Genomic DNA, 41,367 nt, shown 5'->3' with positions numbered 1-41,367 from the left:
TGTAGATCCTCTACTTTCACGTTGTTTTATTTATGTAAAATTACCTACTCTTTTCGAAAATAGCAAAGATAAATAAAAAATGCAAACGCATTAAAACTGTTTTTTAATTAAATACTACCTGAAATCAGAAATAAAATTAATTATGTACTACCTTTTAAGTTGTTAAGAACTACTTTAAATAAATATTATCTATAATTAAATACTACCAAAATAATGTATGATTAAAATTTAGTTTTAAAATGAAAGATAATTATGTACTACCAGTGTCAAAATAAAAAATAAATTAAGAACTACCTTATGCATATAAAACATACTACCATTACTAGTAATATATACTACCTTATTTCAGTAGTATATATTATATTATTCTTATAAGACAAGGCTTTAGGATAGAAAACAATAGATTATATACTACTAAAAAATACAATAAGTACTACCAATGTCAGATATATATAATAATTATGTACTACCATTAAAATTAACTTATTTAATAAGATACTACCGTGTTAATCTGAAAAAAATTACTTTAAAGTAGTTACATACTACCTATTAAATTAGATACTACCATTAATACTTAAATTAGATACTACCTATATTTATATTAAGTACTACCGTTCTAGGAATAAGATAATAAAAAAATACTACCAAATTGCAATTAAATACTACTTAAAATGTAAAAAATAAGAACTATCCAAATTAGGTAGTTCTTAATAAGAGAAATATCAGATAAATTTGTACAAGTCATAAAAAAATTAATCTTAAATTTTTAAATATATATACTTGTTAATTATAAACTACTTTATTTAGGTAGTACATAATTAACAGATAAAACTACATGCTTGTAGTTTGTCTAGCTAATAAGTTGCATATGATTTATATAAAGGTGTGCAGCATAACTTAGTTGAAGTTAAGAGAATAGAATAAATATTTTTTGTTTTGCTAATAATAAACACTACCTAAATAAGGTAGTGTTTAATTATATAGTATTCATTTTTTCAAAGAATCGTTTTATATAAGCATAACAGTTGAGATAACTATTTTTTCAGGTTGTTTAAGTACTACCTAAATACGGTAGTGCTTAAATGGATATTTGAGGTAGTATATAATTAAGAAATAATATATATCTTTTTTTATAAGAGAAGGGGAGAGGCCTAGTTAAAAGCAGCGACGGAGAGTCGTAAACTAGTTGAGCAATCGTTAATAGTAATTCTAAGCCTTCGCCTTCTAACAATATGGAATAACGACAACTCTATTAACAGTGAATTTGATGCTTCACAAAATCCATTTAGTGGACAATCAATCGATATTAGTGATGATCATCTACCCTTCTAAGCAGTTTTTTCTATTGGTTGCATTCGTGACTAATTATGATATAATCAAAGTAACAAAAAACAGATTCATATTACGACCGAAAACCACTAGTGGGCTGCTAGTTCTGCCGCAATTGCAAAAATAAAATCAAAAAACAGACTCATTAATTACGACCTCCTTCCCTTGCCAGCTTAGGCCGGGGTAGCAGACAGCAAAATTATTATAGCATAATTGAAATATCTAAATGACATATACAGATATGATAATTTATGTATTGATTTTTCTAACAAAAGCGCATACTTTAATATATACTACCTAAAATAGGTAGTATATATTTTTTAACGTAAGTAGGCAGAAGTTGCCTATCCTCTTGATCAAGCAAAAAACTATGAAACTAAAAAAATCTTTTTTGTGAAATAATATGATAAAAAAGATTTTTTTATATTAGTTGCATTCGTGACTAATTATGATATAATTATAAGTAACAAAGAGGTATTTCATTATATCACCAAAACCCATCAGCGTGCAGGCTGATGGGTTTTTTTTACGTTTCTATATTATAGAATTAACGAGTAGGCTTACTGTCTTTTTTGGCAATTTTGCAATCAAGCCATTTGCAGATGTAGTGTGCAGCTACCTCTGCCAAGATTACAAAAACAAAATCAAAAAGGTATTTCATTATATCTCCTCCTCCCTTGCCAGATTAGGCCGGGGTAGCAGACAGCAAAACTATTATAGCATAACTGAAATATCTAAATGACGTATACAGATATGATAATTTATGTATTGATTTTTCTAACAAAAGAACATTTTTTAATATATACTACCTAAAATAAGTAGTATATATTTTTAGATACAATATCGACCAGTTTTGAGAAAATGAAATCCTGGATATTTTTTGCTACATAGGGTTACTTACAATATTTTTTAACGTAAGTAGGCAGAAGTCGCTCATCCTCTATAGGTTGGTGATGAAATTGCGATTGATCCATATAAGGGAGAACAAAAAACTGGAGATTTATCAGGTATTTGGTCTAATGGATTTAAGTATGCGGGCACCGTGTATAGAGTTGCTTACGAGATTCAAGAAAATAGCGGTGTCTCTTATTTACCAAGCTATCCTCGTAGTTCCTACGGTTCTTGATTATTCCTAAGCTAATGCTTCTATTCGTAAACCTTCGGTCAAAATATTTATACTAGCGTTGATGTCTCGATCGTGGTGCGTATGGTAAATAGGACAAGTCCATTCTCTAATTTTGAGTGACTTCTTGCCGTCTCTGTGTCCACATTCTGAACAAACTTGACTAGACGGAAACCATTTATCTATCTTGATGATTTTGCGTCCGTGCCAGTCAGCTTTGTATTGTAATTTAGTCACAAAACTTGACCAAGAAACATCGGAAATGCTTTTTGCTAATTTATGATTACGCAACATACTTTTTGTGTTTAAGTCTTCCATACAGATAATATCGTGAGTTTTGATCATTTCTGTACTCAACTTATTCAGAAAATCAGTACGTTAATTCATTACTTTTTCGTGTAATCTAGCTACTTTACGTTTTTGTTTTTGGTAATTTTTAGCTTCAAATAGATTAATACCTTTCTGTTTAGCTAATAATGCACGTTTAGACAACTTGCGTTGTTCACGTTTAAGTTTCTTTTGTATTTTGTCCGTGAATTTATTATTATCAATTTTTTAACCATCAGAAAGAATCGCAAAGTCAGTAATACCCAAGTCAATACCAATCGCAGAAGTGGTTTTAGAATATTCCGTAATTTTTACATTATTATCATCAGCGATTTGTTTCAATAACTGTTTAACATCAATGTCTACATGACCATACAAAATATCATGTCGGTATTTTACACACCAAACAAGATGATACTGAATAGAATAGACGTAGCCACGTCCATAATGGATTTCTGATATACAAAAAGCACCTCTTAACAATTTTAACGTACGTTTCCGTTGATATCCATTGTTCTAGGCGTTTTAACAATATATAGATTTAACCTATGTCGGTTGATTGATATAGCTAAGGCTATACCTCAACCGAAGCCGATTCATCTGCACGACTAAAGTCGCGAGTATTCTCGGCTTTTTGATAAAAATATCTACTTAAATGGTTGTTAACGGAAGTGTATGGTGAGTAGTTCACTTGTATTTTGATATCGTTTGTATATGTTTTCAGCGTTATAAGTGGCTTATTTTATCAAATAATAATATGGAATGAGACGCCTTAAACAGTACCGATAGCAACCGATGTTATAACGTGTTATAATTTATTCGTCAAAAGCTAAAAGGAGCGTGATAACATGGGAAAAGAACTAAAGGTTAGAAAGATCGGCAATAGCGTGGGAGTGATCCTTCCAAGCTCTCTTGGATTAAAAAACGGAGACATTGTCCAAGCCAAACAAGAAGGCAACTTATTCATATTAGATACCACTCCGATAGCAAAAGAACACGATCGTAAATTGATTGAAGAAAGTTTCCAAGACTTTGAGAAAGGGTTGACAGTTTCAGAAATTGAAATGGTAAAAGCTTTCGGAAAATACGGTTGGAGTGAATAGATGGTAGAGTACACGCTAGTTTATTCTAAAAGTTTCCAGACCAGCCTTGAAACGATAATAGAAGAATGGGAAAATGAGCTTGCTCTTTCCCCAGCCAGCATAAAAAGATTTGTAGGTGCGATCCAGAAGGATTTAGAACTAACCAAAAATTTTCCAACTATGCATGAGGAAGTTTCCGAAATCTATGGAATGGATATCCCAACATATCGGATCGCGATCGGCAAAAGCTATGCCTTATTTTATCGGATTGACCATGAGAAAAAAAAGATACTTGTAGTACGTATTTTCCAATCTAAACAAATGAAACTAGTCCTTTGAGAGGTCTTAGATGCTGTGGAAGCTACTCTAAGGGTTTCTTTTGCTGATTTTATGAAAATGGCTAAAAAAATACCTTAATATAACGATATGGTTAGTTTGTAAAAAAGGAATTTTACAAACTTTTGAAAATCAAAAAGCAGGGAATTTCAGTTGAGTTTACCTAGACCGATTTTATTTCACAAAGTTAGCTGAAAAAAGGCTTGGTAGAGTTGGAACTTGGGATAGTAACGATTATGTAAACTAGATAGTTAAATAACATTTTTAGGTGGTTTTGTCATGAGCGAAGAGGAAATGAAAAAGTATTGCGAGAAAATAAAAAATGATGATTCAATTGATCTGGATTGGCTGATTGCTGGGAAAAGAGCAGAAGTGAATAAAGACAAAGTTTTTTATAATTTATTTTTGACTTTTTATCTCTCTTTTTTTATTAGATCTCTTACAGGAATAGTCATAAGAGATATTCATTCTGTAGGTGTTAACATAATAATTTCTTTGTTAGCCTGTTTTGCAGCTATTGGAGGTGGTTTATACGGGTACAAACATGCGTTAGCTCAAAATATAGCAGAATTAGAGGTATTGGAGTATATAAGAAAGCAACCAGTAGCAAAGGAACGATCCATTTTAAGATTGGGAATGGGAAGCTTGCTACTCTAAAAGCAAAAAAGATGTGAAAAGTGGCAAGGTACATGGCAGTTTTTTTTCTTTTGACAATTTGATAAAAGAATTAGATTTCTAATATTTTAGATTGGAATATAACACGTACAACACGTATTTAATCGTTGGTTATACGTGTTATACGTGCTATAATAACTTTGTCAGGAGGTATAGTGCACAATGCGAATGACATAAAATGAAATGGTTAAGCTCTTAGTTTCTCATGGTGGCGTAAAAGTCAAAGGTGGGAAAGGTTCTCACGTGAAAGTGAAGTTCCCAGGAGTTAACCGACCGATTATCGTTCCCCAAAAATTACCAAAAGGGACGAAAAACGGTATATTGAAGCAGGCAGGGTTAAAGTAACTCTGCTGTGCTTCATAGAAAGAAAGGAGAATGGATATGCTTGTTTCTTATCCTGCATTATTTTATTTTGAAGTTAGTGAAGGTTATGAATCAGGATTTTCTGTGTTTTTTCCTGATTTCCCAGATGTAGCTGGTACAAGTGGTTCTGATGTCTCTGAAGCGATAGAAAATGCGTCTGATTTTTTGGGTATTTTGTTAGCCGATGACATTGAAGCAGGTCGTAACTTGTCAAAACCTTCTCTTATCAGTTCCTTATCGTTGGAAAAAAATAATCCTTTTAAAGATGATACTGATTTTACGTTGGAGTATGATAGTGAAAAGTCGTTTATATCTATGGTTTCTGTTGATTTAGAAGAATACTTAGGCTTAGATGAACCGACAAAGAAAACTTTGACTATTCCAAAATGGGCAGACAAAATGGGAAAAGAATTGAATTTGAACTTTTCTAAAACACTGACAGATGCGATTATGCGTGAAAAATTAGGTGCTTAATTTATACATGACATGAGTAAAGAAGGAAAAACTTATGTTTACTAGCATAGCTTTTTCCTTTTAATTTTAAGGAACATATGGAATGTAGAAATGAAAATGTTACAATATATTTGGATACTACAAATCAAAAGAGAGGTCGTTCGTCAAAAGAACGGCTTCTTTTTTATGTAAAAATGAACAATTGTGTACGTTTGAAAACAAAAAAATGAAGGAAGGCTTTCCGCTCAGGGCTGGTAACCTGTCTACAAATAGTTTGCTACTAGTATATAAAATGCCAAACATTAAACTTGATAATTATTAAAAAAAGATTGGAATAAACAGAATTTAAAACAATTATCGAGACTTAAAATATAAACTAATAGTGTCATCACTTTGAAGGGGGCTATAGAATAATATATTTCTTCTTTTTCTTATTCATGTAGTTTGACATATTTGCTATAGTTCTTTTTATAATAAGAAATGTATGATGAGAAACGAATAAATCGTTTCTCTTTTTTAGTTATGTACTACCTTTCACTTATTGATTATAAGGTAGTACTTATTTATCTTTTTTTTGGTAGTAACTAAAAATAAATGTGTTATAATAGTATCAAATGAATATTGCTAAAAGAAAAGAGGTAGGAACGTGGTAGCGAAGAAATATGTAATCGGTAATTTTAAAGGTGGCGTAGGTAAAAGTACGTGCGCACAGATGTTAGGGTTTGAATCAGCAGTTAATGAAGGAAAAAGAACCTTGATAATTGACTTGGATATGCAAGGAAATACTTCTGATGTGATGAACTTAACACATATGAACTTTACTAACGAAGAAGGAGGGGGAGAAGGTGAACCGATTGTTTACGAAAATACTGTGACTGACGTGTTGATAAATAATCTTTCACCTAAAGAGGCTGTCTATAAAGTAATAAATAACCTCTATATACTTCCAGCAGACATGTCTTTTGAAATGTATGATGATTGGATCAAAGACCAATATAATGATTCATTATCCCAATTCAAATATATGAAAGAAAAGCTAGAACCATTATTTGATGAGTTTGATGTCATCTATTTAGATGTTCCACCTTCTATTTCTGTATATAGTAAATCCGCGATGTACATTGCGGACTGGGCAATCGTCGTCTTACAGACCCAAGTAAAATCGATGAGAAATGCGATGCAATATCTTGAGTACATGGACTTTTTTGTAAAAGAATTTGACACGAACTTATATGTTGCTGGTGTCATTCCTTTCATGTTGGAAAGTGGTGACGCAGTAGATCAGGAAATGTATAAACAAGCCCAAGAGATTTATGGAGAACATTTGATTAAAAATGTGGTACTAAAAAATGCACGTTTAAAACGATATGATGGTTCGGGTATTACGATGGAGAAGACAAAGAAAGGTCTCTTAAAACAATGGGATCGCAAAAGCCACGAATTATTTATCAGTATTTTGAAAGAATTGGAAGAACACGAGAATTGGTATGCGGAGGTGGAGTAATTGGCTGACATAAAAGGACTTGATATTTTTGGGAACAACAAAGGGCTTGCTAAAATAAAAAAAGAAGCAGAAGCAAAGAAAAAGCAGCAAACAATTACACCATCTGAAAATAAGCAATTAGAAGTGAGTCAACTTCCAGAAATAAAAGCTTCTTCCAATATAGAAAGACAAGGGAGAGGAAGGGCAAAAAAAGTTGGCGCACCAATCAGAAAGTTTGATAAGGTTTATTCCACCAAGCACCCTTTAAAACTGTCAACTTTGTTAAACGCGACTTCCAGAGTTTTAGTAGAGAAGTATGAAACAAATATGACAAGAGATGAATTGTTAAGGAAAGCATTAGATGAATACATCAAGCAAAACCTTACGCAAGAAGATAAACAGGACTTGTTTAATGATGTGGTGAAAGAACTAGATTTGTTTAGAGAAAAGTATCCCATCGTTCCAGAACTAGATGATCATGGTGAGATAATAAGAACAACAGCACAAATTAAGAAAGATACGGAAGAATCCATTCGAAAAGGCTGGGGAATGAATAATAAAATTAGATAGAAAAAATAAAGTACTACCCTAAATAGGTAGTACTTTATTTCAGACTACAGACAAATTTATCAGTTTCTTCTTTACTAAGAATTTAAACTGATAATTTTGTTTATTTTTTTATAATAAAAGATATTAAGATATATGCTACCACTGCCAAGTGTCTATTTTTTAATTATTTTCTTTTATATACACCATACACATTTTTAAGAAAGAGTTTTTAGACAATATGTAATTTATTTTAATGAATAAATACAGTTGACTATTAAAGAATCCCCATTTTTTTATTTTAGTTGTTATTTTATTTTCATGTTAAATATAAAAAAAATTTTTTTCTCTAATAATGTAGTAAATTATATAGTTGTTATATGAATTACATCTATTTTTTATTAGAAATTTATCCAATATAATAAAGGAATGTTTTTTTTGATTAGAAAAGTGGAGAGTTTGTTTAAACTATTGAAATCAAAAACGAAAAAAGATCAGAAGGTAGAGATAAAAAGAAATAAGATTACTGAATTATCTATTTCTTTAGTGTCCTTATGTAATCAGTCTATTATTGCAGAGAAATACCGAACAATTCGAACTAATATCCAATTTTCAGCAATTGATAAAGATTTGAACACTCTAGTCGTTACTTCTCCAGGACCAAATGAAGGAAAATCAATAACTGCTGCCAATTTGGCGATTGCTTTTGCAAATACTAAAAAACAAATTTTACTTGTAGATGCTGATTTGAGAAATCCTACTATAGCCATGACTTTTCATTTACCAACAAATGAAGGACTGAGTAATTTGTTGAGCGACTATGAAACAACTGCTGATGAGTACATCTTGAAAACAAATATAGAAAATTTATGGATATTACCAAGTGGTCCAAAGCCACCGAATCCTTCAGAGATTTTAGAAACAAAAAGAATGGAAGAGATGATAGCAAAATTGTCTATAGATTTTGATCTTATTATATTTGATGTTCCTCCAGTAGCAATTGTAACAGATGCTCAGATATTAGCATCTAAAACCGATGGGACTTTGATTATTGTCAGAGAGAGAATGACAGAGAAGAAAGAGTTAGTAAAAGCAAAAGAATTATTGGAAATCGCAAAAGCAAATGTTTTAGGTGTAATTTATAATGGTGCTCAAAAGGATAGTGAACTTAGCTATTATTATCAAGAACTCCAATAGAAAATAGATTATATTAGAAATATGTATTTTATTATTAAATACAATTAGGTTTATTAGAATAAAATTAAGTAGGGGCTAAATAGTGTGACAAACAAGAAACTATTCACTTTAATGTTATGTACTGGAACTTTAGTAATCATATATATATTAAATTTTTTATTTAGTTTTTATTTTTGGAAAATTATAGGATATATTATTGATATATTTGACTAAAAACAGCAAGTATTCAAAGTCGGATCATTGTTTGATTATTGGCTATCTGTTATAAAAATAAAAAAATAGTCAGTACTAAAAATAAGTTGTGGAATATAGATAATAGTAGATGTTAAGACACCAACATACTAGGGTGTGGGTGAAAGAAATTTTTAATATGAGTTATAAGATTCATTCGTTTCAAAAGTTTAAAGGATTAATAACAAATGTGGATAATATTAATAATCTAACTCCTTAAAAAGTAGTATATTTTTCTATTAGTAAAGATTATACGTCTTATATGATCTTAAGCGATATTAAAATAGAAAGTTTCTAAATTTTTTAGATATGGGAAATAGAAGTGCACATATTATTAGTAATATTTGAATAATACATAGGATAAAGAGGATGCTTATATGAAAAACACAAAAAAAATAAATATGGATTAATTCCTCAGCTAAGTTAAGACAAAGAAAAATAATATAGATATTTTTTTTAATTTTTTGATTATACAATAAGCCATGTCCTAATTTGATATCAAGTAATAATAAAATAAAAATAATGATTTTATAAATTACGGTAACTCCTGAATATTCGTTTGTTAAATTGAAAAATAGAAATAATATTGTAGGTAATGGAATGTATATAATAATAAAAATCAAGACAAAATAAATTATAAATGGCATAAATAATCTCCGTTGAATATATTTTTATTCTCGACAAAAAAGTTTGATTAAAAACATACTATGATAAGAAATATCGATTATTAGATTTATTTTAGAGTAAGCATAAAAACAAGAGATATGAGCACTTTAACAACAAGATAAATTTATTATACATGTATAAAATCCAGATTTGTTTTATATTTTTAGTTATTAAAGATGAATTTTGTAAAATAAAGAAATTTCAATTATTAAATATTAATAATTGAAATTTCTAATGGCATTTATTACGAAATGAAATAATTTGTCGGGGAAACCTGTTTATAATGAATAAACTGGAGATGGTGTATTGTTAAAAGTAACTTTAGTCTGTTCTATTTTACTGTTTTGTGAACAAATAGTAAGTTCTGCATCTATGCTATTAGTTAATGATTATCAAACTAATATAGAGATAAAAAAGAATATCAGCATGGATAGAATTAAAAATATCAATAATAAACCACTAAATATCTATATTATAGAAAATTCAGATAAGAACAGAGAATACCAGTTAACTCATGTAAATAGTCAATATATAGAAGAAAAAATATTGATTTCTAAAAGGAAATCTATTACACAGTTAGAAATATGGAACAAAAAAAGACAATATCTGTTACGGAGGATTCTTTTAGTTATATATTGTTTGTTTAAACATAATACACATAAAAATATTTCCTCTCCTAATAACTTAAATAATAATATAGTTTATCTTATCGAAAGAAGAATAAAATACTTGAAAATTAGTGATTAATAGAAGTGGAAATTGGTACTGTAACATAAATTTCTAGAGAAAACCTCCCTTCAGAAAGGGAGGTTTTCTCTAGGTCTATGAACCCAAATCACCGGTCAGACCCTAAAGATTCAGGCTTTCATATTTTATATTTAAGCCATATTATCTTTGCTACTTTTAAAAGGTTTGTGAACTAGTCCTTAACCCTTAAAAAAGGAGCATCCTGCGTTCGTATATTCAGCTTATCTAACGTACTATCATGTTTTTATTGTTCTGGAATGTACTTTTTGATGGTCACTTCCTTTAGTCCTACTATTGTCATATAGTATCCTTCCACTCAAAAGTGTCGATTCCCAAATTTATATTTTAGATTTGCATGCTTATCGAAAATCATTCATAGACTTTTGTTAAATATCCCATAAAAATTGAAATATTAATCTTTGATGGAATACTCTATAGCAGATGAACATGATCTGGCATCATATGTCCTTCGATTATTTCTACTTCTTTATATTTACACAATCTCTTGATGCTCTCCTGAATACTGGCTAGATATTGATTATAAATTATTTTTATTCTATATTTTGGTGTGAATACAATGTAGTATTTACTCATCCACTTTGTATGGGATAAACTATTTGTTTTATTATCTATTTTTTATCCCGTTCTTTCCCGACCCGCATAGCAGGTGTTTTTTTGTTTCGCACGCTGCGCTAGTTTAACTGGATCTAAAGTCTAAAAGCTTAATAAAAGAAGTATGGATAGGAAGCTCATACTTCAACTCATTTAATCTAGAAAGGACTAGACAAAATGAATATTAATTATAATATGAATCGAATCACTTTAAATTTCTCAACTTCATTCGAATTGTGAGAAGATCGTTCCATTGATGTCAGCACTCAAAAAAGGTTAGGATGTAAAGTATATTCTAATAGTAGAAATTTTAGTAATATTGATTTAATATTCATATTAAAAACAATAAATAGAAGAATTATGAATCAAATTTTTAATAAAAAATTTGGCAGTAAAAAAATTACTAGATACGTACACATAAGATTAAGGAGATAAAATTAAATTCCATTCAACGCTTCCTTTATATGAACCGATTTGTATGTCGGCTGTTTCAGGAATTACTAAAGATACATTTCCTAGATTATAATCATAAATTGCATTTTTTTTATATTGGTTATTACTTTCCATTATTATAGTAGGAAATAATGTTGTAATTTTAATATCCCTATTTCCTATTACACCATCTTTGTTAGGAATAAGGTCTTTATCAGGATCATATAGAGATGATCCCATACTAATATTTTGAGAAACTAATCCACTACTATTAGTTTGAATATATGAACCATTCATTTTAGAATCTATCCACTTTAACTGAGCTGTAATTGACCATACTATATTTTTCCTAGTTAGGTCTTTTACTCCAATGTTGAATGTATCGACCTTCTTAAATGGAATAATCTGTCTACCTGAATTTTTTATAGAAGTAGCAGGTGTTTCAAAATTTGTTGGAAAATAAGCTAATGAAAGTTCTCCCGAAGGTGTTAAAATAGTGTTATCAACAGAAGTACTGTATTTTGCACTTTTCCATTGAGCAGTATAGGTAGTATTAAATAAATCACTAATATTTTTAGCACTTTCTACTGTTTTTCCTTCTGGTACCCATTCAGTAAATACATAATCTGTTTGATGTGGGATATTATTGGTTATGAATTCCTCAAATTTATCTTTAAACTTATTATTTTGAATTCTTGGATCAGAAGGTCGTATGGCTGGCGTTTCTAAAAAATTTAGTTGTTTTATATTTCCTTTGAAAAAACCAGCTCCGCTGTTTAAATGAGGACCATACGGTATTCTCCAGTCTGATAAGAAGTCATAACTCAATAGTTTAGAATCATTAGTTAATAGAAATAGTGGACTATATGAGGTTGAACTGAACATCTGTGTCATATCAGCATTGTTTTTTAAATTCCAATTAGTCATATTGAGCCAATGAATATTAGGAATATTAGCAAAAGAAAGATAAAAGGAAGAAACTCTAGACACATTCCATCCTGAAACATCAATATTGGTAAGAGAAGTACAATTAGTAAATAGCTGAACCATATTTGTTACATTCTGTGTGTTCCATTGACTAGTATCTAAATTTGTTAATAGTTTACAATTAGCTACAAAGGATTGTAAATTAGTCACTAATGGCATCTCTAATTTTCCGATAATTTCGGTTAAGTTTGTGCAATTAAAAAAACATTGGTATGCAGAAGTCAAATTGGGTAAAGTATTATCACCAAAGTTGATATTTTTTAAATGAGAACAACCAAAGAATGAGTTTTCCATACTGGTGATATTATCCATATTTAATCCTGAAAAATCTACTTTTTGTATTGATGTATTGTTTTGAAAGGCAATATACATACTTGAAGATTCTATTATAACTTTTTTATGATTGATTTCTTTAAAAATAAGAGTGGTAATATTAGATGGTAGATTGATATTTTGTATGCTAGGTATGATTACTTGTTTACCATTGATTTCTGATGGTATTATTATATTTATGTTATTGCCAACATAGTTGTTTAAAATAATAGTATTTTCTTTTTCAATATATTGCCAATCGTGTAAAGTTGATTCAGAAGAGAGTATATCCATAGAGGATTTTTCAGTATTATCTTTTTTGAAAGAAAGTGTATGCGGTTTTACCAAACGAGGATTTGGTTTTTGTATTATTGAGTTATATATATTAGGATAATAACTCCCATACTCTGAATAATTAGATTTTCTGATAATTTGTTTCCTTATTTCTCCTACAGTAATGTTCTCGTATTTTTTTGTGATAAAGTTCAGGGTTAAAATAGAAATAAAAATTAGTATACTTTTAGTATACTTGTATTTTATATTTAGCATTTTTCATCCTCCTCATACAATTTTATAATAATATAAAATTTATATTTTTTATAACTTGTATAGTCATAATATTAAAAAAATTTGTTAAAAAAAATATAATATGTCTCTAGGGGATATTTAACAATGAAATTTTTCAAAAAATACATAAGTCCACTTGTCACATAGCTAGAATAAAAATTATAAACTTGGTCTTCCTATACACGAGTACTATAGGCTATTTAATATTTTAATTGACAAAATTCTTCTTTTTTTCGTAATAAAAAACAAAAATATTTAGAATTTCATAGTAAATTTTACTTATACAAAATGACAATAAGACAATAAAAGGAAGGATTATTTTGAGAGAATATTTAAATTTTTGGAAAAATAGCTTCAATTATACAGGACAATCGACATTTAAGGATTTAGGAATTTCAATTTTAGGTAATATGATTATTTTAGTAACTATTTATATCATTGGGTGGTTAGTTCCTATACATTTAGAAAATGTAATTATTTCTGTTTTAGATGTTGTCATGTTAATTATGCTTATTTCATCGATTGCTTTATGGGTTCGAGTCTATCGCTTTTATGTCTGAATTACATCAAAAAAGTAATTACTCATTACCTAAAGATTATAAAATGAAAGAGTTATTATTAGTAATCTTTGTTTGAATGTTAAACAATTGAAGAATATACAAAATGTAGATATCAAAATAGAGGGGAAATAATTATAAAAAAAGTAAACAAAGAGGAAACTTATCTGAAGAGAACAGATTTGAGTAATAATGCTATTGAAATATCTCCCAACAATCAGAATATAAATCAAAATGATGAAAATTGTATAATACTTGATAATTTAAAACGGCGGACACAAAAGGTGGATAGAGTTTATATTACTAAGAATCCTTTAAAATTATCTGTTCTATTAAATATAACTTCTAAATTATTAGTCGAAAAATACGAAACTGATACAACAAGAGACGAATTATTAAGAAAATCTTTAGATAATTATATCAGAAAAAATCTTACCCAAGAAGATAAACAAGATTTATTTTGTGATGTAATTAAAGAATTAGAATTATTTAGAAAAAAAAATCCTATTCTTCCTGAAGTATCTAAGGATGGAACTATAATACAAACTGTTGATCAAATAAAAAAAATACTGAAGAATCTATCAGAAAAAGTTGGGGATTAAAATCGTGGAAAAAATAAAGTAAAAAATCTATTTATGAATATTTTTTACTTTAAATGATGTATAACTCAAAATAACAAAAAAAGTTTTTTTTGTTAGAAATATTATTTATATAGAATGTAGAGGTGATAATTTTGAAAAAATCTGATGTATATCTTGCTAAAATTATAGGAGATTCAAAAGAGCAGCAACATAAAGTTCAAATTATTTCAATTTTAGAACGTACAGTTGTAGTTAATTTAATAGATGAGGAAAATAAAACTGCACTAGCTAAGATATGTGATATAGCTGAATTAAAATGAATATCTAAATGTTTTTCCTTTATGCCTATTGGTATTTTTATAAAAACCAATATTTTTTTCAAAAGTATAGAAAATATATTTTCCTTTCTTTATAATAGAATTGTTTTTTTAGATTATTCATAATAAATGGGAGGAGTTAATTTTGTTAGGACAGTTTTTGGAGCAGAGTATATACAGACAAGTTTTCTTGTGTGAACAATTATATGAACTTCAAGAAATAAATGTTCGTGAAATGAGTAATTTGTTAGGAGTTTGTTCAGGTACAGTCATTAATGATTTGGGAGAGATTTCAGAAAAGCTATGGGATTATATTGATGATGAATATAAGAAAAGAAATAAATATGGAATTATTTTTAAACGAGGGGTTTCTTTAACAGATGTAACGCAAATTTTATACTCAGAATCATATTTTCTTAGAGGATTAAAACATTTTTTTGAAGGTAATTTTACTAGTATTCATATTACCGAGTCAGATCATGTTTCTTTAAGCAAAGCATATGATATAAAAAATATGGTCTATGAATTTTTTGATTATTATGGATATACTAGTAACAATCAAATTGTTATACCTGAATTAGATTATCGCTATTTGCTAATGATGTTAATACATTTGACGGATTGGGAAGGGTATCAAACACATAATGATCGTATAAAGAAATTTTCAGAAGAGCTAATAGAATACGTAGAGTGTCACTTTTTTAATAGAACATACAAAGAAATAGATAAATATTTGGTTTACAGAGGAATAGAGATTGGGGCACTGCGTAATAAAAAATCTTCTATATCTATATCTGAGATAGATAAAATAAATGCCAGAAAACAACCTTTGTACAAGTTTGTAGTAGAAGGAATACAGGAAGTTTATGATATAAATAAAATATCAGAGGATGAAATATTTTATATTTTTACATTGTTTAATACTAAAGATTATTCTTCTGAAAATATAGAGTTCTTGCTTAAAGATTTTGATGTAGTATATAGCGCTATAGTTATAGAAAATCAGAAGATATTTGAATTGAAAAAAATATTAGAAAAAGAATTTGGAGAGTCACTATTTGATAGCTTAATATTTAAAAAAGCATTTATTAATTTTTCACGTACATTGTGGGGAAATATTCAAAAGTATGTTGTGACTCCAATTTGTTTATTAGATAAAGAAAAGCAGAAAATAAAACAAAGATTAGTGAAATGTCTAAATTTATGGAAACTAAGAAATTCTTTTGTTTATTTTAATTCAAATATGGTGAATAGTTTAGTTTTTGCTCTTTATTTATCAAGATCAATGACAATATTAGATTGAATATAACTCTTATTATATCAGTCTTCATAATAAGAAATTATTATGTAAAAAACCACTTGAATTGCGGAAAGTCCCTAAAGCTAGTGAAACTACAACGTAGCATTGAAATAAGGCAAGCGTGAATGTTGTGAAAACAGAAAAAATTTACTAGATGACATATGGTTAAATCCTAAGTGTTGAATTAATGGGAAATCTGCAGCTAATACTCGAATAGAGTAAAGTTCAACGACTATCCTTAACGGAGTAAGTATAAGCATACTGAAGCGGGTGGCTCCTAACAGGTTAGCTGAGGATGAAGATATAGTCTGTGCTTACATGAAAATGTAAGAAGTTCATAAGGGAACTGCATAGAAAATAGCGAGTCTATGTGAACATAAATATTCAATTAATGGTTTAAATCGTTAATGTGATTATGACAGAGAGAAGAAGTTATTATTATAGCAAGTAGTGATATTAGATATTTGTATTTTAGAGAAAAATTAGAGAATACGTGGTATAAGAATATTAGTAATAATATTTATAAGAGTTTGGATGACTTAGAAGATGACTCGTTATATAAGGGAAAAAGATTAGTTTTCTGTGAAAATAAACTATATTACCCTTATAAAAAAAGCCACAATACGACTATAATTCCTATTTCTCTAGAACATACCGAAGAAATAATTTATGAGTTTATTTGTAAATAGTAGTTAATTTAAAATAAAATAGATACAATAAAAAAATTATCAGAAGTAGAAAAGTTAATTTCTATTTCTGATAATTTTTTTATTTAAAAGTTTAATATTATTTCCAACTCGATCATTTCATTTTTTTTGTTTTTTTGTTTTTTTGAAAACAAAAATAAAAAAAACATCCTGTTCTTTTTTTATTAATGTTAAATGAGATAATTATAGGAGAGATATAGCAATGATAGAAGATTATATTGAGAAAGATATCTTGAGACAAGTAAAAATAATAGAGTACTTTTTTGATCAAGAATATATTAGTTTAAAAGATTTATCTGAAAATCTAGATGTTACATCTGAAACAATTAGAAGAGACTTTTCAAGAATTAAAACCGTTTTACAAGAGCAAATTGAGTGTATTGAAATAGAGCTTTCTATTTGCCATATACAGTTTTTACCTGAATTTACAAGATATGATCTAGTAAAAGAAATATATCAAGACTCCAGATTTTTAAGAGTTTGTTCTAGATATATAATGGGAATTAAAGATTATTTATCTATAGTAGAGGAGGAATTTATATCTGTATCTAAAGCCTTTCAACTGAAGAAAAAAGTAGAAGCTTTTTTTTCACAAACCATATGTTTTGCTGACGGAGGAGAAGATTTTGATGAATTCAAGAAAAGGTTTTTGATACTGTCCATTTGGATGAGATGTGATTTGTTAGATAGTATGGTAAATGACCGTTATTGGAAACTATCTCAGGAATTTACTGATGCTACTCTCAATAACTTTTCTAGCCATTTAAATAAAAGAGAATATATTTTTTTTGTAAAGAGTGTTTATCTTATGTTGCATTATTCCCCCAATAGTAAACTAGTAATACCTAAAGTGGCATATGATTATATGAAAACTAGTGTAGTAGTAGATAAAATGGATAATTTGGTTCGAAATTTTTTTGAATTAGATATATTAAATGGTATAACTAAACAGGAAGTTATCTATCTTTCTATTATATTTCGTATGGTTCCATATAATGTACAAAATTATACATTATTAAAGATGGACTATGAATATCAGAGACAAAGGTTAATTGAAGCATTTCCTGATATTTCTCAACTGATATTTTCTTTTGAGCAAGAGTTTAAAGTCCCATTACTTAAAAATATTAGGTTTGAAAAGCCAATGCTGACTTTCATATTATCTAGCTTGTTAGAAACCCAAAATTTTGTGGTAGATAAGCACTATTTCTTATCGAAAGATAGAAAGATTTTAAAAAATAGAATATTAGATATATTTGGACGATGGAATAATTTTAATATTGAAAAAAAATATATGTTTTCTCCAATTGCTCTCGACCGTTTTTGTATAGAAGTCTCTTCCATGTTAGTACCTCAATTTATTCATTATCGTTTTATAGTTGTTGTAGCTGAAAATGATGATTCACATATAGAGTATAGAGAAAGCATATCTACTTATATCACGGGAACAGATATGATCTTAGATAATGCGATGTATTACTCGTTAGATGAACTGCCAGAGTACTATGAAAATTATATTATTATTTGTGAACGCCATCTGCTAAATGAGTCTAAAATATTCCAGAATAATCTGATTTTCCCCATATCATTAAGCCACTTGGATACAGATTTGAAAAATATATTTACTAAGATTTATTTTGATACAAAAGAGTAATTTTTTTTTTGACAAAGGAAGTTATCAATGTTGAAAAAAAAATAAAATATATAATTGTAAATGTGTAAGATTACTATAGTAAGTTTTATATGGAAATAAACTTGCTAGTTAATAAAATAGGAAAGAAGAGGATGATTAACATTGAAAAAAAGTAAAACATTATTCAGTCTAGTATCTTTAATGGGAACAACTTTAATTGGATCTGGTAGTGTATTTGCAGCAACAACTGGAGGTGCTTCATCACAACAAAATACTCCTGTAACAACTACATTACAAGCACCTTCAAATCCTACTAATCCAACTCCTCCACAACCAGATGGACCTAACCAAGGTGGAAATTCAAATAATACGAATAATAATGTTTCTGGTACTTTTGGTATTGCTTATCAACCTAAATCTTTTTCATTTACTACTGACAATTTAAGTTCTACTGGGGAACAGGTGATTCCAGTATCTAATCCACATGCTGGATCTACTTATAATGTTGGGGTAAAAGATATGACTCATGATACTAGAGGATGGACATTGACTGCTCAGCTAAATTGGACTGGATCTTCTATTACAGGTGCTACAATTGAGACAAAAAATGCTAATGGAGCTGTGAACAAAAACATCAATACTGGTGGTGATTTCACTGCTTCTACTGATTTAGTCCCTACTACAGATGCTACTGGTACGGCAAACTTATCGATTAATAATGCTGCTCAAATAGTGATGACTGGTAAAGAAGGAGTAATTCATAATACTGTTTATGATTATGCATTGGGAGATGTATCATTAAAAATTCCAGATACGAGTGTTGTTTCTGCTGGTCAATATTCAGGAAATGTTGATTGGAACCTCTCTGTTACCCCTACTAATCCATAATATATTCACTCGATAAAAAGTAATTATTATAGAAGAATGATAATGTGATCATTCTTCTATAATAAAAAAGGGCAATGTTTTCACAATATTGTTCTTTTTTATTATAGAAGATATATAAGGGAGAGAACTGTCTTGAAAAAATTTTTAGTTATGTTGGGATTATTTATAACAATTTTTTTTGGAATGAATACTTCTCTAGTTTTTGCTGAAAATGTAAGCAGTAATGAACAACCAGGAGGATATACTATAGAAGGTATTCCTAATGAACATCAAATTGATCCTGCTTCAGGTTATTTTTATTTAGAGGAAAGTCCAGGTTATAAAGATGAAATAAAAGTTAAATTGACAAATAGCTCCGGAAAAGATAAAACTTTATTGGTCAAAGTAACAGATGCCAACACAAATATTAATGGTATTGTTGATTATACTGGTCAATTAAAGAATCACTCATTGCTGAAAGTACCATTAACCTCTATTGTACATGCCACACAAAAAGAAGTAGTAGTACCTAAAAATAGTTCTGTGGAGACAACTTTGAATGTGACCATGCCTAAAGATCCAGTTGAAGGAATCATTTTAGGTGGAGTTGTCGTTTCTGAAAAACAAGAAGATAATGAAAAAAATAAAGGATTATCAGTAGGTAATACTTATAGTTATACCATTGGTATCGCTTTGACTAACCATGCAGAAACTCCTATTAAAAAAAATGTATCTGTAGAATTAGAAAAAGTAGGCCCGACTTTATTCGATGGACGAAAAATCATTCAAGCAGATATTTTAAATCCTAATCCGTATGTGTTTTCTCAAGCAGAAGTAACTGGGGACATCACTTACCTTAAAGATAATAAAGTTGTCAAGTCGAAAAAAATGGAGAATGTAAGTATTGCTCCCTACTCTTCTTTTCCTTTTCAATTTGATTGGAATAAAGAGGAGTTAAAACCAGGAAAATATTTATTTAAGGGTACCGTAAAAACGAAAGAAAAAACATGGAGATTTGAAAAAGAATTTGAAATAAAAGAGGATCAAGCGAAAAAAATCAATAAAGAATCAGTGTTTAAACTACAAATTCCTACTTGGTTGAACATCAGTTGTATCCTATTACTCATTCTATCGATTGTTAATATCATTTTATTACTAATAAGAAGATCCAAATATTCAGGGAGGAAGCCTCATGAAAAATAATGTTTTTAAACTACTATTGACGCTAACCTTACTCCTATCTTTTGCGATTCAATCAAACGTCTATGCAGAACAAACCAGTCAACAAACAAAAACAGAGGTATCTGTCATGTTAAAACGTCCCATTGCAGGTACACCTCAACAAATAATAGAGGGAAATCCAAGTATTCCTACAAATAATTATGGATTTTTGCCGCAAACAAGTGAACATTCTAATCATACTATCTTTCTACTAGGCATGTTTCTATTTGTTTTATGTTGTTTAGTTGGCTTGTATAAGAAAACGGAAAAAAGAGAGGAAAGCTAATATGTATCTATTACCTATCAGTTATATCATTATCGGTTTTATTTTCTTTGTAGGTAGTATTGCTTTATTTTTAATGGATTATAAAACTGTATTGATGAATAAAGGGAAGAAAAGCTATCTGTTCTTAAATGTTTCTTCGATTATTTTATCTCTATTATTATTCCTTTTGGGAATTATCTACGTGGTAATAATCAATAATCAATTATAGAAAGGAGAAAATCAAATGTTGAAAAGGAAATATATGTTAGTTGGATTAAGTACGATGACCATTTTGAATCTTTTGTCTTTTCATACAAGAACTACACAAGCAGAAGAATTGTTAGCTGCATATAGTAGTACAGAAGATTCCACAATGTCTTCTACTTCATCCGAAGAAAAACCTACGGTTGATTCTTCAACGACTACAGATTCTTCGACAGAAGAATCAGAAACAGAATCATCAACTCAAGATTCTACAACAGATACCAGTGTCGTACAAGAAACTACAGATGAAACAAAAGTATCAGAACAGACAATAAAAGAAAACAAAGATGCCACTCAAAATAGTCGAGTAGCTAATTTTAACCTAAGCGATTGGCAATATACAGAAACTGCAGATACTATTACTCTTAATAAATATACTGGAACTAGTAGTGATATAACTATTCCCGCAGAAAGTAATAATAAACAAGTTGTTATTCCTAGTATCCAAGCAATTCAATTGCCTAGCACTATGACAAATCTTTCATTTCAAGCAAAAAATAATAGACAAGTCATTGTGAATTCTTCAGATATGTCTGTTGTTTTTCAAAATAATAAAGTAATTGAAAATGTTGATTTTTCTGGGTTAAATATGGATAATATTACAGATATAAATTTTATATTTTCTGGCTGTTCTAACTTACAAACTGTCGATTTTGGGAGCAATACATTACCCCAAGTGACTGATATAACTGCTATGTTTCAAAACTGTTCTAACTTAATTAATGTATTGGGATCATGGACGTTAGATTCTGTGAGAAAAATGGAAAACGTATTTTTGAATTGTACCCTTTTAAAAAATGTGGATGTTAGTAGGTGGAATTTAAAGCAAGTTTCCAGTTTGGCACAGTTATTCTCTAATTGTAATAATCTTCAAAAGCTTGATACATCCAGTTGGGACACCTCTAATATTACTAATTTATACTGTACATTTCAAAATTGTGTTAATTTAGCTAATATAGATGTATCTAATTGGAATGTAGCAAAAGTTACTAATGTGACTAATTTATTTACTGATTGTCGATCAATTAACACATTAGATATGAGTAACTGGCACTTCAGTCAGACAATTAATCTAGATGGATGGTTCTATACTTCAAGATTTGGATTTCGGTTAATGATAATTACGGAAGATCCTCAAATTCTAAATTATGATTATGAATCTGATTGGCGTTTTCCTTATGGTCCATATCTAAATCCTAATGGTGGGACGTTAGGAACAAATATTCCCTATAATAACGAATATGGTAAGTATTGCTATTTAGGTTCTCCAGCTATTCGTCCAGATGATCCAAGAATACAAGATAGTACATTCAAACAAAAATTCTCTGAAGTTATAAATAGTATTCCCACTCGTAAAGACTATGCGTTTACACAATGGAATGTGAGTGGGACACCATTGGAAAATGCAAATACATTCAGAGATCTATTTGATACTACCTATACGGCTCAATGGGTAAGTTCTAAATATAGTACTTCGGTAGATAATACGGTTTTGACTACTAGTGCTAATCTTGCTTTTGCCTATATTCCAACACGTTTTACAACAGCAGCTACACCTATAAATAATTATGGAAATCAGGAAATTCCGTTGCTAAAAACAGAAACATTTAATATTGGAATAAAAGATCGTACACGTACTAATAAATCTTGGTCCGTGACAGCACAATTAACGTGGGACAATCCACAATTAAAAGACACGTATATTCAAACCTATAATCCTGGTGGTGCAACGAATCAAAATATTAGTACAGGTTCTTCCACTTATGATCCAACAAAAGATTTGGTTGTGAATCAAGATGGCGTAAATGGCATGTCTGATGTAAAAATTAGTACTTCTTCCCCAATTCCAATCATGGAAAGTAATAGTCAAACTAATAAAAATGCCGTCTATGACTATGGATTAGGAGAGGCAAAACTGGTTATTCCGGAAACACAAAATATTCAAGTTGGTTCTTATACTGGAAATGTGGAATGGAATTTAATCTCCGCTCCTTAGATGGTTATTTATTTTATGTATTTAAACATTATTAAAAACATATAAATTAAAAAATTTATATGAAATTTTGTATTAAGTTTAATAGTGTTTTACTTTATATAAGATAATTTTTGAGGAGGTAGAAGATATTGTCTAAAATTTATGAAGCGATAATTTCTAATAATGGAGGAAGAATTGGGGAAGTCTATTCTCCTGATGAAAGTTTTATGTATAGAGTAGTTTCTCCAACTTCCAACGTAAAAAATGCTACTAATCCGGAAGAACTATTTGCAGCTGCATATAGTTCTTGTTTTAATGGTGCTTTAGAATTAATACTGTCAAAAAGAGGTCTAATGAATAAGAGTATTGTTACAGCTAAGGTTTCATTGAATGAAAATGAAAAAGAAAGTTATAGTATATCAGTTGTTTTAGAGATTTTGATTGAAGGTCTATCAAAAGAATTAGCTATGGAAGTAATAACAGAAGCTGATTTAGTCTGCCCTTATTCTAAAGCTATTAGAGGAAATGTAGATAAGGAAATTAAACTAGTAAATAAATAGTAAAAAAAAATTCTCTACACTATTTAATTTCAAATAGCTAGTGTAGAGAATTTTTTGTTATAAACTTTAACTTTAAAAAAAAGAAAAATATAGTAATAAAAAAATATATAATTTCTTTAATAGATTAAACTATAAATAATAAGTAAGGAGATTAAAAATGAATAGGAATAAGTATAAGAGTGGCGAAAAAAAAGTAAAATACTCTTTAAGAAAATTGTCTCAGGGTGTGTTTTCAGTTGCTATAGGGTCTGCATTATTTTATAGTGTTCCAATTATCAACAATGTTCACGCAGATGCTATTCCAAACGCTAATAAAGTAACATATGGATTACAAAATAAAGATAGTAATTTAGCTAAGATTCAACTCATCCCCATTCTAAAATCTGAGTTGAATAATAATGAAAAATCTAATATTACTAAGAATTTATCCAAGATAACTGTAAATAAAGATCAAAAATACTATTTAGTTTATCAAAAGAACTCACAAAACATTTTACCGAAAACTAATGAAGTAGAATCATCAATAAATTATTTATTTATAGGATCTAGTATTGTTTTAGCAAGTTGGATCTTACTTTCTAAAAAAGCAAAGAAATATAAATTTTTATTCAGTGTACTTTTACTTAATTCATTTAGTGGTGTACAGGTATTAGGTCTGAATATAGGGAATGATCCATTTTTAAGTAGATATAATCAAACTATAGAAGTTCCTGTAGGAAGTTCTTTTTCTAATATTGATGTAAATATTCCTGGATATGAATTTTTAGGCTGTATACCTGTTGAAAATTATTCAGGAAACAATGATACATTAACAACTAATATTGGTAACAAAAATTCAGAAGAAGCAAAGATTAAAGAATTAAGAAATCCTTTATCAACAGAAAAGGAAGAAGCGGTTACAGAGACAATACCTTATACTACTAAGACGGTAGATAACCCTGATTTGGAAGAGGGAACAACGAGGGTGCAGACACCAGGAGAAAATGGGATACGCACAATAGTATACCGAGTCACGTATGATGGGGCAGGAAAAGAAGTAGGAAGAGTAGAAATAAGCAATACGATCACGAAAGCGGCAGTAGAGGAAGTGATTGAACGAGGGACGAAACCGAAAGTAACCACGACAGAAAAGGAAGAAGCGGTTACAGAGACAATACCTTATACTACTAAGACGGTAGATAACCCTGATTTGGAAGAGGGAACAACGAGGGTGCAGACACCAGGAGAAAATGAGATACGCACAATAGTATACCGAGTCACGTATGATGGGGCAGGAAAAGAAGTAGGAAGAGTAGAAATAAGCAATACGATCACGAAAGCGGCAGTAGAGGAAGTGATTGAACGAGGGACGAAACCGAAAGTAACCACGACAGAAAAGGAAGAAGCGGTTACAGAGACAATACCTTATACTACTAAGACAGTAGATAACCCTGATTTGGAAGAGGGAACAACGAGGGTGCAGACACCAGGAGAAAATGGGATACGCACAATAGTATACCGAGTCACGTATGATGGGGCAGGAAAAGAAGTAGGAAGAGTAGAAATAAGCAATACGATCACGAAAGCGGCAGTAGAGGAAGTGATTGAACGAGGGACGAAACCGAAAGTAACCACGACAGAAAAGGAAGAAGCGGTTACAGAGACAATACCTTATACTACTAAGACGGTAGATAACCCTGATTTGGAAGAGGGAACAACGAGGGTGCAGACACCAGGAGAAAATGGGATACGCACAATAGTATACCGAGTCACGTATGATGGGGCAGGAAAAGAAGTAGGAAGAGTAGAAATAAGCAATACGATCACGAAAGCGGCAGTAGAGGAAGTGATTGAACGAGGGACGAAACCGAAAGTAACCACGACAGAAAAGGAAGAAGCGGTTACAGAGACAATACCTTATACTACTAAGACGGTAGATAACCCTGATTTGGAAGAGGGAACAACGAGGGTGCAGACACCAGGAGAAAATGGGATACGCACAATAGTATACCGAGTCACGTATGATGGGGCAGGAAAAGAAGTAGGAAGAGTAGAAATAAGCAATACGATCACGAAAGCGGCAGTAGAGGAAGTGATTGAACGAGGGACGAAACCGAAAGTAACCACGACAGAAAAGGAAGAAGCGGTTACAGAGACAATACCTTATACTACTAAGACAGTAGATAACCCTGATTTGGAAGAGGGAACAACGAGGGTGCAGACACCAGGAGAAAATGGGATACGCACAATAGTATACCGAGTCACGTATGATGGGGCAGGAAAAGAAGTAGGAAGAGTAGAAATAAGCAATACGATCACGAAAGCGGCAGTAGAGGAAGTGATTGAACGAGGGACGAAACCGAAAGTAACCACGACAGAAAAGGAAGAAGCGGTTACAGAGACAATACCTTATACTACTAAGACGGTAGATAACCCTGATTTGGAAGAGGGAACAACGAGGGTGCAGACACCAGGAGAAAATGGGATACGCACAATAGTATACCGAGTCACGTATGATGGGGCAGGAAAAGAAGTAGGAAGAGTAGAAATAAGCAATACGATCACGAAAGCGGCAGTAGAGGAAGTGATTGAACGAGGGACGAAGATAAAAGTTAATAAAGATAAACTAATTCAACTTATAAATGAAGCTGAGAGTCACAATTCTAATATGTATACTTTTAGTAGTTGGAACAATCTTCAAAAAATACTACTTCAAGCAAAAGATGTAGTATCTGATAAAAATGTTACTCAGAATCAAGTTGATCAAGTAACTAGCGATCTTCAGAACGCATTAAATAATTTAGAAGTCCTTAAAACAGCTCCTACTGTTACGGTGAATAATATATACAAAGACATTAATAATAGAAGTGTGAATGTCACTTACAGTGTAACTGATCCCCAACATTCTATACAGAATATAAAAGTTAATGTGTATAAAAATAAAAATTTGGAACAAACGAAGGATTTAAATTTACAAAATTATACTGTTACTTTTAGTGGTTTGAACTATAACACAGAATATAATATTGAGACAATAATAACCTATAATATAGGTACTGAACATAATACTATTCAAATATTACCTCCAAAAACAACATTTGATCTTTTACCAAAGAAAATAGAATTAAAAAATATAAAAAATGTAAATCTGTATGAACTTAGGGATAAAAAACTAAATAGGGTCATAGGACTAACTGATATTCCATCAAATCTACAGAATTATTTAGTTAAAGTAAGTACTGAACATGATAAGGATATTCTATTGCCGGTCTCTTCCTTTATAGAAATTCCTAGTCAGAACAAATATAAAGTAACTATTTCTTATCCAGAATTAGTAACTTATGATCCACAAAATAATATTTTTAAGAATAATTATAGTTTTTTAATTGATAAAATAATACCAGAGAGTGGAGTATATACAAATTTTAAAGATCTTGTTAATGCTATTAATACAAATCCATCTGGCAACTTTATAATAGGATCAAATCTTTCTGCCAATGATGTGCGAAACAATTCAAGTTCGTATATTACTAGCAATTTTACAGGAACATTATCTAGTAAAGCAGGAAATATTTTTAGTATTTATAATTTAGAAAAACCATTATTTGACTCAGTTACTCATGGAACTATTAATAATATCAAGTTGGTAGATGTAGATATTTCTAGAAATTATGGGAACGTCGGATCTCTGGCAAGAACGGTTATTGAGGGAACGATTGATAATGTTCATGTAATAGGAAATATTTCTTCTGGTTATTCTACTGGAGGCGTGATTTATAATGCTACTCAAAGATCACGAATAACTAATATTTCATATTCTGGCAATATTTCTATCAAAGGAAATAACTATCATTATGTAGGAGGGTTAATAGGTTTTCTTGATAATAATTCTGTTTTAGACAAATCATATGCTAATATAGTTATTAATGTAATTGCTAATACAACGAATGAAGACGTAGGGGGGCTAGTAGGGCAAGCAAATAATAATAGTTTTATAAGAAAATCATATGTTAAAGGAAAAATTAACAGTGTAGGACAAGCACTACGTGTAGGAGGAGTACTTGGAAGTGCTTGGTGGTATGGACATTTAGAAAATGTTATTAGCTTTGTATCGGTTGCTGCAGGTAATATTATTCATGGAGATACAAATTATACTAATCCACCATTTCAGAATGTATTTTATGTAGAACATAGTGCTACAGGTAATCCATACAATGTTGGTACAACATCTATTACTATAGATAGAGCCAAAGAACTAATTAATTTGTGGGGAATTAGTGAGCCAGATAATACTGTAATTGATTCTAAAATAGATTATAGTGTGTTAACTGGATTTCAATCTAGTAGAGAAGTAGCATACCATAACATAGAAAAAATGTTACCTTTTTATGATAGATATACTATCATCAGGTACGGAAATCTAGTAGATTTAAATAGTAAAATTTATAAAACAAGATTACTATCAATTTTACCTTTAAGTAATGGAAAAATTACTGCTAATATATTTGCAAATAAAGATAATATCAATCAATTATTATTTTATTACGCAGATGGAACAATTGAAAAAATTCAGGTTACTTCAGATAATCAATTTTTAAATACCAAAATTAATGAATTTACTCTATCAAATGGATTGCTTTATACTCCAATGCAATTTGAAAATGATTATTCAGAGATAATTAGTCAAGTTCAATCAAAATTTGATTCAATTAATTTATTGTCTAAGGAAATATTGACTAAATTAGGATTGCTATGGACAGATACGGAGTTAATAATTGCAGAAAATAATGCAATCAATGATTACAGAAACCAACATCCTGGCGTTAAAATTTCACCCGATAAAGAACAGGAATTGAAAAATCAGGCAAAAAATAATTTAGAGAATGAAAAATATAATCAGATTAGAGATATGTATCTTACTAATTCATTTTCAAATGTTAAGAATAATATTGTCCAACATTTAATAGGATTATTAACTAATGGAACAGTTTTAGATCTGGATTCTACACACTCTATGGCAATTAAACAAGCAATAGTTGATAAGATTGAAAGTCATTCTTTAGAAATTTTACTTGGTTTGTCATATATCGATCGTTTATATGATATTGACTTTGGAACTACAAATATAAAAAATATAATAATGTATCGCCCAGATTTCTACGGTAATTATGTAGATCCTTTAGATTGGATCATTTCTTTGGGAAATATGGGATATGAAAGTTTAAAAGTTAAAAATAACTATAACACCTACACTAGTCAAATGTCTTATGTAACAGGGATATCTAATTTAATTGATTTCTTAGATAAAAATAGACAGTTATTTTCTCCAGAAATGGATGAAAATACATGGTTTAAATCAGCAACTAAAGCATATATATGTGAAACTACTTCTAAAGAAGTTCCTAATGCAATTGTTCAAATATATCCTAGATTAAAAGGAATATATCGACAAGAATATAAAAACTTTATATTACCATTGCTAAATTTGAAAAGTGATGATGTCTTTATCATTACTAATATGTCTACGATAACATTTGGATTATATGAACGATATATTGATGAAGCCTTTAAAAGCACCCCATCTGTATATGAGCAAAAAGTAAAAGAATTTCACAATGTAATTAATAAATTTGCTAACATGTATGCTGTCTATTACGATACTTGGTATAGAATTGTTGATAATAATGTGAAAAATCAATTATTGACTCGAGATATACCTGTATGGGATGGATATTGGATTATTGATAATACTCAGAGTGGCTATTGGAAAAATAGATGGGTATCTAAATATGATGAAACCATTCCTGCTATGACTGAGTTTTTTGGAGCTATTGGGAAATGGTATGCACCAAATGGATCAGGGGCATATGCAAATGGAAATCTAGTTCATTTTGTGGTAGATGCTGTGGTAACAGAGTACGGAACATCTACTTTAACTCATGAAATGACTCATAATTTTGACGGTGGAATTTATTTAAATGGATTTGGCCGCAGAGAAGGACAAGGTGCAGAAAATTTTGCTATGGGATTATTACAGGTACCATCTAATTCTTCAAATAAAATATATGGGTTAAATCAGATTTATGATTGGGAAAATAAAGAAAATAGAGTTCACAATGCAACGCCTTCTGAATTTATTAATGATCGAAGTCTACAAAAATATATGCACGGAGTATTTGATGTAACGTATTTATTAGATTATGCTGAAGCAGAGGCAAGTTTGGAAAGGACAAAGGATGATAAGAAGTTACTGTATAGAAAGCTAACTTTTGATTCTACAAATGGAACAGACAGAGTAGTAGTATTCACTGATAATGAATGGAATAATATGCAAATGGTAGATATCAATGATTTAATAGATAACAATGTGATTTCTAAACGTTATTACAACAATGCATCAGTAGGAAGAAACAATTATTATACTATATCTTTATTTGCCCCTATATATGCAGGAATAGAAAATCGGGATGGAACTATGGGAGGAATTGTATTTAGAAAAACTGCTTTTGAATTGTTAGCATCTAATGGTTGGGATAATGGATTTGTAGCTTATGCATCTAATCAGTATAGAGATCAAGCTATTCGTGAAGGACAAACATTTTCAGATAGTTATATATTCAATAAAATATTTAATGGTAAATATTCTAGCTATGCAGAATTTAAAAAAGAAATGTTTAAAGAAAGAATTGATAAGAAAGACAAAATTAAAAGTATAACTATTCGATGGAAAGGGCAAGATATTAATATTGATTCTTATGAAACAATGTTAAATCTGTTTAGGGAAGCTGTATCTTTAGATATATCATTGATTAAAAACAATAGAAACGAACATTTTATAGATGACTTAAAAAGTGAAATATTTAAGCAATATCAGTTTTCTACAAATGACTTTTCTAATTCTATTTTTAATATATGATTTGTAGTAGATTAAGCTAATTCATAAATAATTCACATTCAATAAATAAAATGGTTTTTTTGTCAGTAATGACTGATGATTTATTTAAGATCAAATCTGGGTCAGAATGAACCGTATTCTGATCCAGATTTTTTTGTGTTTTGAAAACTACCTGCATAGCAGATAGTTCCGGAAAGCTTCCAGTAAGTTATAAAAAAAGCTACAGAAAGTTTATCACACATAGTTTGGAAATTCATATAGTTTCCGTTCCAAAATATCGCCGCCAAATAATTTATGGCAAATACAACGTAAGTATTGGAGAGGTTATACGTGAATCATGAGAAAGAAAGGGCGTTGAGATTTTAGAAGCATATGCTTGTTCAGATCATATATACATGTTAGTAAGTATCCCACTAAAAATAAAAAGTAGTCTAATGATTTTTGATCAACATGCAGAACACAAATATCGTTATGGAAATGGAAAGTTTGTATGTAGTTGATATTATGTGGAAACATTAAGACAAAACAAGAAAAAATAGCAGAATATATTGGTAATCAATTACGAGAAAACCACGTAGCGAATCAGCTTATATGGGTTGAAGGAGTTGATCCGTTTGCTGACGAAAAAAATGTGAGAAGTAGCGAGTAAATATGGTGCAAGGAGGAACTGATTCGGTAATCCTTTTAGGATTAGGACGATAAAGGAAACTTTCAGCTGCAAAATAAAACATTCATTCACACGAGAGGTTTTGATTGATATTTAACCCTGATTAATTGATTTATCGAAAAGATTATGCCGTTCATATTTTCAAATGATTTAAGGCTGTAAAATTACGTTTAATTGTCTTTATAGAGGAATTCTTCACTTTATTTTTTGTTTTGGAGTAAGAATAGATCATCGCTTTAGTGAAAAGCGGACAAATTTTAAACTGCTTCACATAGTTCTTTCATTTCACAAATTTCGTATTTGTCGGAACATATTGGTAAACTGAAAGTGGGTAGCAGTTATGTAATCATGCTACTTTTTAAGAATTAGCGTAGCCTAAGAAATATCAATTAAAATTCCTATTGCTCCATTTGAGAAAATAAAGCTCATTTTATACTTAGCGAAAGTGTGATAATAAAGTTAATCAACCATCAATATTTTTGCTAGATTAACTCTTATGGTTTAATCATACTAAAGATGATATAAAATGAAAATGGGACTGAATAATCAATTTTGATTTATCAGTCCCATAGATTATAGAGCTATAAAATACAGGATGAAATTTACATTTGATCTTTCCTGTACTTGATGTTCATATCTAAAATATCTAGTAAAGGTAATCAGTTAAAATAAATAGTAAAAGTAAGACTATTGATAGAGGGTTATATTAAACCAACTTCATTTTTTGATGTAGCTATATTGTTGGTAAAAACTATAGTCATATATGATCCTACTGGACCAGTAGTATTTGTATTCCAAGTGATAGTTTGTATTAAATCGTTATTTGGATTTTTATATTCAGACATATCATTTGGCTTTCCAAATTCTTTAACTGCGTTGTTGAAAGTAAAATTATTATTTAGTTTAATATCTGCATATTTTTTTGAAGAAATTAAATTATTCGGATCATATTGAACATATAGTCCAGATACTGATTTATTGATAATCTTATCATTTTGTGTGTTTATAGTTAATTGAGCTCCGACTTCATCTGAATTATTACTTCCCCAAGTATATAGTGTAGACCCACTTCCCGATTGTGTAGTAGAAGATTCAGTATAAACCGGAGTTCCTAATGTTTTTGTAATATCATCTATTGATTCGCCTATATTCACTGTATCATATTTATTTTTTATTTCTTTAGCTGATATAGTTTCTTCTTTTATTACATTCTTAAACTCTTGTTTTTCTTGGTTTCTAGCAACCCAGAAACAAATTCCTAAAACCACCACAATAAAAGCAACAACAGTAGAAACAACTACTAATTTATGTTTTTTCAAAAAAATCTCTCCTTTTATATAAAATACAAAAATAGCTAGTTCATAGTAATGTAACTAATTATTCTTTTAATTAATAATAATGTATTTTTTGAAAAATTTTTTTCAATTTTTTTGTTAGAATTTCGAGAAATTAAATCTAAAAATATAAAAGAATTATATTGTTATTTTTTCAATCTTCTTTTTTTTGTGTTTTTAATATTATGTATAATTAAATAAAAAAACAAATTTATGATATCAAATCTTTGATTTATAAAGTGAATAGTGTTAAATTCATTTTTGTTTATAATAAATATAAATAAAGGAGTTGCAATATGTATGATAAGAAAACGAATAATTATTGTAGGTGCATCTCATGGAGGGCATCAATCGATCTTGGAACTATTGACACGATATGGTGAAAATGTAGATATCACGCTATTTGAAGCAGGAGACTATGTTTCCTTCATGTCATGCGGTATGGAGCTGTATCTAGAAGACAAGGTAACAGATGTAAATGATGTACGTAATTTCAGACCAGAAAACTTTCCGCAATCCAATGTTCATATTCTAAATAATCACGAAGTAAAAACGATCAATGCAGATAAAAAAACAGTAACGGTTACTAGTGCATCAGATAACGAAACAAAAGAATATCCTTATGATAAATTGATCTTGAGTTCTGGTGTCAAACCAAATAATTTGCCAGTACCAGGGGCAGATTTAGAAAATGTCTATTTGATGCGTGGATACAATTGGGCAACCAAAATCAAAGAAAAATTAAATGATCCGGCTATTAAAAAAATTGCTGTCGTAGGTGCTGGTTACATTGGGATCGAAGCAGCAGAAGCAAGCCGAAAAGCTGGAAAAGAAGTCGTCTTGCTTGATGTGATCGACAGACCCTTAGGCACATATTTAGATGCTGAAATGACAGACATTTTAGAACAACACCTAAATGAAAACGGTATTGAAGTTTTGACAAACGCCAAAATCGAAGCCTTTACCGGAAACGGAAAAGTGGAAGCAATCAAAACAAGTGAAAAAGAAATCCCAGCAGATCTAGTCATCCAAGCTGCTGGTGTGAAGGCAAATACTGAATGGTTAAAAGGGATCGTCGACTTAGATGAACGTGGCTGGATCCAAACGAATGAATACTTGCAAACGAATCTTCCAGATGTGTATGCAGTAGGAGATGCTACACTTGCTTATTCTATCCCAGCACGCAAAAAAATGCCGATCGCTTTAGCGACTGTTGCACGTAGAGAAGCACGTTATGTAGTAAAACATCTTTTTGAAGAAGTACCAAATAAACCGTTCGGCGGAGTCGTAGGTTCCTCCGCATTAAGTGTCTTCGACTACCATTTTGCAGCAAGTGGATTAAATAGCTTCACTGCAGCAAAAGCAGGAGTAGATGTACGAGTGTCTTATTATGAAGATACGTTACGACCAAAATATGTACCAGAAGAACAAGGAAATCCAAAAGTGTCCATCCAATTATTCTCAGACCCAATGACCCATCAATTGCTAGGAGGAGCAGTATTATCTACCTATGATGTTACAGGTCAAGGAAATGTGTTGGCACTAGCGATCCAAAATAAACTGACTTTAGAAGAACTGGCAGAAGCCGACTTCTTCTTCCAACCAGGTTTTGACCGACAATGGAGCATGTTGAATCTAGCCGCTCAACAAACACTAGGAGAAGAACCATTTGTAGAGTAATTTAAATAATAAATGGTTTTAAATTTATATGAATAGTTGCAAAAAACAATCAAGGTAATATTTGTTAACTTGATTGTTTTTTATTAAAGAAATTTTTGTAAAAAAAGTTGCATTGGAATAGTTTTTTATATATTTGCTATTTTATGGGTAACGTTAATGATGATTTTAATAATCATAGAATTATATTCCTTCATATTTATAGCTCATTGGCGTTAGCCAATCTCTTTCTTTCACACTTAAGATATAGTGATTGTTACCATTTATTTCATTTGGATTGAAACTTAGAACTTCATAGCACCAACCGAATTTTATTGTTAAAGAAGTGATTTCAGATTGCGACATTGTGCAACAATTGTCTCTGCTGTAAGGATTGTGTAAATGGGTAGACAGGCTGTCTATTGTTTGGTGCTCTATGCAGTGTATGCAATACTATCAATGAATGCTTGTTGAGAATTAGCAGATGAATGGGCATAAAAGTGTAGTCAGTATAGTTTTCGAATTCAGGTAAAGATGCTTGATGGATATGTGTCAATGTTTGTCCATCTATCAATTGGTTCGTAAGTTTTTCTGTTTGTGGTTGTTTTGTTGTCCCTGATGTTGATTATTCAGTCGAAACCGTATTTTCGGAGACAGTAGCTGACTGCAATGTACTTTCTGTATCGTCGTTTTCAATTCCTATTTCTGAAGAACCCATTGTCTGGGTTGTTATTGTTTCTGTCGTTTCTTCAGCTAGCACTATTGTGTTGGCACCCGCTAGATTTCCTAAAAGTATAATGCTAAATAATAAATTCTTTGCTTTTATCTTTTTTTCACTTTTATATTTGATGTTTTTTACTAGAATAGAACTTAAGTATTATATCAATACTTTTTTGTTCCTAATAATAATTTATTATGGTCTATGTCTATTTTGTAGGCTAAAAGATATTTTAAAAAATTTGAAATGGATACCACTGTATGGAACGTAATTTTTTAGCACAAAGCCCTCTAAATTGGCATTCTAGTTCACTATTTTTATTTGATTAGCAAAAATATACTATTAATTCTATAGTTTAAATATCTGTAAAAACTATAATAGAACGTGAATTAAGTTTATTAAAAAAATGGTAACTTATATATAATTATATGAAACAAATATGTTTTCCAGGGCATTTACAATTATTAATCTCAATGTATCTAAAATTATTATTTTAAATAATATTTTATAAAATATTATTTTTAATTTAAATAATACTAGATTTTATAATATGAAAATAAAAAAAATAATCAGGAAAAATATTGTATAGTTAATTATATTTAAATACTATGAATTTATTTAATAAAAAATAAGTACTAAATTTAAAGAGGTTTAAATAATGGAATGGATGAATATCGATAAAATTTACAAACTTGTTGTTAATACTCGTCTAGGTGTATTTGGAAAAGAACAGAATAAATTAGTCAAATCTAATATAACTTCAGGTTTAGAAAAAATAAAGGAACTAAAAAGTAATTGTTTGAAAAATGATTTCAGTAAGCAAGGCACTTATACTATAGAGTTATTTGATAATATTTTAGAAACTGAAGCAAAAATATTAAATATAATAGGAATACTTTCGTATGCACAATTTGATAAAAATAATGACTTCAATACGTATCTCTCAAATGATGGTAAGTATGCTTTTAAAGAATATTTAGAGAGTATAGAATATTATGCTACTGACTATTATGAATTAGGAATTCTTCCAAGTTTTTATGTTAAATATGTTCAAGATATTGAATGTAAGTAATATGTTATTAAGTATGACACACTAAATGAGTACATTTTATTTAATGGTCTATTAAAAGAAAAAGTGCATTAATTTTTTTCGATAAACATATAAATTTAAAATAAAAGTATGGAAATAAAAATTTTTTGTATAAGTATCTAAGAATGTAGCAGGATTAATGAATTAATCTAAAAGAATACATTAAAAAAATAAGAGAAGTACGATAATAAGAAAAAGATGGCTAGTTTCCCAATTTTTAATTCTCTTCATTAGATTATCTAACTTCGAACACTGTATTATACAGGATTATAATTCTTTGATTCTATTTTTCTTAAGTAATATACCGAATAATTGCAGAAAAAAGTAGGAAATAACAAATTCTTTGAGTGATTCCAAAAAGTATATATAATAAAATAAGCAAACTAATAAGATTATTCGTTTCAGTTATTTTGTCAGATAGATTTCTCGCTGCTATTTATTTTATTAAGCTATATTTAGTTTGTTTTTAGATTAGTAGTCAAAATAAAATGCTGTTATACAAATAATAAGTTTCAGTAATATATTTGTGTAATTAAACTTTAATAGAAGACTCCTCTATCGTTGATAAAATAGAGGAGTTTTCTATTAAATATTTATTTAAATAAATATATAAGAATTTATGTTAGACCATAGATTGTACATATAAACTTTGACTCTTTTTCAATCAGGACTGAAGAATCAATTATGATTCTTCAGTCCCATAAATTGTAGAGCCTAAATTTTTTGATACAAGAGAAAATGACAAGATATGATGTTTTCTAAAATAGTATTTATTGGTAATTGTGTTTTATAAGTATTGTAATCTTTTTTATTTCCTTTTATCTTTCGAAATTGGTATGGTTGATATGTGGGGGAATTTTTATATAAAAGGGGAGTTTCTAATGATTGAACAATATGTAGAGAAGGATATTTTGAGGCAAATAAAATTGGTAGAATATTTGTTGGATAATGATAAGCTTCGAGTATCTGATTTAGCGAAACATTTTTCGGTTTCTAATCAAACCATCTTTAATGATATAGAGAATATCAATGTGACATTAGAGGGAAAAATGCAGCTAGTTAATCATCATGGGTATGTGTCGTATTTCAAATTAGAAAAAGAGAAAAGCAATTATTCTTTGTTGCGAAGAATGTATAGCGAATCTAAATTTTTACGTATTTGTGCACGATATAGTTTGAACCAAATCAATTATACAGAATTAGAATACCATGAGTTTCTTTCCGTATCGACTATATTCAAGTTGAAAAGAAGAGTAGAAAAGCTATTGGATGAAATGTCTGTTATCCAAGATAAAGAAACTAAAACAGTTCATGAACTGAACTTTCGTTACTTTGTTTTGGCAGTATGGATGCGTTGTGATTTATTAGATGAGTATGTTGATCCAAACTTATGGAATCAATGTCAAGATTTGGTAGAGTTATTCCAAAAGGAATTGGCCAATGAGTTTATGGAGATCGATCATGATTTATTGATGAAAGGGATCTATTTATCGACCGTAAGGATGGAAGCTGGTTATAAACTTCATGTAGAATCACTCTTTTTAACAGCAAAAAAACATCCTTATTTCCAACCAGTTTGAGAGTTATTCCAAAAAGCCTTTCCTAAGAAAGAAATTCCAATAGAGGAAGGGGTATTTTTGACTCTGTTATTGGCTTTGATGCCATTAAATACCTGTAAATATCAAATCAGTCAACTTTTTTATACAAAAGAACAAGAATGGATTCGTACAGTATTTCCAGAAATAGAACAGCTGATTTTATTGTTTGAACAAAAATTTCAGTTACCTTTGAAGGGGAAATTTGAATTTGAATATGCAGTATCCAGCTTTAGTTTGTCCTTAATTTGGAATGCACAATCATTTTTACTGAAAAAGCACGTGTATTTAACACGCGAACAACAATTACTCAAAACACGATTACGTCAGGTAATCTTGGAATGGCAGAAACACTACTATCCTCAAGCGTTTCCTTTAATGGAACGTCCTTTGGATCTCTTTTGTCTACAAGTTTGTCCAACGTTAATGGAAAAACCAAAATACAAGCAGCTGATTCTTGTAATAGCTCGTGATGAAGCCACGCATATTCTTTATCGAGAAAATTTGATGCGTCATATTTATGAAGAAGAATTTGAAGTTGATGATACGATGTATTATACATTGGAATCGATTCCTAATTATTTAAAAGAATCAATTATTCTTTGTGATCGAAATGTTGTAAAAGATTATGTAAAAATACCCCGATTGAAGCATGTGTATTTTCTATCAAACAATCATGTGAATCAAGACTTGAAAATGATTACAGATCAACTCAAGCAACGGCTTTCTGAAAAAAATACCCCTATTGCATCAACAATAGAGGAACATTCTACTAGAAATTCTAATAAACCTAGTAGTTAGATAATAAAAAAGTAATTCGTTTTACGTAAATAATAGTATACTAATTGTATTTTTAAATATGGAACTTATTCTTCATTTTATTATTTGTTAATCTTGGTTCTAGTTTACTACTTTAAAAGCACTACAGATTTCGTCAAAAAATACGAATTAGCTCAAGTAGAAAAAAATTCCTCTATTGTTGATACAATAGAGGAATTTTTTTCTAGAATTTCCATCTAGTAAGCCTAGTAGATATGTGAGAAAAGAATAATCCATTTAATATGAAATTAATAATAACATATAAAATTCAATTTCGACAATATATATTATTATTTTTTTGTTGAAAATATAGAGGATCTATTGTTTAAATTACATTTTTTTTGTAATTATTTATCATTACATATATTGTTTTATTGATAAATATTTGATAATCTTAAATCACTCCAAAAATCATAAGATTATAAGATATTTTCCATAGCATAAGCATATAGGAAGCTCCATATCCCTGAAAACTGCTCTTTTTAGAGTAGTTTTTTTATTATTGTTTTTAGATACAGTTCGAGCTATCGTAGCGTGTGAAACAAAAAACACTTGCTATGCCGTGAGAGGAAATAAAGAATTCTACCAAAAATCCCTACAACTCGTAAAAATATAATTGTTCAGGTCATATTTTTACGAGTTGTAGGGCTAAAAATGGCTAATAAAACAAATAGTTTAGCCCATTACAAAGTGGATGTGTAAATACCATTTGTATTTATACCAAAGTATAGAAGAAAAATAATTTATAATCAATATCTAGCCAGTATTCAGGAGAACATCAAGAGATTGTGCAAATATAAAGGAGTAGAAATAATCGAAGGATATATGATACTAGACCATGTTCATTTGTTATTGATTATTCCATCAAAAATTAATTTTTAAAGTTTTAAGGGATATTTAAAAAGAAAAAGTGCAGGAATGGTTTTCGATAATCTGGATATACAAGAGTGTGCTGCCTAAGGGGGGTAAGGATAGCACTAAGAAATTGCAGTCACTTTTCGTACTAAAATCCAAAAGTGATAGAGCCTTTTAAATAATGGAAAAACTGGAGATAAGATAAAAAAATACACTAAAATATCATTATTAGATATTTTAACGTAGTTATCCGAAACTTAAGATGGTATTTTAGAATTTGATTGATCTGAAATTATGGTAGTAAATGATTGTTATTTTAAAATGACTTATTTATTTGGCTAAGAAAAATTCGTTTTCTTTTTTGCTTACGAGGAAATACGTTAATTATTCCGAAAAGTGAAATTTTAAGTAATAAAACAAATATTAAAAAATAAATAAAATTCGTAGAAAATAGCTCCTATATATTTATTATTTCAGTATAAATCAAAAATTTTTGTGTAAATAAATCAATAGTATTTATATTTATGTTTTTATTTGATTAAGATATATATAATAATAACAAAAAATATAAAATTAAAGCTATATCTATAAATACTATGAATATGCTATTATTTATTTACACCAAACGAATTATTCTTTTATTATCTTATTATTAGGCTTACTAGAATTTCTAGTAAAATGTTCCTCTATTGTTAATGCAATAGAGGGATTTTTTTCAGAAAACTGTTGCTTGAGTTGATCTGTAATCATTTTTCAAATCTTGGTTCATATGATTAAATATACATGCTTCAATCTGGGTATTTCTATTTAATCTTTCACAATATTTCGATCACAAAGAATGGTTGATTCTAACGTATAGTACATCTGATGTATCAAATTTTCTAGATACAGAGTATGTGTAGGTTCGTCACATACTGTTACAAGAAATAGTTGCATATAACAATATGTAATTAAAATTTATATATTGTCGAGGAAACTTTACCATTTATTCATCAAGAAAAAAGAATTTATAGGAGAAAAGATGATTTATCCTACCTCACTGTTAGATAATTTATTTGAAAAAATCAAAAATAAACAATTAGAAGGTTTTTTACCTGGATATGGTAATGAAAATGCTAAAATAATGCTTATAGGAGAAGCTCCTGGAAAGACTGAAGTTATGACGAATATTCCTTTTAGTGGTAAATCTGGAAAAATATTAGACAATTATCTAGAAGGAATAGGTCTATACAGAAAAGACATTTATCTTACCAGTACACTTAGAAGTAGACCATATAAAATAAAATACTGCTCTAAAGGTATAACTTTTCCTAACCGTAAACCCACATCTTATGAGCTAATTACTTTTAGCCCTTTATTAGACTTTGAGATAAAAGAAGTCAATCCCAAAATGATTATTACCTTAGGAGATACAGCTTTAAAAAGAATTTTAAATAAAAAATATAAAATTTCATCCATGCATGGTCAATTATTATACACAAGAATAAAAAAATTAGACTCTAAAAAACAGTTATATACTTATACCAGAAATAATTATTACGTATTTCCATTATTTCATCCTGCTTCTATATTTTATAATCCAAAATTAAAAAATACTATAAGTAATGATTTAAATTATTTAAATATGGTACTTGATCATTTAAATTTAAGATAATATCTAAAATATTTAGATTCTAAAGACAACAGTATCAGTTTTCTCTTTGCTAAGAATTTAGATTAATGTTTTTGTCTATTTTTTATAAAAGATACAGCCAGATAAAGTTATCAATTTTGTAAAATTCATTGTGGCAAAACATACTCAATTATTTCTTTTCTGTTTTATATTTTTCGCGATTGTACACTGTATGGAGTAAATGCTCTGTTTCATCTAAGTAGTCTTCCCAAATGTGTCGGTATATTTCTTTTTGGTGTTTCTGGCTTTTTGTACAATTTTTCAATAATAGACAACTTTTACAAATAAAAGATGTAGATACATATTTTTAATTGTTAATAAGTTTGTTAGCGCAGGTTATTTGTTTGTAACGCAAGGTTACATAGGCAAAGA

General features: G+C 29.3%; 29 protein-coding genes and 7 pseudogenes. 30 read left to right on the top strand and 6 right to left on the bottom strand.

The features are described 5' to 3' along the window. The first annotated feature begins 1,267 nt into the window (after nt 1–1,267). Together IGJ53_RS15290 and IGJ53_RS15285 are read left to right on the top strand one after the other, a co-directional pair. Nucleotides 1,268–1,456: a hypothetical protein gene (locus IGJ53_RS15290; protein ID WP_259741897.1), complete on the top strand. Its 189-nt coding sequence runs from the start codon at nt 1,268–1,270 to the stop codon at nt 1,454–1,456. 831 nt (nt 1,457–2,287) lie between these two features. Then, complete coding sequence (locus tag IGJ53_RS15285; protein ID WP_259741911.1) at nt 2,288–2,455, top strand: type II toxin-antitoxin system RelE/ParE family toxin; 168 nt, start codon at nt 2,288–2,290, stop codon at nt 2,453–2,455. A 6-nt stretch (nt 2,456–2,461) separates the two neighbouring features. Here the strand turns inward: IGJ53_RS15285 and IGJ53_RS15280 are convergent. Beyond that, nucleotides 2,462–3,262, bottom strand: a pseudogene (locus IGJ53_RS15280) (RNA-guided endonuclease TnpB family protein). Between the two features lie 365 nt (nt 3,263–3,627). Between IGJ53_RS15280 and IGJ53_RS15275 the strand changes: the two are divergent. The 9 genes from IGJ53_RS15275 to IGJ53_RS15235 all read left to right on the top strand — a co-directional run bounded on the left by IGJ53_RS15275 (nt 3,628) and on the right by IGJ53_RS15235 (nt 10,558). Beyond that, nucleotides 3,628–3,882, top strand: a complete 255-nt coding sequence (locus IGJ53_RS15275) for an AbrB/MazE/SpoVT family DNA-binding domain-containing protein (RefSeq protein WP_201064726.1) — start codon at nt 3,628–3,630, stop codon at nt 3,880–3,882. After that, nucleotides 3,883–4,200, top strand: coding sequence for a type II toxin-antitoxin system RelE/ParE family toxin (locus IGJ53_RS15270; protein ID WP_259741896.1), 318 nt, complete (start codon nt 3,883–3,885; stop codon nt 4,198–4,200). Between the two features lie 276 nt (nt 4,201–4,476). Next, nucleotides 4,477–4,854, top strand: a complete 378-nt coding sequence (locus IGJ53_RS15265; protein WP_201064732.1) for a hypothetical protein — start codon at nt 4,477–4,479, stop codon at nt 4,852–4,854. 201 nt (nt 4,855–5,055) lie between these two features. After that, the gene (locus IGJ53_RS15260; protein WP_242478291.1) at nt 5,056–5,217 is read left to right on the top strand and encodes a type II toxin-antitoxin system HicA family toxin; all 162 of its coding nucleotides are present in this window, start codon (nt 5,056–5,058) and stop codon (nt 5,215–5,217) included. A gap of 36 nt (nt 5,218–5,253) precedes the next feature. Next, complete coding sequence (locus IGJ53_RS15255) at nt 5,254–5,709, top strand: type II toxin-antitoxin system HicB family antitoxin (protein WP_201064734.1); 456 nt, start codon at nt 5,254–5,256, stop codon at nt 5,707–5,709. A 625-nt stretch (nt 5,710–6,334) separates the two neighbouring features. Continuing rightward, nucleotides 6,335–7,192, top strand: coding sequence for an AAA family ATPase (locus tag IGJ53_RS15250; protein WP_201064736.1), 858 nt, complete (start codon nt 6,335–6,337; stop codon nt 7,190–7,192). Further along, nucleotides 7,193–7,741, top strand: coding sequence for a hypothetical protein (locus tag IGJ53_RS15245; RefSeq protein WP_201064738.1), 549 nt, complete (start codon nt 7,193–7,195; stop codon nt 7,739–7,741). A gap of 483 nt (nt 7,742–8,224) precedes the next feature. Then, entirely contained in the window at nt 8,225–8,914 is a 690-nt protein-coding gene (locus tag IGJ53_RS15240) for a CpsD/CapB family tyrosine-protein kinase (protein WP_259741910.1), read from the top strand. Between the two features lie 1,203 nt (nt 8,915–10,117). Further along, nucleotides 10,118–10,558 (top strand): hypothetical protein, encoded by a 441-nt coding sequence (locus IGJ53_RS15235; RefSeq protein ID WP_201064744.1) that lies wholly within the window; start codon nt 10,118–10,120, stop codon nt 10,556–10,558. A gap of 172 nt (nt 10,559–10,730) precedes the next feature. On the opposite strand, the pseudogene tnpA (IGJ53_RS15230) reads toward IGJ53_RS15235, so the two are convergent. Together tnpA (IGJ53_RS15230) and IGJ53_RS15225 are read right to left on the bottom strand one after the other, a co-directional pair. Beyond that, nucleotides 10,731–11,152 (bottom strand): annotated as a pseudogene (gene tnpA, locus IGJ53_RS15230) (IS200/IS605 family transposase). A 441-nt stretch (nt 11,153–11,593) separates the two neighbouring features. Then, nucleotides 11,594–13,450, bottom strand: a complete 1,857-nt coding sequence (locus IGJ53_RS15225) for a BspA family leucine-rich repeat surface protein (protein ID WP_259741894.1) — start codon at nt 13,448–13,450, stop codon at nt 11,594–11,596. 338 nt (nt 13,451–13,788) lie between these two features. Between IGJ53_RS15225 and IGJ53_RS15220 the strand changes: the two genes are divergently transcribed. The 13 genes and pseudogenes from IGJ53_RS15220 (at nt 13,789) to tnpA (IGJ53_RS15160) (ending at nt 31,238) form a co-directional block, all read left to right on the top strand. Further along, entirely contained in the window at nt 13,789–14,028 is a 240-nt protein-coding gene (locus IGJ53_RS15220) for a hypothetical protein (protein ID WP_135982773.1), read from the top strand. A gap of 275 nt (nt 14,029–14,303) precedes the next feature. Continuing rightward, nucleotides 14,304–14,644: pseudogene (locus IGJ53_RS15215) on the top strand (hypothetical protein); the annotation flags it as partial. A 114-nt stretch (nt 14,645–14,758) separates the two neighbouring features. After that, entirely contained in the window at nt 14,759–14,926 is a 168-nt protein-coding gene (locus tag IGJ53_RS15210; RefSeq protein WP_168353778.1) for a hypothetical protein, read from the top strand. Between the two features lie 142 nt (nt 14,927–15,068). Next, on the top strand, nt 15,069–16,226 hold the full coding sequence (locus IGJ53_RS15205; protein ID WP_201064750.1) for a hypothetical protein: 1,158 nt from the start codon (nt 15,069–15,071) through the stop codon (nt 16,224–16,226). Between the two features lie 906 nt (nt 16,227–17,132). Beyond that, a complete protein-coding gene (locus IGJ53_RS15200; protein WP_201064752.1) occupies nt 17,133–18,584 on the top strand; it encodes a helix-turn-helix domain-containing protein in 1,452 nt (483 codons plus the stop codon). Nucleotides 18,585–18,725: 141 nt separating this feature from the next. Further along, nucleotides 18,726–19,451 (top strand): WxL domain-containing protein, encoded by a 726-nt coding sequence (locus IGJ53_RS15195; protein WP_201064755.1) that lies wholly within the window; start codon nt 18,726–18,728, stop codon nt 19,449–19,451. A gap of 132 nt (nt 19,452–19,583) precedes the next feature. Beyond that, a complete protein-coding gene (locus IGJ53_RS15190; protein WP_242478292.1) occupies nt 19,584–20,633 on the top strand; it encodes a DUF916 and DUF3324 domain-containing protein in 1,050 nt (349 codons plus the stop codon). After that, entirely contained in the window at nt 20,623–20,937 is a 315-nt protein-coding gene (locus IGJ53_RS15185; protein WP_201064758.1) for an LPXTG cell wall anchor domain-containing protein, read from the top strand. The genes IGJ53_RS15190 and IGJ53_RS15185 overlap by 11 nt, the downstream gene beginning before the upstream one ends. A 1-nt stretch (nt 20,938) precedes the next feature. After that, nucleotides 20,939–21,145 (top strand): hypothetical protein, encoded by a 207-nt coding sequence (locus IGJ53_RS15180; protein WP_201064761.1) that lies wholly within the window; start codon nt 20,939–20,941, stop codon nt 21,143–21,145. A 15-nt stretch (nt 21,146–21,160) separates the two neighbouring features. Continuing rightward, the gene (locus IGJ53_RS15175; protein ID WP_438750672.1) at nt 21,161–23,176 is read left to right on the top strand and encodes a BspA family leucine-rich repeat surface protein; all 2,016 of its coding nucleotides are present in this window, start codon (nt 21,161–21,163) and stop codon (nt 23,174–23,176) included. 128 nt (nt 23,177–23,304) lie between these two features. Beyond that, complete coding sequence (locus IGJ53_RS15170) at nt 23,305–23,715, top strand: Ohr family peroxiredoxin (RefSeq protein ID WP_201065566.1); 411 nt, start codon at nt 23,305–23,307, stop codon at nt 23,713–23,715. 157 nt (nt 23,716–23,872) lie between these two features. Beyond that, on the top strand, nt 23,873–30,610 hold the full coding sequence (locus IGJ53_RS15165; RefSeq protein ID WP_438750669.1) for a G5 domain-containing protein: 6,738 nt from the start codon (nt 23,873–23,875) through the stop codon (nt 30,608–30,610). Between the two features lie 189 nt (nt 30,611–30,799). Beyond that, nucleotides 30,800–31,238, top strand: a pseudogene (tnpA, locus tag IGJ53_RS15160) (IS200/IS605 family transposase). Between the two features lie 719 nt (nt 31,239–31,957). Here the strand turns inward: tnpA (IGJ53_RS15160) and IGJ53_RS15155 are convergent. Next, nucleotides 31,958–32,575, bottom strand: coding sequence for a DUF3862 domain-containing protein (locus IGJ53_RS15155; protein WP_201065478.1), 618 nt, complete (start codon nt 32,573–32,575; stop codon nt 31,958–31,960). Nucleotides 32,576–32,890: 315 nt separating this feature from the next. Here IGJ53_RS15155 and IGJ53_RS15150 point away from each other — a divergent pair, with 315 nt between their 5' ends. Beyond that, nucleotides 32,891–34,270, top strand: a complete 1,380-nt coding sequence (locus IGJ53_RS15150; protein ID WP_201107072.1) for an FAD-dependent oxidoreductase — start codon at nt 32,891–32,893, stop codon at nt 34,268–34,270. A 413-nt stretch (nt 34,271–34,683) separates the two neighbouring features. Here IGJ53_RS15150 and IGJ53_RS15145 read toward each other — a convergent pair. Further along, nucleotides 34,684–35,072, bottom strand: a pseudogene (locus tag IGJ53_RS15145) (glycoside hydrolase family 73 protein); the annotation flags it as partial. 550 nt (nt 35,073–35,622) lie between these two features. On the opposite strand from IGJ53_RS15145, the gene IGJ53_RS15140 reads away from it, so the two are divergent. The 5 genes and pseudogenes from IGJ53_RS15140 (at nt 35,623) to IGJ53_RS15120 (ending at nt 40,977) form a co-directional block, all read left to right on the top strand. Further along, entirely contained in the window at nt 35,623–36,036 is a 414-nt protein-coding gene (locus IGJ53_RS15140; RefSeq protein WP_201065365.1) for a hypothetical protein, read from the top strand. A gap of 899 nt (nt 36,037–36,935) precedes the next feature. Next, nucleotides 36,936–37,634 carry a helix-turn-helix domain-containing protein gene (locus tag IGJ53_RS15135; RefSeq protein ID WP_438750666.1) on the top strand — a complete coding sequence of 233 codons (699 nt, stop codon included), beginning with the start codon at nt 36,936–36,938 and terminating at the stop codon, nt 37,632–37,634. Between the two features lie 57 nt (nt 37,635–37,691). Further along, a complete protein-coding gene (locus IGJ53_RS15130; RefSeq protein WP_438750664.1) occupies nt 37,692–38,450 on the top strand; it encodes a hypothetical protein in 759 nt (252 codons plus the stop codon). A gap of 672 nt (nt 38,451–39,122) precedes the next feature. Further along, nucleotides 39,123–39,347, top strand: a pseudogene (gene tnpA, locus IGJ53_RS15125) (IS200/IS605 family transposase); the annotation flags it as partial. 997 nt (nt 39,348–40,344) lie between these two features. Continuing rightward, on the top strand, nt 40,345–40,977 hold the full coding sequence (locus IGJ53_RS15120; protein WP_201065361.1) for a uracil-DNA glycosylase: 633 nt from the start codon (nt 40,345–40,347) through the stop codon (nt 40,975–40,977). A 151-nt stretch (nt 40,978–41,128) separates the two neighbouring features. On the opposite strand, the pseudogene IGJ53_RS15115 reads toward IGJ53_RS15120, so the two are convergent. Beyond that, nucleotides 41,129–41,278, bottom strand: a pseudogene (locus IGJ53_RS15115) (IS5/IS1182 family transposase); the annotation flags it as partial. Between the last annotated feature and the right edge of the window lie 89 nt (nt 41,279–41,367).

It is taken from the genome of Enterococcus sp. DIV1283b (assembly GCF_051710965.1).
Classification (GTDB): domain Bacteria; phylum Bacillota; class Bacilli; order Lactobacillales; family Enterococcaceae; genus Enterococcus_B; species Enterococcus_B lactis.
The sequence above is the reverse complement of the archived record's forward strand: the minus strand, read 5'-3'. Positions and strand labels throughout refer to the sequence as shown.

What these genes read in the sequence shown, in the direction of transcription:
- IGJ53_RS15290 (WP_259741897.1), top strand. Translation starts at nt 1,268, where the DNA reads ATGCTTCACAAAATCCATTTAGTGGACAATCAATCGATATTAGTGATG.
- IGJ53_RS15275 (WP_201064726.1), top strand. Translation starts at nt 3,628, where the DNA reads ATGGGAAAAGAACTAAAGGTTAGAAAGATCGGCAATAGCGTGGGAGTG.
- IGJ53_RS15270 (WP_259741896.1), top strand. Translation starts at nt 3,883, where the DNA reads ATGGTAGAGTACACGCTAGTTTATTCTAAAAGTTTCCAGACCAGCCTT.
- IGJ53_RS15265 (WP_201064732.1), top strand. Translation starts at nt 4,477, where the DNA reads ATGAGCGAAGAGGAAATGAAAAAGTATTGCGAGAAAATAAAAAATGAT.
- IGJ53_RS15260 (WP_242478291.1), top strand. Translation starts at nt 5,056, where the DNA reads ATGGTTAAGCTCTTAGTTTCTCATGGTGGCGTAAAAGTCAAAGGTGGG.
- IGJ53_RS15255 (WP_201064734.1), top strand. Translation starts at nt 5,254, where the DNA reads ATGCTTGTTTCTTATCCTGCATTATTTTATTTTGAAGTTAGTGAAGGT.
- IGJ53_RS15225 (WP_259741894.1), bottom strand. Translation starts at nt 13,450, where the DNA reads ATGCTAAATATAAAATACAAGTATACTAAAAGTATACTAATTTTTATT.
- IGJ53_RS15200 (WP_201064752.1), top strand. Translation starts at nt 17,133, where the DNA reads ATGATAGAAGATTATATTGAGAAAGATATCTTGAGACAAGTAAAAATA.
- IGJ53_RS15185 (WP_201064758.1), top strand. Translation starts at nt 20,623, where the DNA reads ATGAAAAATAATGTTTTTAAACTACTATTGACGCTAACCTTACTCCTA.
- IGJ53_RS15180 (WP_201064761.1), top strand. Translation starts at nt 20,939, where the DNA reads ATGTATCTATTACCTATCAGTTATATCATTATCGGTTTTATTTTCTTT.
- IGJ53_RS15175 (WP_438750672.1), top strand. Translation starts at nt 21,161, where the DNA reads ATGTTGAAAAGGAAATATATGTTAGTTGGATTAAGTACGATGACCATT.
- IGJ53_RS15165 (WP_438750669.1), top strand. Translation starts at nt 23,873, where the DNA reads ATGAATAGGAATAAGTATAAGAGTGGCGAAAAAAAAGTAAAATACTCT.
- IGJ53_RS15150 (WP_201107072.1), top strand. Translation starts at nt 32,891, where the DNA reads ATGATAAGAAAACGAATAATTATTGTAGGTGCATCTCATGGAGGGCAT.
- IGJ53_RS15140 (WP_201065365.1), top strand. Translation starts at nt 35,623, where the DNA reads ATGGAATGGATGAATATCGATAAAATTTACAAACTTGTTGTTAATACT.
- IGJ53_RS15135 (WP_438750666.1), top strand. Translation starts at nt 36,936, where the DNA reads ATGATTGAACAATATGTAGAGAAGGATATTTTGAGGCAAATAAAATTG.
- IGJ53_RS15120 (WP_201065361.1), top strand. Translation starts at nt 40,345, where the DNA reads ATGATTTATCCTACCTCACTGTTAGATAATTTATTTGAAAAAATCAAA.